Below are 55,812 nucleotides of genomic sequence, written 5' to 3' on the forward strand. Positions count from 1 at the left end.
CATCAGCATGACTCGCACGGCCAGCACCAAATGGGAATCCCAATTCGGACTCGTTTGTCGCGATCAATCCACTAGGAACGGGCTTGAGAAATTTCACCGTCGAAGGGGCAGAACATGACCGTGACACCGGACTGGATCGCCGTGGATTGGGGCACGTCACAGGTCCGTGCCTGGGCCATGCATGGCGACACTCCGCTGGCGGTCGCACGTTCAGACGCGGGCATGGGAACGCTGTCACCGGGCGATTTCGAAGCGGCGCTTTTGACCCTGGTGCAGGACTGGCTGCCGGACAGCCCGATCGCAGTTGTGATCTGCGGCATGGCGGGGGCGCGGCAAGGTTGGCAAGAGGCCCCCTACGCCTCTGTGCCCTGCGCGCCTGACGCAGGCGGATGCGTGCGGCCGCAGGTTCACGACCCCCGGCTTGACGTGCGCATCCTTGCGGGGCTGAAACAGGACCGTCCCGCCGACGTGATGCGGGGCGAGGAAACCCAGATCGCCGGGGTTCTGGCGCAAGACCCGCGCTTTGATGGCGTGCTGTGCCTGCCGGGCACTCATACGAAATGGGTCCAGGTCTCTGCCGGCGAGGTGGTCAGCTTCCGCACGTCCATGACCGGAGAGATTTTTGCCCTGCTGGCAAACCAATCCGTCCTGCGCCACGGGCTGTCCGACGGCTGGGACGATGCCGCCTTTGCCGACGCCGTGGCCGAGGCGATGGCGCGGCCAGAGGCGTTGGCCGTGCGGCTGTTCGGCCTGCGGGCCGAGGGGCTGCTGCACGGCCTGTCCGGTCCAACGGCACGCGCCCGCTTGTCGGGTCTCCTGATCGGGGCCGAACTGGCGGCGCTGCGGCCCTACTGGCTGGGCCAGAGGGTGGCGATCATCGGCGATGCGCCGCTTTGCGATACCTATGCCGCTGCGCTGACCGCACAGGGGCTGGCGCCGCAGATGATCGACGCGTCCAAGGCGACTTTGTCGGGCCTGACCGCCGCCCACGCCAAGACATAAGGCAAAGAAAAACGCCCGGACCGCAGTGCGATCCGGGCGTTCCCGCAGTCGTCAGAAAAGGATCAGTGCACGTCCTTGTAGCTGATCTCTTTCACGTCCTTGCCGGTCTTGCCGCGCCGCACCATCAACCGGTTGAGCGCCGCGATATAGGCCCGGACCGATGCCACAACCGTATCGGTATCCGCCGACTGGCCGGTGGCGATCATGCCGTCCTCTTCCAGCCTGACAGACACGGTGGCCTGCGCGTCGGTGCCTTCGGTTACCGCGTTCACCTGGTAAAGCTGCAGCCGCGCGCTGTTGGGATAGACTTTGCGGACGGCTTTGAACGCTGCGTCGACCGGACCGTCCCCGCGCGATTCTGCCGCCATTTCCTTGCCGTCCACGTCCATCTCGATCTCGGCCGTGGCGGGGCCGCCGGTGCCGCAGGTGACCTTGAGGTTCACCAGTTGCAGATGGTCGCCTCCATCGGCTGTCGCGCTCACCAGGGCGATCACGTCGTCATCGAACACTTCTTTCTTGCGGTCGGCCAGTTCCTTGAACCGCACGAAGATGTCCTTGAGCTGGTTGTCACCCACGTCATAGCCCAGGTCCTTGAGCTTGGCGCGCAGCGCCGCGCGGCCCGAATGCTTGCCCAGCGGCAACGAGGTTCCGGCGATGCCGACGTCCTCGGGGCGCATGATCTCGAACGTTTCCTTGTTCTTCAGCATCCCGTCCTGGTGGATCCCGGATTCATGGGCAAAGGCGTTCTTGCCGACGATGGCCTTATTGAACTGCACCGGGAAGCCCGACACCGTCGAAACACGGCGCGAGATGTGCATGATCTTGGTCGTGTCGATCTCGGTGTAGAACGGCATGATGTCGCCGCGCACCTTCAGCGCCATGACCACTTCTTCCAGCGCGGTGTTGCCGGCGCGCTCGCCCAGACCGTTGATCGTGCATTCGATCTGCCGGGCCCCGCCTTCGACGGCGGCCAGCGCGTTGGCCGTCGCCATGCCCAGGTCGTTGTGGCAATGGGTGGCAAACACCACCTCGTCCGCGCCGGGCACGGTTTCGATCAGGCGCTTGATCAGGTCGGCGCTTTCGCGCGGGGCGGTATAACCGACGGTATCGGGGATGTTGATTGTCGTCGCGCCGGCCTTGATCGCGATTTCAACCACCCGGCACAGATAATCCCATTCCGTCCGGGTCGCATCCATCGGCGACCATTGCACGTTGTCACACAGGTTCCGGGCGTGGGTCACCGTCTGGTGAATCCGGTCGGCCATTTCGTCCATCGACAGGTTCGGGATCGCACGGTGCAGCGGCGAGGTGCCGATAAACGTGTGGATCCGCGGGCTGGCGGCGTGTTTCACCGCCTCCCAGCAGCGGTCGATGTCGGGCAGTTGCGCGCGGGCAAGGCCACAGATGGTCGAGTTCTTCGACCGCTCGGCAATCTCGCTCACGGCGCGGAAATCGCCTTCGGAGGCAATCGGGAAACCGGCCTCGATGATGTCGACCCCCATTTCGTCCAGAAGCTCGGCAATCTCCAGCTTCTCGTCATGGGTCATGGTCGCGCCGGGGGATTGTTCGCCGTCGCGAAGCGTCGTGTCGAAAATGAGCACGCGGTCTTTGGTCGTGTCGGTCATGTCAGGAATTCTCTTTTGCAGGTGTTCTTCTTCCGGGATCACGTCGGCGCGATGCGGGTCTCCTCTGAGCGGACGCGCCGGGACGGCACGCTCAGAGGCGGATTAGAAGAAGAATCAGGCCAAGCGCAACCGCTGCCGAACGGCGAGCAAGGGTCGGGATATGGCCAAAAGTCATCATGGGGGCTGGTATACCCGCTTTCGGACAAAAGAAAACCCCAAGAAAACATGGTTTCCCCGCATAAGTTTGCCTTCCGAACGCGGGATCACGGTCGCAATTGATTTGGGTCAAGTCACGCGGTGCGCGGATATGCGGTAAGATTATGCACTGCTCTGCGCCGGTGGCCCGACGAGAGCGGGGGGTGGGACAAATCGGCCGCAACCCGCAAATGACCGACCGAATGCCCACGCTTGGGACGAAGACGCAACCGTCGAAAGGAGAACGGGCATGGCGCATGTAGTCGTATTGGGGGCCGGTCTGGGGGGAACCATCCAGGCCTATGAACTCAGGGAATCGCTGGGCAAGAACGACGAGATCACGGTGATCTCGGACAAACCCTATTTCCAGTTCACCCCCTCGAACCCCTGGGCCGGTGTCGGCTGGCGCAAGAAGGAAGAGATCACGATCGACCTCGCGCCGGTCATGAAGCGCCGCAAGATCGGGTTCATCTGCGATGCCGCCGTCAAGCTTGACCCGGAAACCAGCACCCTTACCCTGGCCAGCGGCAAAGAGGTTACCTACGACTACCTGGTCATCGCGACCGGCCCGGCGCTGGCCTTTGACGAAATCGAAGGCTTTGGCCCCGACGGCGGGCACACCGCCTCTGTCTGTTCGATCGAACATGCCGAGGTGTCGGGCAAGAACTGGGATGCGTTCTGCGCCGATCCCGGCCCGATTGTTGTCGGTGCCGTCCAGGGCGCGAGCTGTTTCGGCCCGGCCTACGAATACCTGCTGACCATCGACACCGACCTGCGCCGCCGCAAGATCCGCCACAAGGTGCCGATGACCTTCGTCACCTCTGAACCCTATATCGGCCACCTTGGCTTGGGCGGGGTGGGCGATACCAAGGGGATGCTGGAATCCATCCTGCGTGACCGTGACATCAAGTGGGTGACCAACGCCAAGACCAACAAGTTCACCGCCGACGCGGTGCACATCACCGCCCATGACGACGACGGCAATCCCAAGGGTGACCGCGAGATCCCGGCGAAATACAAGATGATGCTGCCGGCGTTCCGGGGCATCCCGCCGCTGATGGGGATCGAGGGGCTTGTCAACCCGCGCGGCTTTGTCATCACCGACGAATACCAGCGCAATCCGAAATACCCCAACATCTTCGGTATCGGCGTCTGTATCGCCATCGCGCCGAAGGACCCGACCCCGGTGCCCACCGGCGTGCCCAAGACCGGCTTCATGATCGAATCCATGGTCACCGCCACCGCGCACAACATCCCGCGCGTCATGGCCGGCAAGGAACCGAACGAGAAACCCACCTGGAACGCGCTGTGCCTGGCCGATTTCGGCGATCGCGGCGCGGCCTTCCTGGCAATGCCGCAGATCCCGCCGCGCAACGTCAACTGGGCCAGCGAAGGGCGGTGGGTCCACTGGGCCAAGCTGGCCTTCGAATGGTATTTCATGCGCAAGGTGAAGAAGGGCGTCAGCGAGCCCGTCTATGAACGCATCATCATGCGGATGATGAAGATCACCAAGCTGGAAGAAAAAGCCTGACCACCGGGTATCCGGTCCGGCGAAGGGCGGCCTTCGGGTCGCCCTTTTCCTTTTCCTGCGCAGGCCTAGGTCCACCCCCGACACAGGAGGACGCATGGAACGGGCATTGATCATCGGCGCATCGGGTGGCATCGGCACGGCGATTGCCGCCGCCCTGACGGCCCGCGGGGTCCAGGTGACGGCCCTGTCGCGGTCACGCGACGGGCTGGACGTGACCGACGACTCCGCGGTCCGCGCCCACTTGGCGGCCCTTGAGGGCTCGTATGATCTGATCCTTGTCGCCACCGGTGCGCTGGAAATCGACGGGGCGGAACCGGAAAAATCCCTCAGGGCGCTGGAGCCAAAGGCGCTGATGGACCAGTTCGCGCTGAATGCGATGGGGCCCGCGCTGGTCCTGAAGCACGCGGCGCACCTGTTGCCCCGCGATCGCCGCGCGGTCTTTGCCGCGCTGTCGGCCCGTGTCGGCAGCATTGGCGACAACCGTCTGGGCGGCTGGTACGGCTATCGCGCCGCCAAGGCCGCGCTGAACCAACTGGTCCGTTGCGCCGCGATCGAACTGGCGCGCACCCATAAACAGCTGTCCGTGGTGGCGCTGCATCCGGGCACGGTGCAGACCGACTTTACCCGCAAGTACCTTGGCCGTCATCCGGCGGTGCCACCGGCCGAAGCGGCGGAAAACCTGCTGCGCGTGATCGACGGGCTGACCCCGGCTGACACCGGCCGTTTCTTTGACTGGGCGGGCAAAGAGGTCGCGTGGTGACCACGCCCCGCCTGATCCTGATCCTTGGCGACCAGTTGACCCAAACCGTCGCCGCGCTGAAAGCCGCCGACAAGGCCCGCGACGTGGTGGTGATGGCCGAGGTCGCGGACGAGGCCAGCTATGTCCAGCACCACCCGAAAAAGATCGCCCTGATCTTCGCCGCGATGCGCAAATTCGCCGCCCGCCTGCGCGAAGCGGGCTGGGATGTGCGCTATACCGAACTGGACGACACCGAAAACTCCGGGTCGATTCCCGGCGAACTGCTGCGCCGGGCGGGCGAAACCGGTGCGCAACGGGTGATCGCGACCGAACCCGGCGAATGGCGCCTGATCGGCCTGCTGAACGACCTGCCGCTGCCGGTGACCCTGCTGGAAGACGACCGGTTCATCGCCAGCCACAAGGAGTTCGACGCTTGGGCCAAGGGCCGCAAGGCGCTGCGGATGGAATATTTCTACCGCGAGATGCGCCGCAAGACCGGCCTGTTGATGGACGGCGACCAACCGACGGGCGGTCAATGGAACTATGACCACGACAACCGCAAACCCGCGCCCGGCGACATCGACGCCGACGGCCCGCCCAGGTTCACCCCCGACCCAGTGACGGAAGAGGTGCTGGACCTTGTCGAGGCCCGCTTCGGCAACAGCTTCGGCACGTTGCGCCCGTTCTGGTTCGGCACCGATGCCGAACAGGCGCAACAGGCGCTGGATGCCTTCGTCACCCACGCCCTGCCCAGGTTCGGCGACTATCAGGATGCGATGCTGGCCGGCCACCGCTTCCTCTATCATTCGGTGATCTCGGTCTATCTGAACATCGGCTTGCTTGACCCGCTGGACATCTGCCGCGCGGTCGAAGACGCCTATCGCCGTGGCCACGCGCCGCTGAATGCTGCCGAAGGCTTCATCCGCCAGATCATCGGCTGGCGCGAATACGTGCGCGGGATCTATTTCCTCGAAGGGCCGGACTATCCCTCCCGCAACGCGCTGGGCCAGTCGCGTGACCTGCCCGCCGCCTACTGGGGCGCCCCCACCGACATGGCCTGCCTGTCCGCCGCCGTCGAACAGACCCGGGACGAAGCCTATGCCCACCACATCCAGCGCCTGATGGTCACCGGCAATTTCGCCCTGCTGGCGGGCGTCGATCCGGGGCAGGTGCATGACTGGTACCTGCGGGTCTATGCCGACGCCTTCGAATGGGTCGAGGCCCCGAATACCGTGGGGATGAGCCAGTTTGCCGATGGCGGGATCATCGCGTCGAAACCCTATGTGTCCTCGGGGGCCTATATCGACCGCATGTCGGACTACTGCAAAACCTGCGCCTACAGCGTGAAGCAGAAGACGGGGCAGGGGGCCTGCCCGTTCAACCTGCTTTACTGGCATTTCCTGGTCCGCCACCGCGACCGGTTCGACGGCAACCCGCGCATGGGCAACATGTACCGGACATGGGAGCGGATGGATGCCGCCCGCCGCGACACCGTGCTGAAGGACGCCGAGGCGTTCCTTGCCAAACTGGACGCCGGACAGCGGGTCTGACAGCCCCCCCCTTTCCCTTCCCGGCGCCAATGCCCTAAACCCTTGTCCATGCGCATCCTGGAAAACATCATCTCTGACCGCGGGTCGAAATACGCGGTTTCCGGCGGCCCCTGCCAGTCCGAGGACGACGCCCGCGTCTTCCTCAAGAACCTTACCCGGATCAAGAAATTCGCCAAGGCGACGCACAACACCTGGGGGCTTATCACAGACGCCGGGCCAATCAAGAACGACGATGGCGAATCCGGCGCGGGCATGGTGATCCTGCGGATGCTGGAACGCGAAGCGCTGCACAATCACATCATTGTCGTGACCCGCTGGTACGGCGGCAAGCACCTTGGCGGCGACCGGTTCCGCCACGTGCAGGAGGCGGTGCGGATCTACCTTGCGGACCTGCAAGGGTAAGCATTCCGGCACCACCGCCCTGCGGCAATGCACAATCACGACGCCGTGAACGGGCAAGACCGGGACAAAATCCGCGCTATCGTTTCGCCAAATCCAACATGGAGGGAGAGACCATGACTGATTCCGTGAAACTGACCCGCCGCGCCGCCCTTGCCGGGGCCGCCGCCATTCCCTTTGCCGCCGCGATGACCGGGCGTGCGCAGGCGATGGCGCCGATGCAGGGCGCGCAGATGACCAAGGTCAACCGCTTCATGCTGGGCGGGTTCGAGGTGTCGACCCTGATGGCCGGCACCCGCACCGTACCTGAACCGCAAAACATCTTCGGCATGAATGTCAGCGCGGATGAATTCGCCGCCGCCTCGGCCGCCGCGCATATCCCGACCGACAAGGCGCAGTTCTTCTTTACGCCGACGCTGATCAACACCGGGGCCGAACTGATCCTGTTCGACACCGGCCTGAACGGCGCAGGCATCGCGGCGGCGGTGACCGCTGCGGGCTATACGCCCGACCAGGTCACCCATGTGGTGCTGACCCACATGCACGGCGACCACATCGGCGGGCTGATGACCGACGGCGCTCCGACCTTCGCCAATGCTGCCTATGTCACAGGCCAGCAGGAATACGATTTCTGGGCCGGTGCCGGCAATGAAGGCTTTGACAAATCCGTCCGCCCGCTGGCCGAAAAGATGAGTTTCCTGGCCGATGGCGGGTCTGTCACCTCGGGCATCATCTCGGTTCTGGCCAACGGTCACACGCCGGGCCACATGGGCTACATGGTGGAAAGCAACGGCCAGCAGCTGATGCTGATCGCCGATCTGGCCAATCATTACGTCTGGTCGCTGGCCTATCCCGATTGGGAAGTGAAGTTCGACGCCGACAAGGCCGCCGCGGCCGCGTCGCGCCGCAAGGTTCTGGGGATGCTGGCCGCCGACAAGGTGCCCTTCATCGGCTATCACATGCCGTTCCCGGCCCTGGGCTATGTCGAAACCCGCGGCGACGGCTTCCAGTATGTCCCGCACAGCTATCAGCTGATGATGAGCTAAGGATTGCGCCGCGCCTGACGCGCGTCGCCCGGGGGCGGGCGCGGCCTGACGGCCGCGCCCGCCCTGCTATCTGACTGTCAGCGAAACGCCGGGCCGTGGGCCCAGATCGTCAGCGAAAACCGTTCGCCTTGCGTCACCGGGCTGACCCGGTGCAGCAGGTAGGCCGGAAACAGCGTGGCGGTGCCCTGCGCCTTGGGCGCGTCGAGCGTCGAACTGCTGGGCATCACCTGCAACACCCCGCCGTCGTAGGTGTCGGGCTCTGACAATTGGACCACCATGGTCAGCTTGCGCTTGCGTGCCAGCGCGCCTTCACCCACGTCCGAATGCCAGGTGAAATGGCCCTCGCGCTCTGCGCCATACCGGGCCACCTGTGCGCTTTCGGCAAATTCGTTCAGGTCAAAGCCGTAGACCGCGCGGTTCGCCTCGCGCACAACGTCGATGATCCGGCCCATCACCCAGTCGGTGCCAGGCACGTCATCCAGCCAGACCAGATCAGCGCGCCGCAGGTTGTGGTCGCGGGTCTGACCGACAAGCCGCGCATCTGCGCTGTCGGCATCGCGCGCGATCTGGATGATGCGGGCGCAATCATCGCGGGAAAAGGCGTCGGGAATGCTGTGAACGGCGATCATCTTGGCACCATCGGTCAAAGGAAGAGGAGCGTTTGGCGCAGTTCTCTCCGCCGATCCCGTCGGAATGCGACAGATGGCCGGAAAGCGACATCAAAAAAGCGGCCCCGCCATTGCGGGACCGCTGTTTCTTACAACCCGGTCGGATCAGGCCGCGGCGGCGGTTTCAGCTTGCTGAGCCAGCTTTGCGGTCACCTGCACCAACCGGCGTGCCTGATGGGCAACGGCGGCGCGGCCCTTGTCGTCAAACACACCGTTGGTTGCGGAAAAGCCGTAGGGATTGCCGCCCGCCTCGGACACGACGGCATCGGTATAGCCCGGCGTGACCACGATCGTGCCCCAGTGCATCAGGCTGGTATAGAACGCCAGAAGCGTGCTTTCCTGCCCTCCATGGGCATTCTGCGCCGACGTGGTTGCGGTTACGGTCTTGTTGGCCAGTTCGCCGGTGAACCACAGCCCGCCCAGCGTGTCGATGAAGGCACGCAACTGGCTGGGCATGCTGCCGAACCGGGTCGGCGCGGCAAAGAAATAGCCATCCGCCCAGGCCATGTCGTCATGGCTGATTTCCGGGATATTTGCGGTTGCGTCCAGGTGGGCCTGCCACGCCTCTTGCCCGGCGACCACGTCCTTTGGCGCGGTTTCGGGCACGCGCCGCAGGCGCACCTCGGCCCCTGCGGCCTCTGCCGCGCGGGCGGCTTCGCTGGCCACGGCATGGTTGGTGCCATAGGTGGAATAATAGATGATTGCGATTTTGGGTTTGGTCATGTCGCGGCTCCTGTCTGCGTTCTGACACTCAAATAGTGTTGCGCGAAAATGTTTGCACCTTTAGATATTGCGCAAGTCATGTGCGAATTCGCAGATCTTTCTAACGCCTCGGCGCAATGCCATATCCACCCAATGACACGTCCCGGCCTCAGCCAGTTTCAGGACATGGCGCAGGATGCGCTGAACACCCTGCCCGCGCCGTTCCGCGACGCCGCTCAAGAGGTGGTGATCCAGATCGTCGACTGGCCGTCCCAGGATATGCTCGATGATCTGGAAATCGCCGATCCGCTGGACCTGACGGGCCTTTACGAAGGGATCCCGTTGACGAAAAAAAGCGTTTGGGATCAGCCTTATGGCCCCGATGTGATCTGGCTGTTCCGGCGGCCGATCCTGGCCGAATGGCACGACCGCGGAAATATCGGCCTGCCCCGGTTGGTCGCCCATGTGCTGGTGCACGAACTGGCGCATCACTTCGGCTGGTCGGATGACGACATTGCGCAAATCGACCGCTGGTGGGAATAGCGCCTATCGTGTCACCAGCAGCACCGCCCCGGCGACAACCATTCCTGCAATCAAAAACTGCCGCAGATGCAGGCGTTCGGTGCGAAAAACCGTGATCCCGAACACCAGCGTCCACAGCGGCGTGGTTGCCACCATTGGCGCAACGATGGTCAATTCGCCCCGCGCGATCCCCGAATTGAGGGCCAGAATCCCCAGCCCGTTGATCGCGCCGCTGGCGATGAACCAACTGTGGCTGCGGTTCAGCCCGCGCACCACCGCCTGTCCGTTCCGCCGCAGCAACAGCGCCAGGACCCCGGATGACACCGTCGCCGCCAGCAACGTGGCAAAGAACGGGCTGTGCACCGACTGCATGCCCAGCTTGGTGAACACCTGCGCGATGCCCCGCACGAAAGACGCCCCCAGCGGGATCGCCAACGCCCACAGTGGAAAACCGCGCGGGATGTTGCGGGTCTTCAGCCCCGCCAGCATCAGCCCAAGCACCATCAGCGCAAAGCCAAGCCCCGATTGCAGGCCCAACACCTCCCCCAGGAAGGCCACCGCGATGACCCCGGAAAACACTGGCGTGAATGCCCCCAGCGCGGCGGTCAGCGCCGGCCCGACGCGCCTGACCCCGGCAATCTGCAACCCCTGTCCAGCGGCCGGAAAGAACAGCCCCGTCGCCGCGAAAATCGCTGCGCCGGCGGTGGCGAACCAGCGCCAGTCGATGACAAAGGGCGCCAGCAGCCAGAACAGTCCCGCCGTGGCTGCCACCGACAGGAACGCGCCGTGCAACCCCGTGGTCGCGGCCAGGCCCCGGCCCTGAATGTAGACGTTGATCCCGAACAGCATTGCCGCCATCAGCCCGAACAGCGGCGGCAACAACTCAGCCGTCATCGCGCCAGCGGTTCACGATGGGATAGCGGCGATCCAGCCAGAACGACCGTTTCGACAGTCGCGCGCCTGGGGCGGACTGGAACCGCTTGTATTCGCTGATGAACAGCAGGTGTTCCACCTTCTTGGCATCGGCGCGGTCAAAGCCCGCGGCAACGCAATCGGCGATCGATCCGTCCAGATCGACCAGGATGTTCAGGATGCCGTCCAGCACCGGGTAATCGGGCAGCGAGTCGCTGTCCTTCTGATCCTCGCGCAGTTCTGCGCTGGGCGGCTTGGTGATGATCCGGTCGGGGATCACTGCCCCCGGATTGCCCTTCATCCAGTCGCGATGGTTGGTGTTGCGCCAGCGGCAGATGTCGAAGACCCGCGTTTTGTACAGGTCCTTGATCGGGTTATAGCCGCCCGCCATGTCGCCATAGATCGTGGCATAGCCCACCGCGACCTCGGACTTGTTGCCGGTGGTCAGCAGCATTTCCCCGAACTTGTTCGACAGCGCCATCAGCAGCAGCCCGCGCAGGCGGGACTGGATGTTTTCCTCGGTCAGGTCGGGCGTGGTGCCGGCAAACAGCGGCGCCAGCGTGTTGGTGATCGCCTGCCGCCCTTCGGTGATCGGGACAAAGTCATAGCGGCACCCAAGGTTGGTCGCGCACGCCTTGGCATCTTCCAGCGACGCCTGAGAGGTATATTCCGACGGCAGCATCACGCAGCGCGCGTTCTCCGGCCCCAGCGCATCGGCGGCGATCGTGGCCACCAGCGCGGAATCGACGCCGCCCGACATGCCCAGCAAAACTTTCTTGAACCCCGACTTGCGCAGGTAGTCGCGCAGCGCCAGCACCATCACATGGTAATCCTGTTCGAACAGGTCGGGGTGATGGCTGACCTCGCCCGGCACGATGCGCCATCCGTCCGGCCCGCGCTCCAGGTCGATATGGCCGATGTGATCTTCGAAGACCGGGAACTGCACCGCCAGTTCGCCATGCGGGTTCAGCGCGAAAGACCCGCCGTCGAACACCTGGTCATCCTGCCCGCCGGTCATGTTCAGGTAGATCAGCGGCAGCCCGGTTTCCACGACCCGCGCGATCATCTTGTTCAGCCGGGTTTCGAACTTGTTGCGGTAATAGGGAGAGCCGTTGGGCACCAGCAGGAATTCCGCCCCGGTTTCGGCCAGTGTCTCGGCCACGTCTTCGTGCCATGCGTCTTCGCAGATCGGCGAGCCGATGCGGGTGTTGCCCACCGAATAGGGCCCGCCAATCGGGCCGCTGTCGAAGATCCGCACCTCGTCGAACACGGTTTCATTCGGCAGGTGATGTTTCAGCACGGTCGCGGTGATGCGCCCGCCGCGGCAGATGAAATAGGCGTTGAACAGCTGCGTGCCTTCGACCCAGGGCCCGCCAATGGCCAGCGCGGGCCCGTCGGCGCAGTCCTTGGCCAGCTGTTCCACCGCGCGGATCGCGTCGGTGTGAAACGCCGGTTTCATCACCAGGTCCTGCGCGTTGTAACCTGCGATGAACATCTCGGGCAGGGCGACCAGGTCGGCCCCTGCCTCTTTTCCGGTTTCCCATGCCATGCGGGCCTGGGCGGCGTTGCCATCCAGGTCGCCCACCGTGGGGTTCAGCTGCGCCAGTGTCACGCGGAAGCGGTCAGTCATCGGACCTGCCCTTTTGCTGCATCTTCTGCCCATGTATCAGATCGACGCGCGGTGAAAAGCCGTGAGCGGCAAAAGAGATTGTCAGCCCCGGTACGGTCGCATAGGTTTTGGCCGGGGTCAGACACAAGAATCCGACGGGGGAGCAGGCCGAATGACGATGCATCCGAACAGGGTATTGGCAGCAACTCTGCTGGCCGGGCTGGTACTGGCAACCGCCGCCAGCGCGCAGGATGGCGACGTTGTCACCAAGCAATATGACGACGGCGGCATCTACGAAGGCACGTTCCAGAACGGGCTGCAGCACGGCACCGGCACCTACCGGCTGCCGAACGGGTATGAATACACCGGCGAATGGGTCGATGGCGAAATTCGCGGCAAGGGCGTCGCGCGCTTCCCCAACGGGTCGGTCTACGAAGGCACCTTTGCCAAGGGCAAGCCCGACGGCGTCGGCAAGATCGTCTTTGCCGATGGCGGCACCTACGAAGGCACATGGCTTGACGGCAAGATCACCGGGCAGGGCGTGATGACCTACGCCAACGGCACCCGCTACGAAGGCAGCTTCCGTAACGCCATGCACCATGGCAAGGGCGTGATGACCGCGCCCGGCGGCTATGTCTATGACGGCGACTGGGTCAACGGTGTGAAGGAAGGCAACGCGACGATCACCTATCCCGATGGCTCGGTCTACCAAGGCCGGGTGTCCAAGGGGCTGCGGTCCGGGCAGGGCAAGTTGTCGATGGCCGATGGCCTGGTCTACGAAGGCATGTGGCGCGACGGCCAGATCGACGGCACCGGCAAGCTGACACAGCCCAACGGCGACGTCTACGAAGGCGAACTTGTCGCCGGGCGCCGCGCCGGCAAGGGCAAGGTCACCTATGCCAACGGCGATGTCTACGAAGGCGATTTCGAAGACGACCAGCGTCAGGGCCAGGGCACGTTCCGCGGCACCGATGGCTATGTCTATTCCGGCATGTGGGTCGCGGGCCAGATCGAAGGGCAGGGGCAGGTCACCTATCCCGATGGCTCGGTCTATGTCGGCCAGTTCCGGGGCGATCTGGCGAATGGCGTGGGCAAGATCACCTATCCCGACGGCGCCACTTATGACGGCGAATGGGTCGAGGGCGTGATCGAGGGCAAGGGCAAGGCCACCTATCCCAACGGTCTGGTCTACGAAGGCCAGTTCAAGAACGCCCGCAACGACGGATATGGCGTTATGACCCATTCCGACGGATACCGCTACGAAGGCGAATGGGTCGACGGCCAGCGCCAGGGGCAGGGCAAGGTCACCTATCCCGATGGCACCGTCTACGAAGGCCAGTTCGCCAATGGCGAACGCGACGGGCAGGGCGAATTGCGCATGCCCGACGGGTTCAAATACACCGGCGAATGGCGGCGCGGAGAAATCAACGGCAAGGGTGTTGCGACCTATGCCAACGGCGATATCTACGAAGGCACCTTCAAGGATGGCAAGCGCCAGGGCCCCGGCACAATGCGTTACGCCACCGGGGAAGAGGCGACCGGCGACTGGATCAACGGCGCCCTGACCGATGATGCGCCGGCGGCCCCCGTCGCCCCCGAAGGTGGTGCCGAAGGCGCCGCGACCGACGGCAACTAGGTCTCAGCGCAGCGGGTCCAGCAGCGCGTTCTTCAGCGTGCAGTCGCGCACCACGTCGCGCCCACAGGGCACAGGGGACAGTTCGCGCGACAGGCAGACCCGCGCCTCCTGGATGCGGCCAGCCTTGCAGGTGATCGTGATCATGTCGGGTTCCAGCCCCGGGTTGGCCTTCAGGAACGCCTCTTCCACCAATTTCGCGGGCAGGGTCACCGGGTCCTTCAGCTTGCGAAACACCGGCGGCCGCTGGACCCTGCCATACGCCTCGCGCGCCAGCGCGTAATAGGCGCTGGGCGACAGCCCGGAACAGACCCCGTGTTTCTTCCACTGGTACCACGCCAGCCCCGATGTCCCCATGATATCGGCCATCGCCTCGGTTTCCCTGCGTGACGGGTTGCGTTCCACCGTGGGGCAATAGGACGGCCAGCCGCGATGGTACTGCGGCCACAGCCCGTGCAGCACCCAGCCGAAATCCTCGGCCGGGTCGCATTGCGGCGAATTCCGTGCATCACCTTCCAGCGCGCACCAGTTGGGCGACCAGCTCAGGCTCAGGACGTAATAGTCAAACACCCCCGTGCGCTCGCCCTCGGCACGGGCCAGCGTGGCAGTCAACAGCAGAACAAGCAGCAGGCGCATTTTCTCTTCCCCTTTTCGACCCGCGCGACTATATACGCCCCAAGTTCCCCGACAACGGTAACCTGTCCCGGATAAAACCGGGACCTCTGGGCCAAAAGCCCGGGGCCGGGGAAGACTTGCACGAAGGAGATGCAACATGATGGGCAAACCGCTGATGGCCAAGGCCACCGCCGTCTGGCTGGTGGACAACACGACCCTGACGTTCAAGCAGATTGCTGACTTTACCGGCATGCACGAACTGGAAATCCAGGGCATCGCCGATGGCGACGTGGCGGTTGGGGTCAAGGGTTTCGACCCGATTGCCAACAATCAGCTGACGCAAGACGAAATCGACAAGGCCGAGAACGACCCGCTGCACATGCTGAAGCTGAAGTTCAACCCGGCCGCCGCCGGCGAAGAAAAGCGTCGCGGTCCGCGGTATACCCCGCTGTCCAAGCGTCAGGACCGCCCGAACGCGATCCTGTGGCTGGTCAAGTTCCACCCGGAACTGTCCGATGGCCAGATTGCCAAGCTGGTCGGCACCACCAAGCCGACGATCCAGTCGATCCGCGAGCGCACCCACTGGAATATCCAGAGCATGCAGCCGATCGACCCGGTCGCGCTGGGCCTGTGCCGTCAGACCGAACTGGACGCCGCCGTCGCCAAGGCCGCGAAGAAGACCGACTCGGTCATGAACGACGACGAGCGCCGCAAGCTGGTGTCGACCGAACAAAGCCTCGACATGCCGTCCGAACCCAAGATCCCGACCGCGATCGAAGGGCTGGAAACCTTCAGCCTGTCCGATCCGCGCGGCGACGATGACGACGAAGAAGACAAGCGCGGCGATGGCGAATTCCTCGACGCCGACAGCTTCTTCAACCTGCCCGACGACGACGACAGCGACGACGATTGATCGCATTGCCTCAGACAGCAGAACGCCCGGTGGTCAGGACCCGCCGGGCGTTTTTCTTTGGTCGTCGCGGCTGGCTCAGAATCGCCAGCCCAGCGACAGCGACATCCGGTCGTTGCCATCGGTGTCCCCGGCGATTTCCGCCCGTCCCTGCATTCGGCCCCGACCAAAACCGACGCCAATCGCGGCCTGCGTGCCCGACAGCACATCCGCGGCGCCGAAACGGGTTGATGCACCCGACGCGGCAAAGGTGATCGCGTCCTGATCGCCGCCAAGCGTGGTCAACGCCAGGTAAGGGCGCAGGCTGGCAGCGCCCGACTGCATCGGCATCCCGAGTTCGATCCGCAGCGCGTGCGACAGCATGCTGCGCCGGTCCACCGTGCCGCCCAAGCCCGACAGCGGGTAATCCTCGGTCTCGTGGGTCACGACATTGGCCTGTACCGCATAGTCAAGCGCCGGCAGCCCGGCACCGCCCTGCGTCAGCATCCCGGTGCCGCGCAGCGCCACACCATATAGCCGCCCGTCGAAATCGCCACTGCCCGACGCCGCCGGGCCGCTCATGACCTTGTTGTGGCTATTGCCCATGTAAACCGCCACGTCATAGTGCAAGCCCCCGGTTTCCCGTGCCAGCGACAGGCCATAGAAATAGGATCGGAACCGGGTTTCATGCAGCCCGTCATCGAATTTCGCCTCGCCCTGGCCAAAGCCCACGAAGGCCGAAACCCCGCTTCGGCCAAATCCAAAGCCCGCGACCAACCCCTTGTCGGTATGATCCGCGCCCTGCGCGCCGCCCGGGTCGCTGCGCCCGGTGTCGCGGAACATTCCGACCCACGGACCACGCTCGGCCCGATGAGCGCGCAACGCCGTGGTGCCGATGCCGAACCCCAGTTCGCGCGACAGCGTGTCGGCGCTGGACAGCGGCGCGTTGTCGATCACATAGGTGCTGCCGCCCAGTGTCGTCGTGATCGTGCCCGCGCTCCCGGCCGGGGCCAACCCGCACGCCAGTAACAGCGCCGCGGCGAAAAATGCATGTGCCCTGGTCAAAACAAGCCCCTCAAAGTGGTTCCGAACGGGCGCCCCGTGCGCCCTGAAAAGCCATGCCGGCTACATCGGCTTGCGCGCTGTCAGCGCGGCGGAAATGGTGCCGTCGTCAAGATAGTCCAGTTCGCCGCCCACCGGCACCCCCTGCGCCAGCGACGTGACCGTGACCCGGCCGTCCAGTTGGTCGGCGATATAATGGGCGGTGGTCATGCCGTCGACCGTGGCGTTCAGCGCAAGGATCACTTCGCTGATCGCCTCGTTGTCGATCCGCGCCAGCAGCTTGGGAATCCGCAACTCGTCCGGCCCGACCGACTCCAACGCCGACAAGGTGCCGCCCAGAACGTGATACCGGCCCTTGAAGATGCCCGACCGCTCCAGCGCCCACAGGTCTGCCACGTCCTCGACCACGCACAACTGGCCATTCGCGCGGGTTTCGCTTTCGCAGATGTCGCAGATGTCCGACGTGCCGACATTGCCGCAGTTCAGGCATTCCCGCGCGGTGGCGGCAACCGTCGCCATCACCTCGGACAGCGGCGCCAGCAACAGCGCCCGCTTGCGGATCATGTGCAACACCGCGCGCCGCGCCGACCGGGGCCCAAGCCCCGGCAGCTTCGCCATCATCTCGATCAGCGCATCGATATCGTTGTTGCTGCTCACGGCCTGCCCCGGCGCAAGGATCAGAACGGCAGCTTCATGTCTGCCGGCAGGCCCAGTTCCTCGGTGATCTTGCCCATCTCTTCGGCCGATCTGGCCTCGGCCTTGGCCTGCGCGTCCTTGATCGCGGCAAGGATCAGGTCCTCGGCCACTTCCTTTTCCGACGGCACGAAGATCGACGGGTCGATGTCCAGCCCCTTCAACTCGCCCTTGGCGGTGCAGGTCGCCTTGACCAGCCCGGCGCCGGATTCACCGGTCACCATCAGGGTTTTCAGGTCCTCCTGAAGCTGCATGACCTTGGCCTGCATCTCTTGCGCCTGTTTCATCATCTTGGCCATGTCGCCCAACTGGCCCAATCCCTTCAGCATATCGTTTCCTCCGAATGCGGGGGCCGCGCACGGCCCAGATCACGTTAAGCAGCGTTATCGCAGCCGCCACGGCAATGGACAAGTAGGGTGGGCCAAGACAGCCCTCGGCGCGGGCGAAACCGGCCATCCCGGTCGGATCGGGCAAGGCGCTGGCCACGGCGACAAAGGTCAGAAAGGCGGCCGCCAATGCCGCCAGCGCAAACAGCCAGCGCCGGTAGAACGTAAACGCCGCCACGGTCAGCAGGATCGCCGCCAGCCCGGGGCCGGTGCCGAACAGGTACAGCGCTTCGGTCACTGCGGTGACCGGGCCGTTCACGGCCGACCAATCTGGCCGCAACTTGTCACATACTTCTGCCACGGCAGCGCCGGGCAGAACCATAAGGATCACTCCTCCTCGAACGGGTCCCATTCGTCCTCGACCTCTGGCAGGGCATCGGCCATTGCCTCTGCCGCGACCTCTTCGGCGCTGCGCACATCGGTGATTTCGGCGTCGGGAAAGGCACTCAGCGCCGCCACCACCAGTGGATGCGCCAGCGCCTGTTCCTTCAGCGCGCGTTTCGCGGCCTCTTGCTGTTCGACAATGGTCGCGGCCTCGCAGCCGTTCACGACGGTCACGGCCCAGCGGTTGCCGGTCCAGCGTTGCAACGCCGCGCCCAGCCGTTGCGACAGGTCCGGCGCGGCATTGGCGGCGGGGGTGAACTCGATCCGGCCGGGCTGATAGGCGGCCAGCCGGACACCGCTTTCGACCTCGACCAGCAGCTTCACATCGCGGTTTGCGCGGATCAGATCCAGCACATGCGCAAATGTCGGAAACCGTGCCAGCGACGGATCCTGCGCAACCGCCAGAACCTGCCCCCCGGCACGCGCCATCGGGCCGGACGGGCCACGATGGGTCGGCGCGGGCAGGGCCTGTGCGTGCACCCCGCCGCCCTGCGGCGCGCCGGCGTATCCGTCGCCGCCGCCCGGTGGGGGTGGGGGCGCGTCCTGCAGACGCCGCACAAGGTCCTCTGGCGTCGGCAGATCGGCAACATGGGTCATGCGGATCACCGCCATTTCGGCGGCCATCATCGCGTTGGGCGCGCCGGCAACCTCGTCCAGCGCCTTCAGCAGCATTTGCCACATCCGCGTCAGCACCCGCATCGGCAGGGTTTCGGCCATCGCCAGTCCGCGCGTCCGTTCATCGGGGCTGATCGTCGGGTCGTCGGCGGCCTCGGGTGTGATCTTCACCACGCTGACCCAATGGGTGATCTCTGCCAGGTCGCGCAGCACCGCCATCGGGTCGACCCCGTCGGCATATTGCGCCCCCAGTTCCGACAGCGCCCCGGCGGCGTCGCCCTTCATCACCAGGTCGAACAGGTCCAGCACCCGTGACCGGTCCGCCAGCCCCAACATCGCCCGCACCTGGTCGGCAGTGGTTTCCCCGGCGCCGTGCGAAATCGCCTGATCCAGCAGACTGGTTGCATCCCGGGCCGAGCCTTCGGCGGCGCGGGTGATCAGTGCCAGCGCGTCATCGGTGATCTCTGCGCCTTCGCCGCTGGCAATCTTGCGCAGCAGGTCGATCATCACCTCGGGTTCGATCCGGCGCAGGTCGAAGCGCTGGCACCGCGACAGCACCGTGACCGGAACCTTGCGGATCTCGGTCGTGGCGAAAATGAACTTCACATGCGCGGGCGGCTCTTCCAGCGTCTTCAGCAGCGCGTTGAACGCGCTGGTCGACAGCATGTGAACTTCGTCGATGATGTAGATCTTGTAGCGCGCCGAAGCGGCGCGATAGTGCACCGAGTCGATGATCTCGCGAATGTCGTTGACCGATGTGTTGGACGCCGCGTCCATCTCCATCACGTCGACATGGCGGCCTTCCATGATCGCCACGCAATGTTCGCACTGCCCGCAGGGGTCGGTTGTCGGTCCCCCGGTGCCATCCGCGCCGATGCAGTTCATCCCCTTGGCGATGATCCGTGCGGTGGTGGTTTTACCGGTTCCCCGAATGCCCGTCATGATAAAGGCCTGCGCGATCCGGTCGGCCTTGAACGCATTGCGCAAGGTGCGCACCATCGCGTCCTGCCCGACAAGATCGGCAAAGGTCTCGGGGCGGTACTTGCGGGCCAGAACCTGGTATTTGGGGGCGTCGGTCATCAATCCTCGGGGGTCGGTGTCACCCCATAGGGTAGGCTTTGGCGCGACCGGCGTCCACAGCCGAAACCGCATCGCGTATGCATGGACTGTGCATTGGATGTGCATGACTTGTGCATCGCCATTTTGCCCGGATCCGGCCCGTTGCAAAACCGTGACAAAGGTCCTAAATAGCGACTCGAGAGGTTGGCGCGGGCAGGCGCCTCGCCAACCCGGTCAGGTCCGGAAGGAAGCAGCCGTAACGAGCCCCGCTTGGGTCGTTGTCCAGCCTCTCACCTGGCTAAAACGCAAACCGGAGATGTTGATGACTGTTGTCTTCCCCCTCCGGGATGTTCAGGGCTAAGGCCCGTCGTCCCGGTCCGCCAAATCGCCAACCCTTTGACGGGATTGGCTGAATTGCTTTTTTCGGGACACGTCCAATGACATCTTTCGACCTTTCCGGCCTTGGCTGGTCGGACCATTTCGCGCGCCAGTTGAATGGCGCATCGCCTGACACGGCCGCCCGCGTTACCACCGTTCACCGCGACCGCCTGTCGGTCCTGTCACCTGCGGGTGCCCTGACGATTCTGCCCGATGGCCCGACCTCCGACTATGCGGTCGGCGACTGGGTTCTGCACGATGGCACGCAGGTGGTCAAACTGCTCGACCGGAAAAGCCTGATCCAACGCCGCGCCGCCGGCGAGGTCGCCCGCAGCCAGCTGGTTGCGGCCAATGTCGACACGCTGGGAATCGTCACCAGTTGTAACGCCGATTTCAACCCGTCGCGGTTGATGCGCTATCTGATCCTGGCCGCGAATGCCGATGCTATCCCTTTGGTTATCCTGACAAAAGCAGACCTTGTGGACGATGATCGCCGCTATCGCCGCGAGGCGGAATCGCTGTCGCCTCTGGTCACCGCGCTGACCCTGAATGCCAAGGATCCGCAGGATGTAGAGCGCCTGACGCCGTGGTGCCGTGGCGGTCAGACGCTGGTTCTGGTGGGGTCGTCCGGGGTGGGAAAAACCACGTTGCAAAACGTCCTGACGGGCCAGATCGAAGCAACTCAGGGCATCCGTGAAGACGATGCCAAGGGCCGCCATACCACCACCGCCCGCCACCTGCGCCCGACGTTGCACGGTGGCTGGCTGATCGACACGCCGGGGATGCGCGAACTGGGGCTGACCGACGTGGCCGATGGCATCGCCGAGGTCTTTGCCGATGTCGAAGCGTTGGCGACCGAATGCAAGTTCCGCGATTGCGCACACGAGGGTGAACCGGGCTGCGCCGTGCAGGCGGCGATTGACCGTGGCGATCTGGACGCAAGCCGCCTTGCGGAGTGGCGCAAGCTGAAACGCGAGGACGAGATCAGCACCCAAAGCGTGGCCGATGCCCGCGCCCGCGACAGGACGCGCCAGAAGATGTACAACGAAGGCAAGAAGCGATCGCGCAACAAGCGCGGAGATTAGACGGGTTTCAGGGGCTTGTCGCGCTTCGGGGCTAGTCGGCGTGGCGCAGGAACACAGCTGCGCCGCGTTCTCCCGACATCGCCCAGGCCATCTGCGCATCGGTTTCCACGGCGCAAGCGCGCACCGACCGCAGCCGGGCCAGGGCGTCGTCCGGGGCCTCTCCGGCTTCGATCATCAGACGCAGGGCGATCATACCCGACCGGCCGCAGCCCCCGCGGCAATGCACCAGAACCCGGCCCCCGCCGAACAGCGCCTTGCGGATGTCGCGGCTGAGGTCGGGCCATTTTTCCTCGAACGCCTGATCCGGTGTGCCGAAATCCTCGATCGGCATATGGCACCAGCGGGTGCCGCGTTCCTGCAGGTCGTTGCCCATCTGGTGGGCTTTGGCCACGAACATTTCCAGGCTGGTGGTCAGCGACACAACCATCGCCGGGGTCCAACTGCGAATGTGTTCCAGATCGCCGGCATAGTCGCCCTCTGCCCCTGGAATCTGCGACAGGGCCAGGATGCCATCCCCAACTGAAAGCGCGTGAATCGTCATCTTCTACAACCTGTCCGTGGAAAACGTGTCGCAGGATGCGAGCTTGCCGGTCTTGTACCCGGTGGCGAACCAGCGTGACCGCTGTTCGCTGGTCCCGTGGGTGAAGGTGTGCGGCTGCGGAACGCGGCCCGCGCGGGCCTGCAAATGATCGTCGCCGATCTTGCGGGCGGCGTTCAGCGCTTCTTCGATATCGCCGGGCTCCAGCAGACCGTCCACCGCGCGGGCCCAGACACCCGAAAGGCAATCCGCCTGCAATTCCAGCCGCACGGTCAAGGCGTTGGCCTGGGTCTGTCCCGCCGCCTGCCGGGCCTGATTGACTTGCCCGAGAATGCCCAGTTCGTTCTGGACGTGATGCGCGACCTCGTGCGCGATGACATAGGCGGCGGCAAAATCGCCCCCGGCCCCCAGTTGGCGCGACAGGGTGGCGAAGAATTCGGTGTCCAGATACGCCTTTTCATCTGCCGGGCAATAGAACGGCCCGGTCGCCCCGCTGGCCCCGCCGCACGGCGATTGTGTGACGCCGGAATACAGCACCAGAACCGGCGGAGTATAGCTGCGGCCCAACTGCTGGTCGAACACCTGCGTCCAGACGGCCTCGGTCGTGACAAGCACGCGGGACGAAAATTCTGCCGCGCGCTCTTCTTCGGGTGACAGGTCGCGCGGGGCAGTCTGTTGCTGTGGCACGTCTTCCAGCAGCGGAGTCACGTCGATGCCCGCGAAATAGCCGATCGCCAACACGATCAGCAGGCCAACGCCGCCGATGCTGGCCTTGCCGCCGCCACCGGTCCGGCGTCGGTCTTCGATATTCCGGCTGCCGCGGACATTGCGCAGGCGCATCAGGCGACCTCCCCCCAGAGAATCGGGTCAAGGATAGCCCGGCGACCGCCGCAATTAAGCGGATTCTGCATGGTCATATGCAGAACCCGCAGGATGTGTGGTTTTCAGACGACCTGCCCGGGGTATGCGCGCGCCCAATCGGTCAGGAATTCGGCAACATCGGCCCGTCCGGCGCATTCGGCGGCGCGGCGGGGCATGGCCGCGCCGTTTTCCAATGCCATGCGCAAACAGGCGATATGGTCGCGCGCGTCGCGATCGGGGCAGTTTTCCGACCCGTGCATGATCGTGCTGAGCAAAGTTCCGCCATAGCCGTTCACATGGCCGAGGTCCGGGCGCAAAGACAGGAAATAACCCATCACCTCCGGCGGCCCTTCCCAGCCCGCCATCTGAACCGGGGTCAGCCCCTGCGCATCGGGGCGGTCGCATTCCAGCCCCAGCGCCACCAGCCGTTTGACCTGTTCGAGCCGTCCGGGCAGGTGCAGGATTTCGTGGATGATGTTGCGATAGGCGTCGGGCAGCCTGTGGGGGTCGATGAATTCACCCGGGCTGTCCTGCCCGTCGGCGGCGCGGGCCATCAGGGTTTCTTCCCGACTTAGCGGTGGTGTCTGGCCGCGGTCCTCCAGCGCCTGCGCAAGGGCGCGGTTGCCAAAGACACGGGCATAGCCATAGACCCCCGCCCCCTGGTAGACCCGCGCCGGATCGGCGCCCGCGTCCAGCAGCATGTCGACCATACGCCGGTCGCTGCCGCGCCGCGCGGCCTGATGCAGGGCGGGCACGACCCACGGCGCTTCGCCGCCGACCGGGCTGCCATCGAATTCGTCGGCCTGTGCCCCGTGATCCAGCAGCATCCGCACCGCTGCGTGATCGTGGAAATCCATCGCCCGAAGCAGCGCGTTGGTGCCCGTCGGGTCCGCGCCGAAATCCAGCAGCATTTTCAGACCTTCGTGATGACCCAGTTCGGTCGCGTGATAGAGCGACTCTCCATCGTTGGGGTTGGCGCCGTGTTCCAGCAGCCAGCGGCCCAGAACCATGTTGTCGGCATGGCCGATGGCGCCGTAAAGCGCGGACAGCGGGTGGTCGTTGTCGGGCGCCGTGGGCATCGTGTCGTTCACGTTGGCACCGTTGGCGACCAGCGCCTCGGCAATGACGATCATGCTGGCGGTCAGGTCGGGGCGGACCTTGTGATAGCGCGAGAACGCCAGGTGCAGCATAGGGCGGCGCGGGCTGAAGTCGCGGGTGGCGCAGGCGGGGTCGTCCGCCAGCCAGCGCAGGACCGTGTCACTGTCATAAAGCGCGCAGGCCAGGCCGAACTGGTCGCTGGCCAGATCGGGCGTTTCGGACAACAGCTGTTCCACCTGCCACATCTGGCCGTGAAACAGCGCAACCTTCAGCCGTTGCTGGCGCGCGGCACGGTCAAGCCCGATGGTTTCCGCCGCCCAGGACAGCTTGGGCCAGCTTTCAAAACCGTTTTCGCGGGCGATGACATGCAGGAAATCGGCGTGTTTCAGGTCGGCCGTTCCGGGGCGCGCAGCATAGCTGGCGACACGCGCGCGGGCATGTGCGTCGCCGGTCTCGAATGCTTTTTTCAGGGACTTGGCGTCGCGACGCAACTGGTCGAGCGACGGCATACGGGGATAGGGCATCGGGTTCCTCCACACTGCGCCCACGGGTCCGCTGTCCGGGCAAAGAGAAAACCGAGAAGGTCTGGTCGGTCTTGTAAGGCAGGTGCGTCACCACGCTTTCCGCGGACCGGGGTGCCCGCTGCGATAGGCAAGGGGACCATAGGCCGGGAGCTGTTGCGCGGCAAGGGGATTAGCCCGCCGGGCGTTCCGCCCAACCGGCGAAGACCTTTTCCAGCGCGACGACGACGTAGTAGAGCACGATCCCCAGGAAGGCCAAGGCGATCAGAACGGCAAACATCAGCGGGTAGTCCGAATTGGTCTTGCCGCTGTCGAACAGCGCCCCAAGACCGCGGCCATGCGGGCTGACGATCTCCATCAGGTTGGTGCCGATGAAGGCCAGTGTCACGGCAACCTTCAGAGCGCCGAAGAATTCCGGCAGGGTCTTGGGCAGCGCGATTTTCCAGAAGATGGTGGATTGCGATGCGCCAAGGCTGCGCAGGATGTCGCGATATTCGGGTTCCAGCGTCGACAGGCCGATGCTGACCGACACGGCGATCGGGAAGAACGAGATCATGAAGGCGATCAGCACGGTGTTGAAATCGTGCCAGCCCACGAACATCAGCGCCACGATGGGCACCACCGTGGCCTTGGGGATGGCGTTGAACCCCACCAGCAGCGGGTAGAGCGCGTCGCGCATGGTGCGCGAAAAGCCCATGATCATGCCGATGGCCGTACCGACGACGATGGCGATCAGCAGCCCGACCACGGTGCGCCACAGCGTCTGCCAGCCCATCACCAGAAACAGGTTCCAGTAGCGGCTGTAGGCCGGGACCAGGTCCGAGGGCGAGGCCATCTTGTAGTTCGGCCAGCCCATCACCCAGACCAGCGCCTCCCACAGGATCAGGAAGATGACGATGGCAAGGGTGGGCACAGCGATCTGACGCAGAGACATGGGGCGACGTCCTGATTTGAGTATTTCTGGAAAGATGAAAGCGGGGTCAGGCGGCGTCTTCGGCGGGGGCGCGGCCCTGGGCGATCTCGATCTGGTGGCGCAGGATGTGCAGCATCTCGGCCGCCTCGGGGGTGTAGAGGTGTTCGATGTCGCGCGGGCCGTCGAACTGCACATCGAGCGTGTATTGCGTTCTGGCCGGGCGGCCCGACAGCACGACCACCTGGTCGGCCAGGAAGATGGATTCGCGCAGGTCGTGGGTGATCAGCACGCCGGTGAAGGGTTCCTTGGCTTTCACCTGGTGCATGATCTGCCACAGATCTTCGCGGGTGAAGGCATCGAGCGCGCCGAAGGGTTCGTCGAGGATCAGCACCTCGGGCTTGTGGACAAGCGCGCGGCAGAGCGAGGCGCGCTGGCGCATCCCGCCCGAAAGTTCGGAGGGGCGTTTGTCTTCGAAGCCCTTGAGGCCGACGAGTTCGAGCAGGTAGCGCGCGCGGTCTTCCTTTTCGGTTCTGGACAGCTTGTTGGGCACGATTTCCAGCGGCAGCATCACGTTCTTCAGGATCGTGCGCCATTCCAGCATGACCGGGTTCTGGAACGCCATGCCGACGGTGGAGCGCGGCGATTTCACCAGTTCGCCGTGCAGCCAGACTTCGCCCTGGTCGGGTTTCAGCAGGCCCGCGACCAGTTTTGTCAGGGTGGACTTGCCGCAGCCCGAGGGGCCGACGACGGCGACGAAGCCACCTTCGGGTACAGAGAGTTCCAGCCCGTCCAGCACCGGCAGCGGGCCGGCCTTGGTCTTGTAGGCGTGGCGCACGCCCTTGATGTCTATGAGATTGGTCATGGCCACTCCGGAAAGGAAACGGGGTGGGCCGCGTGGCCCACCCCTTCTGGCTTATTTCAGCGCGAACCCTTCTTCGGGCAGGTAGGCATCGGTGAAGTAAAGCGATGCGTCGGGCGCGGTCTTGAACTCGTAGGTCATCTTGATCTGTTCGAGCGCATTGGCGAAGCGCGCGTCGTCGATGTCGCCCATGCCGTTGGCCTTGGTCCAGTCGGTCACCACGTTGGCGTCGATGGCCAGCTGCAGGCGGCGTTGTTCCAGCGCGGCGTCGGCGGCGGGGTTGCGTCCGACCATGCTGGCGGTGGCGCCTGCCGGATCGGCAATCGCGTCGGTCCAGCCCTTGGCGACGGCGCCGAGGAAGCCCTTGATGATCTCGGGGTTGGCGGCGGCATAGTCGGTGTTGACGATGATCGCGTTGCCGTAGAGGTCGACCCCGTAATCGGCCATCAGGATGGTCGAGATGTCATCCTCGGGCACGCCGAGGCGCACGAGGTTCAGGTAGGACGAGAACGAGAAGCCGGTGATCGCGGCGACCTTGCCTTCGGCCAGCATCGGTTCGCGGGTCGGGAAACCCACGGGTTCAACGGTGATCGCGGCCATGTCGAGGCTGTTGGTGGCAGCGAAGATCGGGAACTGGGCCCAGGCGCCATCCGGGGGCGGGGCGCCCAGCACCTTGCCTTCCAGGTCTTTCGGTGCCTCGACGCCGAGCGACTTGCGGCCGACGACGGCGAAGGGCGGCTTGTCGTAAATCATCATCACGGCGGTGACGGGCGCGCCGGGGTTCTGGTCAAGGAACTTGATCAGCGAGTTGATGTCGGCAAAGCCCACCGGGAAGGCACCGGTGGCCACCTTCGGAATCGCGTCGAGCGAGCCCTGGCCGGCGGAGATTTCCACCGACAGGCCAGCTTCGGCGAAGTGGCCGTTGTCGATGGCGGCGAAATAGGGGGCCGAGGGACCTTCGAATTTCCAATCGAGGGCGAAGGGTACGGCGGTTTCGGCATGGGCCGCGCCGCACAGGATGACACCTGCGGCAGCGGCGAGAGCGCGGTAATACACTGGAAACTCCTCTGTTGGCAGCAACACGACTGCGGCAGAGTCATCGCTGTTCCGACGACGGTAAGGCCAGCGATATGCCTGAACATTACGCACACGGAAGTTCTCTGCCGCATATTGTGACGCGAATGAATTGATGCGCCTAAGAAATGGGCAATGTGCGATTTGCAGTTGGATCCGAATCGAACCCATCACCGGCGCGCTGGCATGAAAAAACGGGCGGCACAGGGGGCCGCCCGTCGTGATTTTTCAGGTAGTTTGCGGTGTCACAGCTTGATGCGGAACTGGGCAAAGCCTGCGTCGGTGTTACCGGCGTCTTCGATGTCGAGCCCTTTCAGGTCGCTGACGTAATCGCGCGCCTTCGGCCCGGTTTCGAACAGAACGGAGGTGCCGCCCAGCGGGGCAAAGGACCAGTTTTCATCGGCGGACGGGTTGATCGTGCCCTGTTCGACGATGTAGCGGACGATCACGTCGCGGTTGGTGTCGGGCCCTTCAAAGATGATCGTGTCGCCGGTGCCGGGGAAGCTGCCACCACCCGACGCGCGGTAGTTGTTGGTGGCAATGATGAACTCTGCTGCAGGATCAACCGGGGCGCCGTTGAACATCAGGTTCACGATGCGGTTGGCGTCGGGGGCCTCCAGCTCTCCCTTGGGGCCGAATTTCGACGGTTGCGACAGGTCGATCTGATAGGTCACGCCGTCGATCACATCGAAGTTGTAGCTTGGGAAGCTGGGGTTCAGCAGCGGCGCGTCGGTGCTGCCCGGGGCGACCTGGTTGAACATGCCCGCGCTGCGTTCCAGCCAGTCCTTGACCTGCGCGCCGGTGACTTTCACCGCGCGCACGGTGTTGGGATAAAGATACAGGTCAGCCACGTTCTTGATGGCCACATCGCCTGCGGGCACATCGGTGTAATATTCCGGGCCGCCACGGCCACCGGCTTTGAACGGGGCCGCCGCCGACAGGATCGGTAGACCTTCGTATTGGGTGCCCTGCATCATCTGTGCGATGTACCAGGTCTGCGCCTGGCTTACGATCTGGACCGATGGGTCATCCGCCACCAGCGCGAAATAGCTGTAAAGCGGGGCAGAGGTCTTTCCCACTGCGCGGCGGACATAGGCCAATGTCGCGTCGTGGTCGGCGCGGGCGGCGGCAAGAACGGTTTCGTTGTCGCCCACCAGCGCGGTGATCGAACGGTCCTCGTTCCGCTTGGAAATCGGGCGCGACTCGGAGCTGGCGGTGACGACGCGCCAATCGCCGCCATCCTTTTCCAGCATCAGGTCGATGATGCCCAGATGGCTGCCCCAGAAGCCGCCCATTGCGGCGGGCTTGCCGTGGATCAGGCCCTTTTCAGCATCGACGGCGGCATAGTCCTTGTAGGTTGGCGAGGGGAAGACAAGGTGGCTGTGCCCGGTCATGATCGCATCGACGCCGTCAACTGCGGCCAGCGGCACGCTGGCGTTTTCCATCCCGTCCTCGGGGTTGGCGGACCCAATGCCGGAATGCGACAGCGCGATGATGATGTCGGCACCGGCCTCTTTCATCTCTGGGACAAAGGCTTTGGCCGTGGCGACGATGTCGCGCGCCATGACATTGCCTTCAAGGTGCTTGCGGTCCCAGTTCATGACTTGCGGCGGGGTGAAGCCGATGATGCCGACCTTGATCGCGTGTTCGGTCCCCGACCCGTCTTTCACCATCCGGTCCAGGATCACGTAGGGTTTGTAAAGGGTGTCATCCTCGCGGGCAGTGGCGCCCTGCGACTTGGCGATATTGGCCAGTACGATGGGGAAATTCGCCATATCGGTCGATTTTTTCAGGAAATCCAGACCGTAGTTGAATTCATGGTTGCCGATGGTCCCGGCGTCGAAGTTCAGCGTATTCATCGCCGCGATGACCGGGTGCAAGTCGCCTTCCTTCATACCCTTTTCATACGCGATGTAATCGCCCATCGGGTTGCCTTGCAAGAAGTCGCCGTTGTCCACCAGCATGGAGTTGGTGGCCTCTGCCCGGATCTCTTCGATGATCGACGCGGTGCGCGACAGACCCAGCGTATCCACGGGTTTGTCGGCATAGTAATCATACGGGAAGACATGCACATGCAGGTCAGTGGTTTCCATGATCCGCAGGTGCGCCTGGTTGGTGGCTGCGTTGGCCGAATAGGGGTGCAGCGCGATCAGTGCGCTGCCTGCCGCGGCGCCGGCCATGAAGCCGCGCCGGGTGAAACTTGACTTGGTCGACATGCGACTCTCCCTGAGTGTTTTGTTATTTCCTGATGCTGCCACAACATGACGCGGCAATGAAATTTTTTATCTTCTGGTCGAAAATTTGATTGCCATCCCGCCGATGCGGTGGTCGGGACACTGGCCATTGTGCAATGAACATGTAATTCAACACTGCAATCGGGCGGAGGGAGAGCGATGCGGCACGCGGAACAAGTGACTTTCGGCGGCTCAGGCCTTGATCGGGCTGCCGCGCTGCGCGACGACTTGCCGGCGTTGGCTGCGGCGATGCAGGACCCGGACAGCCGGGCGGTGCTGTTCTGGCGTGGCAAATGCCTTGTCTCGAATGGTGAACACGAAGGGCTGACCCGCCTGCCGCTGACCCACCCCGTCTTGGGCGAAGCGGTCTCGGCCCCAATCCTGCTGGGGCGCGACGACGGCACTGCGGTTTTTGCCTATGACATCTCGGGTTGGCAGCCCGAAACCCTGGACGCCGCTGCGCTGGGCCAGTTTATCGACCGTAGCGAACAGGTACATCCCAGCGTGGCCAACGCCCGGTTTGTCGAACTGCGCGGCCACATGACCCGTCTGTCGGCGCACGATGCAGAGCTTGCGGCGACCGGAAAGGGTATCCTTGGCTGGCACGCCAGCCATGGCTTCTGCGCCAAATGCGGCCAGGCGTCGACCATTCACAAGGCAGGGTGGGAACGTATCTGCCCGGCCTGTGGCGCGCATCATTTCCCGCGCACAGACCCGGTGGTCATCATGCTGATCACGCGGGGCAACAAGGTGTTGCTGGGCCGGTCGCACGGCTGGCCCGAAGGGATGTATTCCTGTCTTGCGGGTTTTGTCGAACCTGGCGAGACCATCGAAGCCGCGGTGCGCCGCGAAGTGGCGGAAGAGGCCGGTATCGAGGTTGGCGCGGTGCGCTATCTGGCCAGTCAACCCTGGCCGTTCCCGTCGTCGCTGATGTTCGGCTGCGCCGGAGAAGCGCTGAGCGACGAGATCAATATCGACCCGGTCGAAATCGAAGATGCCCGCTGGGTCAGCCGCGAAGAGGTGGCTGACGCCATGGCCGGTTTGCGCGAAGGATTGTTGCCCGCCCGAAAAGGTGCAATTGCGCATTTCCTGCTCAGGAACTGGCTTGCGGACAGGCTCGATTGACGCGAAACTGCCGATCCGACGGGCAAGACTATACAAGGGGCAGAAGCAGATGCATCTGGCGGCAAAAGAAGACATCGACGCGACAATCGAAAAGGTGTTCGCAGTTGTCAGCGATTTCAACCTGATCGAACAGGTTGCAACCCAACGCGCGATCGAAGTCGAGCGGGTCACAGACAGCACACCGCCCGCCGCGGGGATGGAATGGGAAGCAACCTTTGGGTTTCGGGGCAAACCGCGCAGCATGACGGTGACGCTTGCCGAATTCACCCCGCCCGAGGCGGTGGCCTACAATGCCCATACCGGCGGACTGGACATCGAGATGCGGATCGAACTGGTGGCACTGTCACCGGCAAAGACGCGGCTGCACCTCAAGACCGATCTGAAGCCCGCCAACCTGTCGGCGCGGCTGTTGGTCCAGTCGTTGAAACTGGCCAAGAGCACGATCGAGAAAAAACTGGACAGCCGCGTTGCGGAAATGGGCCGCGGCATCGAAAAACGCATCAAGGCCGCGTGACGGCTGCGCCGCGACACGCACAGCTGGGATTCAAACGCTCCGGAGTCAGACCCGGGGCGTTACGTTTTTAAGGTGTGCAGCTGCGGGCGGTCAGCCGCGCCAGTCGAAAAACCCGGTCCCAGCATGATGCAACAGACGCAGGGCCAGTTCCGCACCCATCGTCGGGCCATCGCTGATCGGGCCGTTGATCGCTTCGGACAGGGCCTCGCTCCCGTCGGGGCGCAAGACTTCGCCGCGCAAGTGCAAACTGCCGCCGTCGAGTTCGGCCAGCCCCGCAATCGGGGTTTCGCAGGACCCGTCCAGCCGTGCCAGGAAGGCCCGTTCAGCGGCCAGCCGTTGCGCGGTTTGCAGATCGTGGATGGCCGCCAACATATCTGCCGCGAGGGCATCGTCGGTGCGCCGTTCGATCCCGATGGCACCTTGCGCCACGGCGGGCAGCATGTCGGCGGTTTCAATCGCGTGCGCCAGGACGTCGGTCATGTTCAGCCGGTTCAGACCGGCCATTGCAAGGAAGGTGCAGCGCGCCACGCCATCGTCCAGCTTTTGCAGCCGGGTTTGCAGGTTGCCGCGAAATTCCACCGGTTTCAGGTCGGGCCGTCGGTTCAGCAACTGCGCGCGGCGGCGCAGTGACGAGGTGCCGACAACCGCGCCTTCGGGCAGGTCGGCGATCGCCTTGAACTCCGGGCTGATGAAGGCGTCACGCACGTCTTCGCGCGGCAGGTAGCAATCGAGGATCAGCCCCTCGGGCTGAACCGTCGGCATGTCTTTCATCGAATGCACGGCAATGTCGATGTCGCCGGCGATCATCGCCTCTTCGATTTCCTTGGTGAACAGCCCCTTGTTGCCAATTTCCTTTAGCGGGCGGTCGGCGTCGATCATGGCACGGTTGTCGCCGGTGGTCTTGATGACCACGATCTCGAACGCGTTCTGCGGCAGATCAAAGGCCGCCGACAGCCGGTCACGGGTTTCATAGGCCTGCGCCAGCGCCAGCGGCGAACCGCGGGTGCCGATGCGCAGCGGTGCTGCGGGGGAAGGAAGCGGACGTGTCATGCGCTAGCCATATGCGGGCAAGGTGACGCGCGCAAGCGGCTGCGTCTTGACATATTGCCGCCAAGCCTTGATCCCCTCTCGCCAAGACTGAGGAAGGAACGACCCATGGCCCCGACGAAAAAGATCCTGCGCGCCCTTGCCGGTGAAACCCTGCCCACCCCGCCGATCTGGATGATGCGGCAGGCGGGCCGGTACCTGCCGGAATACCGGGCGACGCGGGCGCAGGCGGGGGATTTCCTGTCCCTGTGCTACAACAGTGAACTGGCGGCCGAGGTGACGTTGCAGCCGATCCGCCGCTATGGCTTTGATGCCGCGATCCTGTTTGCCGACATCCTGTTGCTGCCGCAGGCGCTGGGCACCGACCTGTGGTTCGTCACCGGAGAAGGGCCGCGCCTGTCCACCATCACCACCGAGGCCGAGTTCGAAAAGCTGGGCCGGGGCGAGATGATCCACGACACGCTGAACCCGGTCTATGAAACCGTGCGCCTCTTGCGGCGCGAACTGCCCGAGGAAACCACGTTGATCGGGTTTGCCGGGGCGCCGTGGACCGTGGCGACCTACATGATCGCCGGGCGCGGCACCAAGGATCAGGGCCCGGCCCATGCGCTGAAGGCCGAAAATCGCGCACTGTTCCAGAAGATCGTCGACCGGCTGACCGAATCCACCATCGACTACCTGTCGGCGCAGATCGACGCCGGGGCCGAGGTGGTCAAGATTTTCGACAGCTGGGCCGGGTCGCTGAAGGGGCAGGATTTCCACGATTTCGCGCTGGAACCCGCGCGCATCATCATTCAGGAACTCAAGGCGCGGCACCCGGGCATCCCGGTCATCGCCTTCCCGCGCGAAGCGGGCGAAGGGTATGTCGGGTTCGCCAAGGCGACCGGCGCGGATTGCGTCGCGGTGGACAATTCGGTGACCCCGGAATGGGCCGCAGCGAAAGTGCAGGTCGATGGCTGCGTGCAGGGCAACCTGGCCTCGTCGCATATGGTGACCGGTGGACAGGCACTTGTTGATGAAACCCGTCACATCGTGCAGGTGTTTTCCAAGGGGCCGCATATCTTCAACCTGGGTCACGGGATCACACCGGATGCCGATCCCGAAAACGTACAATTGATGATCGATACCGTGCGAAACGGCTGATCTGCGCCCGGACGCTGCAATTTTGCACAACAGTCATACGCAACCGGGCAGTTTGAAAACTGAACGGATCGGTTTAGGTGTGTCCCCGAAAGAGGAAACACGAAGGTATGGCCGATGACGGCAATGGTAGAGATTGAAGGCTTGCGCAAAGCCTATCCCGGCGGGTTCGAGGCGCTGAAAGGCGTGACCCTGTCCATTGAAGAAGGGGAAATCCTTGCGCTGTTGGGGCCGAACGGTGCGGGCAAGACGACGCTGATTTCCACGATCTGTGGGATCACCCTGCCCACGTCCGGCACGATCCGCGTGGGCGGGCATGACACGATCACCGATTACCGCGCAGCGCGGGCGCTGATCGGGTTGGTGCCGCAGGAAATTCACCTCGAACCGTTCCAGACCGTGATCAACGCGGTCCGGTTTTCGCGCGGCCTGTTCGGCAAGCCGCGGAACGAGGCCCTGATCGAAGATATCCTGCGCAAGCTTTCGCTGTGGGACAAGCGCGATGCCAAGACAATCGAACTGTCCGGCGGGATGAAGCGCCGGGTGCTGATCGCCAAGGCATTGGCGCATGAACCACGGGTGCTGTTTCTGGATGAACCCACCGCCGGGGTCGACGTGGAATTGCGCAAGGGCATGTGGGACACCGTTGCCGCGCTCAAGTCGCAGGGCGTGACCATCATCCTGACCACGCACTACATCGAAGAAGCCGAGGCGATCGCCGACCGCATCGGGGTCATCAACAAGGGTGATCTGCTGTTGGTCGAGGACAAGGCCACGCTGATGCACAGGATGGGGCAAAAGGAACTGCGGATCGACTTGCAGGAACCGTTGGCATCTGTCCCTGACGGGCTGTCGGACTATGCGCTGCGGCTGGAAGACGGTGGGCGCGCGCTTGTCTATGCCTATGACACGCAGGCCGAACGCACCGGGATCGCCCGGTTGATTGCCCGGTTGTCCGAGCTTGGCGTGGTTCTGCGCGATGTGCACACCCGACAGAATTCGCTTGAAGATATTTTTATCGGGTTGGTACAGGCAGGGGAGGATGCAGCATGAACCTGCACGCGATCTGGGCCATCTATCGTTTCGAAATGACGCGGTTCTTCCGTACCCTGCTGCAAAGCTTCGTGTCGCCGGTGATCTCGACTTCGCTGTACTTCGTTGTCTTCGGGGCGGCGATCGGGTCGCGCATCGACCAGGTTGAAGGCATCAGCTATGGAGCGTTCATCGTGCCCGGGTTGATCATGTTGAGCGTGATGACACAGGCGATTTCAAACGCGTCTTTCGGCATCTACTTCCCCAAGTTCATCGGCACGATCTATGAGTTGTTATCGGCACCGGTGAATTTCCTGGAAATCGTCGTCGGCTATGTCGGCGCGGCGGCGACCAAGGCATTGTTCATCGGGGTGGTAATCCTTGGCACGTCGGCGTTGTTTGTCGATCTGCACATCCAGCACCCGTTTGCGATGGTCATGTTCCTGCTGCTGACGTGTCTCAGCTTCGCGTTGCTGGGGTTCATCATCGGCATCTGGGCGAAGAATTTCGAACAATTGCAACTGGTGCCGTTGCTGGTTGTGACTCCACTGGTTTTCCTTGGCGGGTCCTTCTATTCGATCTCGATGTTGCCGCCTGTGTGGCAGGCGATCACCATGTTCAACCCGGTGGTTTACCTGATCTCCGGTTTCCGTTGGGCGTTCTTTGGGCTGGCGGATGTGTCCATCGGGCTGAGTTTGCTGGCCATCGGTGGCTTTACCGCGCTGTGCCTTGCCGCGATCTGGTGGATTTTCCGGACCGGCTGGCGCATCCGGCAATAACGCAAAAGCCCCGCGCCAGGCGCGGGGCTTTTCGACTTCGGCCTGATCGGGTCAGGCGGGCACGGGCGCGCGCCGACCGCCAAGCATGACATCCATCGACATGCCGCCGATCCACATGCAGAACAGCGCAAGCCACGCGGTGCCGGCAAAGATCGACCCACCGGTCACGCCCGCTCCGATGGCGCAACCGCCGGCCAGCATCCCGCCAAAGCCCATCAAGGCGGCACCGATCATCGCGCGGCGCATCGGGGTCGGGCCTTCAAAGCCTTGGAACTGGAATTCCTTGGCCAGAACCGACGACAGGAACGATCCGATGACAACGCCGGGAACAAGGCCGACGTCGAATTCCAGGATGGCGGAGCGATCCAGGAAGAACATCAGTGTATTGGCAGACGGGCCGGTGAACGTGGCGCTTTCGATCTGGACCGGATCAAAGGCCACCTGCGACAGGGTGTAGGTCAGACCCCACCCAAGCGCGACCGAGAACCCGACACCCGAGGCGAAAATCAGCCGCGACCAGCCGATCTGGTGGCGGCGTGACAGTTCCAGCGCCAAGGCCGCGAAGACAAGGCCGATGACAAGGCCCGACCATTCCGGCAGGTGCAGGGCTGCCAGCAGGTCCATGTTGCGCCCGCCTTCCGTGATCCACAGCGCCGCCAGCCAGTCGCGCAGCGGCGACAGCCAACCGGTGATTGCCATCTGGGCGACCACTGCAAAGATCAGGCCCGACACGATGGACCGCATGTTGCCCGTCGCCGCCATCACCAGCAGGCGGCCGGAACAGCCACGTGCCAGAACCATGCCTGCGCCGAACATCAGCCCGCCGATGATCGCGCCCGACCAGCTGCCCGGAACCGCCATCATCCGCGCCTATGTCGTGTCTATCAGGCCCAGAAGCTGTGCGGCCTGTACCCAGACGACCGCAGTCGAGAAGGTCAGGAACCAGACGGCGACCTTGTCATGCATCATGCCGCGGGCAAATTCGATGGTTGCCGCACGCAGACAGAATTTCGAGCGCTGCGCGGAAACCCCGAAAACCGTGCCGGTAATCAGGCCAAAGAGGGCAGCTGTCGGTGCTTCGCCGATTGATTCGACCAGGTTCACTATGTCCATGTGTTTTCCCCGGATTCTGGACGGGCTGGGCAGGTTGAACCCCAGTCGTCTTGGTGGTTTCGCGCAAAGATATCTCCGGCGGAGGCCTTTTTTGCATTGATCCAGATCAGCCAATGTTCCGAAACGACATTCTGGTCGTTTCCGGGCGCGAGCGAACTGCCCGATTCGCCGCACCGAGGGGCAGTAGAACGGTGCTCTGAACGCAGGAGGCAGGGTCATGAACGAACAGATTATCGAACCGGAAGTTCTTGCCACATTGATGGCAGCATTGCCGGTTGTGGCCAACAGCGATCACGCCCCGCTGGAAGGCGCGGAAGACCCCAGCGTTTTTGGCACGGTGAAGTGGCGCACGCTGTTCTGTTCTGACCGCACGGCCACCTCTGGCATGGTGATGGGCATTGCCGAGTTCGGCCCGGGCGATACACTGCTGCCGCATCGTCACGGCCCGGCCGAGATCTATTTCGGCTTGTCCGGGCAGGGCACTGTCACCATCGACGGCACGCCGCACCTGATGGCGCCGGGTGTCGCGCTGTACATCCCGGCAGAGGCCGAGCATGGCACCGTGGCGGGGCCTGACGGGTTGCGCTTTCTCTACGTGTTCCCGCGCGACAAGTTTTCGGAAGTCGATTACCGGTTCTCGGCGGTCTGAGGGGCTGCACGAAACCCTCGCCAAACCGGATCAATCGGCGTAAAGGCCAGACATGGCCAGACTTATGCACCTTTCCGACGCGCGCGACCTGCCCTTGTGGCGCAGGCCGCGCGCGTTGTTGTTCCTGATGGCAATTGCCATGCCGCTGTCGTTTGCGACGTGGTCGGCTCTGCTGAACAATTTCGTCATCGACGCGGCGAACTTTGACGGTTCCGACATCGGGCTTTTGCATACGGTGCGGGAAATCCCGGGGTTTTTGGCGATCGGGGTCATCGCGATCATCCTGTTCATCCGTGAACAGACGCTGGCCTATGTGGCGCTGACGATGCTGGGCATCGCCACGGCGGTGACCGCGTGGTTCCCCAACATGGGCGGCATCCTGACCATCACCATGCTGAGTTCAATTGGGTTTCACTATTTCGAAACCGTGAACCAGAGCCTGCAACTGCAATGGCTGCCCAAGGACAAGGCGCCCCAGATCATCGGGCTGCTGATGGCGGCCGGATCGGCGGCGACGCTGGTCGCCTACGTGCTGATCGTGATGACGTGGAAGGCATTCGACCTGAGTTATAACTTCGTCTACCTCGTTTCAGGCGGGGCGACGTTGGTGATCGTGGCGTGGTGCGCCTTTGCCTTTCCGCACTTTGAATCGCCTAACCCGCAAGTCAAGAAATTCGTCCTGCGCAAGCGTTACTGGTTGTATTACGCGTTGCAGTTCATGGCCGGTGCCCGGCGTCAGATCTTTGTGGTCTTTGCGGGTTTCATGATGGTCGAACGTTTCGGCTTTGACGTGCACGAGGTGACGGCGCTGTATTTGATCAACCTTGTGGCCAACATGGTGGCCGCGCCGCTTTTGGGAAAGGCGGTTCATATCTGGGGCGAACGCCGGGCGCTGATCTTTGAATACACCGGACTGGCAATCGTCTTTTTGGCCTACGGCGGTCTTTACTGGTTCGGCTGGGGCGTGGTGCTGGCGTCGATCCTGTACGTGATCGACCACTTCTTTTTCGCGCTGGCCCTGGCTCTGAAGACCTATTTCCAGAAGATCGCCGATCCGGGGGATATCGCGCCGACAGCGGCGGTGGCCTTCACCATCAACCATATCGCGGCGGTGTTCCTGCCGGTGCTGCTGGGCCTATTGTGGCTGGTGTCGCCGGGGGCGGTGTTCGGTTTGGCTGCGGGCATGGCGCTGACGTCGCTGGCGCTGGCGCTTTTGATCCCGCGCCACCCCGAACCGGGCAATGAAACCGTGTTCAAGCAGTTCGTCGCGGCGGCCCCCGCGGAATAAGCCGGGCGCCTGTCGCCGCTGGCAAGCGGCGCGGGCTTGGTGTACGAGGCAGGGGCTTTGACAGGAGTCGCCGATGCCCACCACCTATACCGCCTTTACCAAGCTGACCGACAAGACCGCCGCCGAGGCGCTGGGCGAGGCGATGGAAGAGCTGGAACCCGAACCCACCGGTGTTGGTGTGTTCGAGATCGAGGACGGCTCAGGCACCTGGGAAGTCGGCGGTTACTTTGTCGAAGAGCCGAACACGGTGGAACTGGCGCTGCTGGCTGCCGCGTTCGACGCCAAGCCGTTCGTCGTGTCGAAAGTTCCCGATACCGATTGGGTCGACAAGGTGCGCCGTGAACTGACCCCGGTGCCAGCCGGGCGTTTCTTCGTCTATGGCAGCCATGACGCCGACAAGATCCCCGAAGGTGCCGAACCCCTGCTGATTGAGGCGGCGATGGCCTTTGGCACCGGCCACCACGGTACCACGCTGGGGTGTCTGTGTGCCCTGGACCGGCTGGCGACCGAAGGCTTCGTCGGCAAGAGCGTGGTGGATATCGGATGTGGTACCGCGGTTCTGGCGATGGGCGCTGCCCGAATCTGGCCGGGCCCGGTTCTGGCCAGCGATATCGACCCGGTTGCCGTCGAGGTGGCCGAAGCCAACGTGCGTGCCAACAACCTGCAAGGCCGAGTCTCTTGCATCGAGGCCACCGGTTTCGATCACCCGGTACTGACCGAGGCCGCGCCGTTCGATCTGGTTTTTGCGAATATCCTGAAGGCCCCGCTGATCGACCTGTCGCCGACGATGTCGTCGGCGCTGGCACCGGGGGGCTATGCGATCCTGTCAGGCATCCTGAACCGGCAGGCGGATGAGGTGATCGAGGTCTATCGCCAGAACGGAAACAGTCTTGTCCATCGCGATGAGATTGGTGAATGGACCACGCTGACCTTGCAGCGCGACGCCTGAGAATCCACCGAATCGCCTTGTGCGGACGGGCCTTGGCCCAAGATTGGCCATAATTCAAAGCTATCTAAAAACGATCTTGGTGGGGGCCAAGTATCGGAGTTTACCATGGCGGATGCCCTGCGCAATTTCGACAAGCGTGCGCGTGCTGTCGAAACGACCCACAAGAAGCTCGCCCAGGGGTATGTCACCAAGCTGGGCCGTGATGGCGTCATGCGCCACAAGCCAAAGGTTCGCCTGTCCTTCATCAGCCCGCGGGCGATTGTCTATCTTGCGTTGGTGTTCACCGCGTTCAAGGGCTTCCTGCTGAGCAATCTGGGCGAGGCAACGTATACCGCGCACCTGGCGGACCTGGGCCAGGGTGGCTTTGTGGATCGTGCCGGTGGTTTCCTGATGGGGGTTGATCCGGCCACGGCATGGATCGCGAACGCCCTTACCGTGATCCTCTGACCTTTTCGATTTTCGTCGGTCCAAACAAAAAGCCCGCGTCCGGTGACGCGGGCTTTGTCGTTCCGTGCGGATGCGCGGATCAGCGGTAGTTCGAAACCACGTCGATGTCGCCGCGGTTCAGACCGATGTCGTCCAGTTCACGGTCGGTCAGCGAGGACAGCGCCTTGCGGGTCACGCGAGCGTCGTTCCAAGCCGAGAAGCCCGAGAACATCGAGACAAACATTTGGCCGATACGGCCGCCGTGAGTGGTGGTGTGCGATGCGTCGAAAGCAGCCATTTCTTCGTTCCTTGCATTGAAAGGTGTGGAGGGGATCGTTTTCCTTGGCTGGCATCTAGAGTTTTCAAATCGCACAAACAAGCAGCAGGATTGCATAAGACCTATGCGGTTCGTGCATGACGCGTGGCTTAATTAAGGCAAGGAAAACAAGGCGCTTTTCACGGATTTTTGTGTCGCTTTCCGGTGCCGAAATGTCGCCGTCAGGACCCGGGTGTCGTCCAAATCCGCCAAGCGTCGCTTTTTGGCGGCGCGCGGTTCTTGCTTGGCGTTTGTTCGCGTTTCGTGCTACTGCGATGGAAAAGCAACACCGGGCAGGCGGGGCAGGCAAAATGCGGGTACTCGGGATCGATCCAGGGCTCAGAAACCTCGGCTGGGGGGTGATCGAGGCGCAGGGAAACCGACTCAGTCACGTGGCAAACGGCGTTTTGCATTCCAGCGGGCCGAACCTGGCGCAACGGTTGCTGTCGCTTCACCAGCAATTGACCGAGATCCTGCACCGCTACACCCCGGAAGCCGCCGCTGTCGAACAGACCTTCGTGAACAAGGACGCGGTGGCAACGCTGAAGCTGGGTCAGGCGCGGGCGGTGGCCCTGCTGGTTCCGGCTCAGTTCGGGCTTGAGATCGGGGAATACGCCCCCAACGCAGTGAAAAAGACCGTTGTCGGCGTTGGCCACGCGGACAAGAACCAGATTCAGCACATGGTAAAGATGCAACTGCCCGGCGCAGTGATCACCGGGCCGGACGCGGCTGACGCGCTGGCCATTGCCATGTGCCACGCCTGGCATGTGCGGGCACCAGCGCTGAAGGTGCGGGCATGATCGGCAAGATTTCCGGGCGGGTCGACTACAAGAGCGATGACCACGTTCTGATCGACGTGCGTGGTGTCGGCTATATCGTCTATTGCAGCGACCGGACGTTGATGGGACTGCCCGGCGCAGGAGAGGCCGTTGCGCTGTTCACGGATCTTGTCGTGCGCGAAGACCTGTTGCAGCTTTATGGCTTTCCCACGTTGGTGGAGAAGGAATGGCATCGGCTGTTGATGAGCGTTCAGGGGGTCGGCGCCAAGGCATCTCTGGCAATCCTTGGCGCGCTAGGCCCGGATGGTGTCAGCCGGGCCATAGCCCTGGGCGACTGGTCTGCGGTGAAGGCGGCGAAGGGCATCGGCCCCAAGACAGCGCAGCGCGTCGTGAATGAACTGAAAGACAAGGCCGCTGTGATCATGGCAATGACTGGTCACAGTGCGCAGGTGACAGAGGATCCCAGCGCCTTGATCGAACCTGCCCCCGTCCCCAAACCGCGCACAATGCCTGCCCAAAAACCCAACGCCTCGGCTCAGGCAGAGGCACTTTCCGCGCTTGGCAACCTTGGGTATGCCCCATCAGAGGCGGCGGGCGCCGTGGCTCATGCGGCGGCGGATGAGCCCGAGGCCGATACCGCCGCCCTGATCCGCGCCGCACTGCGCCTGTTGGCGCCAAAGGGGTGACGGATGTCGCGTGATGTGAACACAGGCGGGCGCCGATGACCGAACCGGATCCGACACTTCGCCCCGAGCCGTTGCCGGAGGACTTCGATCGTGCCTTGCGACCGCAGAGTCTGGACGAATTCGTCGGCCAGGCAGAGGCGCGGGCGAACCTGCGGGTGTTCGTGCAATCCGCGCGCCAGCGCGGCGAGGCGATGGATCACACGCTGTTCCATGGCCCCCCGGGGCTGGGCAAGACCACGCTGGCCCAGATCATGGCGCGTGAACTGGGTGTAAATTTCCGGATGACATCCGGCCCCGTGCTGGCCAAGGCGGGGGACCTTGCCGCGATCCTGACCAACCTGGAGTCGCGCGACGTACTGTTCATTGACGAAATTCACCGGCTCAATCCCGTCGTTGAAGAGGTCCTCTATCCCGCGATGGAGGATTTCGAGTTGGACCTGGTGATCGGCGAAGGCCCGGCCGCGCGCACTGTGCGGATCGAATTGCAACCCTTCACGCTGGTAGGGGCCACGACACGGTTGGGCCTGCTGACCACCCCCTTGCGCGACCGCTTCGGCATTCCGACGCGGCTGCAGTTCTACACGATCGAGGAATTGAACCTGATTGTCGCCCGCAACGCGCGCAAGCTCGGGGTGGTGGCCGACGAGGACGGCGCTCGGGAAATTGCGCGTCGTGCGCGTGGAACCCCCCGGATCGCCGGACGATTGCTGCGCCGGGTGGTGGATTTCGCCGTGGTTGAAGGCGACGGCCGCATCGATCGTGCGCTGGCCGACAACGCGTTGACGCGGTTGGGTGTGGACGCGATCGGGCTGGACTCGGCGGACCGCCGTTACCTGGGACTGATCGCCGAGAACTACGGCGGTGGGCCGGTTGGGATCGAAACCCTGGCCGCGGCCCTGTCGGAAAGCCGCGACGCGCTGGAAGAGGTGATCGAGCCCTATCTTCTGCAGCAGGGGCTGATCCAGCGCACGCCGCGGGGCCGGATGCTGGCGCAGAAAGGCTGGCGGCACATGGGGCTGGAGGCGCCCAGGCCCCCGGGGCAGGGCACGTTGTTCGACGGGTAGGGGGCGCTGCCCCCTCTTGGCCCCTGGCCAATTCACCCCCGGAGTATTTGCCGGAAAGATGAAACGGAGTGGGTTCGGTCTGGTCATTCGGTGCCGGGGCGCGGTAGACCGGGCGCGCATTCCTGCAAGTCCAGCCTTGGGTGACGACATGACGCCTGACGAGATTGCACAGATCTTTACCCGGTCTGACGGGCACTATCTTTTTGCCCGTTGGGGGCGGCCGATCGCGCCGATCGTATTCGGCGTCAATGATGCCACCCTGTCGGTGGTCAAGGGGGCGTTCGAGGCGGTCTGCGCGCTGGCGCGCCACCAGATGGCGGAAACCGACCCCGAGCTGGGCGCCAATGTGATGGTGTTTTTCTTTCGCGACTGGGCGGAACTGCTGGAGGTGCCGGACCTTGACCGGCTGATCGACGGATTGGAGCCATTGGTCGGGCGGTTGCAGGCGGCGGAGGCCAACCAGTACCGGGTGTTCCGGTTTGATACGCAGGGTGCGATCCGGGCTTGTTTCATTTTCCTGAGGATGGATCGGGACTTGTCGGCGGTTCCGGCAGAAACGTTGGCATTGAACCAGGTGGTGCAGGCGATGCTGTTGTGGTCCGACTTGGCGTTCCGGGACCGGTCGCCGCTGGGCCAGGTCGAGGGCGGCCAGGTGATCCTGCGCCCCGAGATCGGAGAATTGATCCGCGCGGCTTATGATCCGGTGCTTCCGGCGGTGGCGCAAGATGCCAGCCATGCGCTGCGGCTTGCGGCGCGGATGAGCGTGGCGCGGCAATGATCCGGGCTTTTGTCGGTCTGCCCCTGCCCGACGCCTGCGCCGAAGCACTGGGGGTGGTTCAGGACCGTCTGTCGGCGGGGCGGGATGTGCCGCGCGACAACCTGCACCTGACCTTGGCGTTTCTGGGTGCGCAGCCTGAATCGGTGTTGGAGGATTTGCACGGGCTTCTGGAACGGGTCACCGCGCCGCCAATGACCTTGCGGTTTTCCGGCTACGAAATGTTTGGCGGTACCAAGCCGCGGCTGCTGGCGGCGCTGGTCGCGCTGAATCCGGCCCTGCAGGCGTTGCGCGCCAAGGTGCGGCGCGCGGCGTATTCGGTCGGAATCGACCTGCCGCGCGAACGGTTCCGGCCACATGTCACCTTGACCCGCTTTGCCGGTTTGCTGACGTCCGGCGAGGAGCGCCGGGTGCGGAGCGTGATGGAAGGCGCGGTCCTGGTGCCCGACTGGCCGGTTGAGCAGATGGTGTTGTACCGGTCGGTACTGAACCCGTCGGGCGCACGTTATGACGCGCTGGCGGACTATCCGCTTGCCCCAGGCGCACCTGCTTTCTAGGGTCTGCACGCAACCAAAGAAGGACGCGCAAGATGGTGCACAGCTTTCCGATCCGGGTCTATTACGAAGACACCGACATGGCGGGCATCGTCTACTATGCCAATTACCTGCGCTATATCGAGCGGGCGCGCAGTGACTGGGTGCGCAAGCTGGGGGTCGACCAGAACGCCATGCGCGAAGAGGACGGCGTGGTTTTCGTGGTGCGGCGTGTCGAGGCAGACTATCTGGCGTCCGCGAAGTTCGATGACGACCTGGTGATCGAAACGGTGACACGGTCAGTGTCGGGCGTCAGGCTGATCATGTGGCAAGAGGTCAAGCGTGGCGACGAGGTGCTGTTTCAGGCCGAAGTTACCGTGGTTTGCGTGAACGACCATGGTCACGTGACACGCCTGCCGGCGAATATTCGCCAGATGCTGCATTAAAACGCCACTCTGAGGCATAGTATTGGCGTTTCCCCTGCACTTGCGATAGAATCGCTGTCAACCAGAGCCCGGAAAATCGGGCCGACAGAAAAAGAGCAGGCTAATGGACACACAAACCCTCGCCCTGGCGCAGGAGATTGATTTCTCCATGTTGGGCCTTTTTGCGCGCGCCACGCTGACCGTCAAGCTGGTGATGGTGCTGTTGCTTCTGGGCTCTTTCTGGGCCTGGGCGATCATCATTCAGAAGATGATCGCCTATCGTTCCGCCCGGCGCGAAGCCGCCCGGTTCGACCGCGCCTTCTGGTCGGGTGAGCCGCTGGACGAATTGTTTGACCAGATCGGGACTGATCCAAAAGGCCGGTCCGAAAAGGTATTCGCCGCCGGCATGATGGAGTGGCGTCGGTCGCACCGCGACGACGGCGGGCTGATCGCAGGCGCGCAGGCGCGAATCGACCGCAGCATGGACGTCGCGATCGCAAAAGAGGCTGAGGCGTTGCAGTCGGGCCTTCCGGTGCTGGCGACGGTCGGGTCGGTCGCGCCCTTCGTGGGCCTGTTCGGCACGGTCTGGGGCATCATGCATGCCTTCATCGAAATCGCCCAGCAGCAGAACACCTCGCTTGTCGTCGTGGCCCCGGGGATCGCCGAGGCGCTGCTGGCCACGGGCCTGGGCCTGCTGGCCGCGATCCCGGCGGTGGTTTTCTACAACAAGTTGTCGGCGGACAGCGATCGTATCCTTTCCGGATACGAGGCCTTTGCCGACGAATTCGCCACCATCCTGTCGCGCCAGCTGGACGCCTGACCCATGGGCGCAGGCGTGATGAAGAAGGGCGACGGGGCGGGTCGCAGACGGCGGCGCAGGCGGTCGCAACCAATGGCGGAAATCAACGTCACGCCGATGGTGGACGTGATGCTGGTGCTGCTGATCATCTTCATGGTCGCGGCACCCCTGCTGACCGTCGGCGTGCCGGTCGAACTGCCGAAAACCGCCGCCACCGCCTTGCCCTCGGAAACCGAGGAGCCGCTGACCGTGACGATCACCGCCGACGGGGGCGTCATGATCCAGACGACAGAGGTGCCGCGCGAAGACCTGGTGAACCGTCTGCGGGCGATTGCCGCCGAACGGGCGGATGACCGCGTGTTCCTGCGCGCGGATGGCTCGGTGCCCTATGACGCGGTTGCCAAGGTCATGGGGGCGCTGAACACGGGGGGCTTCGGGTCGATCGGGCTGGTCACTGATATCGGTGGTCCGGCGCTGGACGGCTCGGGGAACTAAGGGCGCGGTCGTGCACATCGGGCACTATATCTCTGGTGCGGGGCATCTTGGGCTGATTGGCTGGTTGCTGTTCGGCGGGATGTTCACGTCTTCGCCGCCAGAGATGGAGGTGACCGAGGTCTCTATCATCTCGTCGCAGGAATATGCCGCGCTGGTGCAGGCCGCGCAGCCTCCCGAAAGCACGGTCGAGGTCGCGGCACCGCCCGCGCCGGACCCTACGCCCGAACCGGTACGCCCGACGCCACCGGCGCCCACGCCGCCTGCGCCGGAACCCGATCCGATGCCCGCGCCCGTGCCTGACCCGGACCCTGCCCCTGTGCCGGACCCCGTCCCATTGCCAGAGGTGGTTGAAACCCCGCCTGCGGTGCAGACGCCCGCACCGGCGCCGCAGGTTCTGGCGCCGCAGGCGTCGGTTCGACCAAAACCCCGGCCTGCACCACGCGTGGCGCCGACCCCGGTGGCCGAGCCTGCGCCCGATGCCCGGACCGACACCCGCGATACGACAGCGACCACACCGGATTTCACCGCGGAAGCCGCGCAGCCGGAACAGGAACAGTCCGCCCAGCCCGAAGCCACGACCGAAATCGTAACCGAGGCGGAAGAGCCCGCCAGCGCCGCGCCCACCGCGTCGGTGCGCCCGAAAACACGGCCGTCGCGCCCGACAGCAACCCAGCAGGCGGCCACGGCTGAAACACCCGATACCAGCGCTGCGGTCAACGCTGCGCTGCAAGCGGCCCTTGGCGGCGGCACGACCGATCCCAAACCCGACGTGCCCACGGGCCCGCCGCTGTCGCAAGGCGAACGCGACGCGTTGCGCGTCGCGGTGCAGCAATGCTGGAACGTCAACGTCGGTAGCCCGGCGGCCGATGTGACCGTGGTTCTGGGGATGGCGATGGACCGAAATGGCAAGGTAGAGCCCGGATCTCTGCGTCTGCTCAGCAGCGAAGGCGGGTCAGGGCAGGCTGTTGATATTGCCTTTCAAGCGGCCCGCCGCGCGATCCTTCTGTGTCAGGGGAACGGCTATGAATTGCCGATCGAGAAGTACGACCAGTGGAAGGACATTGAAATGACCTTCAATCCTGAGAAGATGAGGTTGCGATGACACGAATTCTTGCCCTTCTGATTGCAGCGCTGGCGATGCTGGGGGCCGCGTTGCCTGCGCTGGCCCAAAATGGACCGCTTCGGCTGGAAATCACCGAGGGTGTGATCGAACCGATGCCCTATGCGGTGCCGGATTTCGTGCCTGAAAACCCCGCCGCTGCGCAAATGGCGGAGCAACTGGCGCGGGTGGTGGCCGATGATCTGACCGGTACGGGCCTGTTTCGGGAAATTCCGCGACAGGCGCATATCAGCACGATCACCAGCTTCTCCAGCCCGGTTCAGTTCGCCGACTGGAAGACGATCAACGCGCAGGCGCTGATATCCGGAGCGGTCACGGTGAACGGCACACAACTGGTGGTGAAGTTCCGCGTCTACGACGTGTTCGCCGGTACTGAACTTGGCAAGGGGTTGCAGTTTGCCGGCACAACCGAGAGCTGGCGCCGGATGGCCCACAAGGTGGCTGACGCGGTCTATGCCCGGATCACGGGCGAAGGGGGCTATTTCGACAGCCGCGTTGTCTATGTCAGCGAAACCGGCCCCAAAAATGACCGCCGCAAACGGTTGGCGATCATGGATTACGACGGCGCCAACGTGCAGTATCTGACAGACAGCAGCGCCATCGTTTTGGCACCGCGCTTTTCGCCGAACGGCGATCAGGTCCTTTACACCAGCTACGAATCCGGGTTCCCGCGCATCAAGGTTCTGAGCGTCGGGACCGTGGCCAGCCGCGTTCTGCAGGCGCGCGAAGGCACGATGAGCTTTGCGCCGCGCTTTGCCCCCGATGGCCGCACGGTGATCTATTCGCTGACCACCGGGTCGAACACCGACATCTATGCGATGGATCTGAACACCGGTAGCGAACAGCGGCTGACGAATACCCCGGCCATTGAAACCGCGCCCAGTTTTTCGCCGGACGGTCAGCGGATCGTCTTTGAATCCGACCGGTCCGGGACCCAGCAGCTTTACATCATGTCCGCGTCTGGCGGAGAGGCGCAGCGCATCAGCTTTGGCGAGGGGCGCTATGGCACCCCGGTCTGGTCGCCGCGCGGCGACCTGATCGCCTTTACCAAGCAGCACAAGGGCCGGTTCCATATCGGTGTTATGCGGGTGAACGGCAGCGAGGAACGGCTGCTGACCGCGTCCTTCCTGGACGAAGGTCCGACATGGGCGCCGAACGGTCGGGTGATCATGTTTACCCGTGAAACCCAAGGTGCCTCGGGTGAGGCGTCGCTTTATACCGTGGATGTCTCTGGACGGAACCTGAAGCGGGTACGGACCCCAGACGGCGCGTCCGACCCAAGCTGGGGACCGCTGCAATAAGCGTGACACCCGGGATTCCGCGCAGCGCAGTGCTGTGTTACAAGAACAGAAAGAACGAGCAGGACAAAACCATGACACATCTTTCCAAGGCAATTCTGTTGACTGGCGTTCTGGCGCTGTCGGCTTGTGCGAATGCTGATCGGTTCGGGCCGGACACCGGTGCCGGCGGCGCCGGCACCGGCTATGACAGCGGTCTGATGGATGGCCCCGCGCCCGACACGCCGGCCTATTTCCAACAGGCGGTTGGCGACCGGGTGTTCTTTCTTGTCGATCAGTCGGACCTGAGCGCCGAGGCACGGGTGACGCTGGACGGGCAAGCGGCGTGGCTGTTGTCGAACAGCGATTACCTGGCCGTGATCGAAGGCCATGCCGATGAACAGGGCACCCGCGAATACAACCTTGCCCTCGGCGCGCGGCGAGCCAACGCGGTGATGGAATACCTGATCTCCAAGGGGGTCCCGGCCGACCGTTTGAAATTCGTCAGCTACGGCAAGGAACGCCCGATCGAGATCTGTTCCGAAGAATCCTGCTATGCCAAGAACCGCAGGGCCGTGACGATTATCTCGGCCAGCTTGCTGGGCTGAAGCGAAAGGACGACCCCCGATGCTGATGCGCGCTTTGAGTTGCCTGGTCTTTCTCGCCGCTACCCCGCTGGCGGCACAGCAAACCGGTACGCTGGCCGATATCCGTCAGGATCTTGCGGTTCTCTCGGTCGAAGTGCAGCGTCTGAAGACAGAACTGTCGACCACCGGCGGCAGCAGTGTCGGGGTGTCCGGCAGCACGCTTGATCGCCTGACCGCGATTGAAAGCGAACTGCAGCGCTTGACCGGGAAGACCGAAGAGCTGGAGTTCCGCATCAATCGCGTGGTGCAGGACGGCACGACACAGATCGGCAACCTGGAGTTCCGGGTCTGCGAACTGGAGCCGGGCTGCGATATCGGCAATGTCGGCATGCCCGCGCCACTGGGGGGCGGAGAAACGACGGCTGTGAACCCGGCCCCAAAACCGCAGACCGGCCCGCAATTGGCCGTCGGGGAAGAAGCGGATTTTCGGCGAGCGCAGGAGGCGCTCGCCGAAGGTGACTTTCGCAGCGCCGCGGAAAAGTTTGCGGCCTTTCGCCAGACCTACCCGGGCTCTCCGCTAGAACCAGAGGCCCTGCTGGGGCAGGGGAAGGCGCTGGATGGCGAAGGCGACATTCGTGAAGCGGCGCGGAGCTATCTTGCCGCCTATTCCAACTATCCCGATAGCGCTGTCGCACCCGAAGCGTTGATGCGCCTGGGGGCGTCGCTGGGCGATCTGGGCAAAATCCCCGAGGCTTGCGTGACCCTGGCAGAGGTAGAAGGCCGCTACCCGGCCTCGCAAGCGGTGGCAGAGGCGCGCGACGCCATGGCCGCCCTTGGCTGCCAGTGACAGGGCTGGACCTGCAACAACAGTTCAATGACAACATGGGGCAGCTTCTGGGCCCCGATTTCCCGTCCGACATCGCGCTCGCCGTCTCTGGCGGCGGCGACAGCATGGCGATGCTGTACCTCGCCCACAATTGGACGCGTGTTTATGGCGTGCGGCTGTGGGTGGTGACGGTCGATCACGGGTTGCGTGCGCAAAGCGCGGCAGAGGCCGCGATGGTGGCCGAGGAATGCCAGGCGTTGGGCTGGCCCCACGCCACGCTGCGCTGGCACTGGGACGGGCAGGGCAACCTGATGGACGCCGCCCGCCGGGCACGGCTGTCGCTGATTGATCGGTGGCGCGGGCCCATCGCGCATGTGCTGATGGCCCACACTGCCGATGACCTTGCCGAAACGTTCCTGCAACGGCTGAAGCGCGGCTCTGGCGTGGATGGCTTGTCGGCGATGGCCGCGCGCCGGCGCGTCCGGCCGCAGCCCGGTGACCGAACGGTTCTTGCCGACGCGGATATCACAGCAACGCACATGCCGCCGCTGCCTGCGCGTCGGGTCGCAGGAGAGCCCGCCTATTCGCCGGATTTTGAAGTTCTGCGTCCGTGCCTGGACATGCGTCGGGAGCATTTGCGGCACTATCTGAAAACCCTGCGGGGGCGGTGGGTCGATGACCCGAGCAACGATGATCCGGGATTTGACCGGGTGCGGATGCGGCGGTTGTTGGCGGAACTGGAAGGCCACGGGCTGGGTGTCGAAACGCTGGCCCCCACCGCGCGGCGCATGGCGCGGGCGCAGGTCGCCTTGCGGGCCCGTGCGGCGCAGGTCTGGGCCGCAATCGGGCAGGAAGATCGGGATGCGGGACATATCCTGTTCGACCGAACGGGGTTCTCGGAGGTCGAGGAAGATACGCAGCTGCGCCTTTTGGCGGCGGCGCTGCAATATGTCTCAACGGCGGAATACCGCCCGCGGCTGGCCACGCTCGAACACTTGCTGGATCGGCTTCTGTCGGGCGGCGCGGGAACGCTGCACGGCTGCGAAGCGCGCTGCGAACGCCGCGCGATCCGGGTCTACCGTGAATTTTCCCAGGTGGCCGACACCGCGGAACAGATCGGCAGTTCAACCGTCTGGGATAAACGGTGGCGGATTTCAGGCACGGATTTCAACGGCCTGACCGTTCGCGCGTTGGGAGAGGACGGTTGGGCACAAGCTGGCGACAAACCCGAAACCGCGCCGCCTTTTCACGCCGCGCGCAGCCTGCCGTCGGTCTGGAGCGGTGACCGCCTGGTCTGGTGTTGGCCCGTTGGCGTCGGTGACCGGGGCAGGATTCTGCCCGGCGCGTCAAATAACACCGCCTCAGACTTTGGAACCTTTCTTCTTTCGCATTGAACCGGCCCGCTGCATGTCTATGTTATGGGCCAATTGCGCCACCACGGGGTGGGCGCGGAAGATGTCAGGAGACTTTCCTTGGGCAACGCAAGAAACATCGCCTTCTGGGTCGTTCTATTTCTGTTGATTATGGCCCTGTTTCAGGTGTTCAGCGGCAGCGGGAACACGCTTCAGTCCCGCGAAGTGACCTATACAGATTTTGTAGACGCGGTTGATGACAGCAAGGTGTCGTCGGTGACGCTTGATGGCGAAACCATCCGGTATCGCAGCACCGACGGGAACGACTACGTCACCGTCAAACCCGAGGATGCGTCGATCACCGACAAGCTGGTCGAAAAGAACATCCCGATCCGGGCCGAGCGTCAGCAACAGTCGGGTTTCCAGACGTTCCTGATGTCGCTTCTGCCCTTCCTGCTGTTGATCGGTGTCTGGATCTATTTCATGAACCGGATGCAGGGCGGTGGCAAAGGCGGCGCCATGGGCTTTGGCAAGTCCAAGGCCAAGCTTTTGACTGAAAAGCATGGCCGCGTGACTTTTGATGACGTGGCTGGCATCGACGAGGCCAAGGACGAACTGCAAGAGATCGTCGAATTCCTGCGCAACCCGCAGAAATTCAGCCGTCTTGGTGGCAAGATCCCCAAGGGCGCGCTGCTGGTGGGCCCTCCGGGGACCGGTAAGACGCTGCTGGCACGCGCCATCGCGGGCGAGGCGGGCGTGCCGTTCTTCACCATCTCGGGCTCTGACTTCGTGGAAATGTTCGTGGGTGTCGGCGCGTCGCGTGTGCGTGACATGTTCGAACAGGCGAAAAAGAACGCGCCCTGTATCGTCTTCATCGACGAAATCGACGCCGTGGGCCGGAACCGGGGTGCCGGGATCGGGGGCGGCAACGATGAACGCGAACAGACGCTGAACCAGCTGCTGGTGGAAATGGACGGGTTCGAGGCGAACGAGGGCGTGATCATCATCGCGGCCACCAACCGCCGCGACGTTCTGGACCCCGCGCTGCTGCGACCCGGTCGTTTCGACCGCCAGGTCACCGTGCCGAACCCCGATATCAAGGGGCGCGAAAAGATCCTTGGCGTACACGCGCGCAAGACCCCGCTGGGTCCCGATGTCGACCTGCGCATCATTGCGCGCGGCACGCCCGGCTTCTCGGGGGCCGATCTGGCGAACCTCGTGAACGAGGCGGCGCTGATGGCCGCGCGCATCGGTCGTCGCTTTGTCACCATGGAAGATTTCGAGAACGCCAAGGACAAGGTGATGATGGGCGCAGAGCGCCGGTCGATGGTGCTGACGCCCGAGCAGAAGGAAAAGACCGCCTATCACGAGGCAGGGCATGCCGTTGTCGGTCTGACGCTGCCGCAGTGTGATCCGGTCTACAAGGCAACGATCATCCCGCGCGGCGGTGCGCTGGGGATGGTGGTGTCTTTGCCGGAAATCGACCGCCTGAACTGGCACAAGTCCGAGTGCGAAGAAAAGCTGGCGATGACCATGGCGGGCAAGGCTGCCGAGATCATCAAGTACGGTGAGGAAAACGTGTCGAACGGTCCGGCCGGTGACATCCAGCAGGCCAGCGCGCTGGCCCGGGCGATGGTGCTGCGCTGGGGCATGTCCGACAAGGTCGGCAACATCGACTATTCCGAGGCGCACGAAGGATACCAGGGCAACACCGCTGGCCTGTCGGTTTCCGCGCACACCAAGGAGATGATCGAGGAAGAGGTCAAACGCTTCATCCAGGAAGCGTATGACCGTGCGTTCCAGGTTCTGACCGATCACAAGGAAGAATGGGAGCGCCTGGCCAAGGGCCTGCTGGAATACGAAACCCTGACCGGGGAAGAGATCAAGCGCGTGATGAACGGCGAGCCGCCGCACGCGGGCAAGGACGAACCGGACGAGGATGCGGACAAGCCCAGCCTGACCGCCGTGCCCAAGACCAAGCCCAAGGCCAAGCCCGCGGGGGATGGTGATCTGGAGCCCGAACCCTCGGCATGACCGGCGCACCCGGTAGCAAGGACTGGAACCCTGGAACCTATCATCGGTTCCAGGGTTTGCGTTTGCGCCCCGCCATTGATCTGCTGAGGTCGGTTGGCCCGCTGCCCGATGGCAACGTGATCGACGTAGGCTGCGGATCTGGCGCCGCCGGTCCGGCGCTGGCGCAGCTGGGGCGGCATTTGACCGGTGTCGACACCTCGCCCGCGATGCTGGACGAAGCGCGGGCAAATGGGTCCTACGATGCGCTGGAGCACGCCGATGTCGCCGCATGGACACCCGATGCGCCGCCCGCGCTGATTTTTTCCAACGCCGCGTTGCACTGGGTGCCGGACCATGGCGCGCTGATGCCGCGTCTTGCCGGGTTGCTTGCGCGGGGGGGAACACTGGCGGTGCAGATGCCGCATCAAAACAACGCCCCGTCGCACCGGCTCTGGCGGTCCATCTGCGAAGAAATGTTCCCGGGCCGTGTCGATTTCGACAACGGGCCATCGGTCTTGTTGCCCGCGCAATATCACCACATGCTGGCCCCCCTTGGGCAGATGACCCTTTGGGAAATCGAGTATTACCAGGTTCTGCCTGCCAGCAGCGATGGCCATCCTGTCCGGCGGTTCATCGAATCCACCTATGCGCGTCCGATCCTGAACGCGCTGGAAGAACCGGAACAGACCCGCCTGATCCGCGCCTACGAGGACGTCATCGGCAAAGCCTATCCGTCGCTGCCCGACGGCAGCGTCATGTTCCCGTTCCGCCGGATGTTTTTCACCCTGACGGTTTGATCTTTCCGAAAGCGTCGCCATGCCCGCATTGAAACCCACAGATTTCATCGCCCGTATCGTCTGGCTTGGTCTTGTTCCCGCCGATGGCGGCTTGCAGGCCGAGGCGCGGGACAACCTTGTGTTGGGGTTTGACGGTATTCCGGGGGAAAAGCATGGTGGCTTGACGCGGGCATCGTGCAGCCGGGTAATTTCCCAGCATCCGCGCGGGACCGAAATTCGCAATGCCCGGCAAGTGTCCATCGCATCGGCCGAAGACCTGGCCCTGATTGCCGCCGACATGGGGCTGGACGCGATCCGCCCGGAATGGATCGGGGCATCTATGGTGATTGAAGGCATCCCCGATTTCAGCCATGTGCCGCCGTCGTCGCGTCTGCAAGGGCCGGATGGCTGCGCGATCGCCGTGGATATGGAAAACCGCCCTTGCCACCTGCCGGGGCGTGAAATCGACAAGGATGCGCAGGGCTTTGGCGGCAAGTTCAAGCGCGCCGCCCGGTCGCGGCGCGGCATTGTCGGCTGGGTCGAACGGCCCGGCACGCTGCGCATCGGTGACGAACTGCGCCTTCATGTGCCCGATCAGCCGGTCTGGGCACATCTGGACCAGGCCCGGGGCTGACCGGAAACGGGCGCGCAGGTTTCCGATTGGAAGCACCCGTTGCGGCCCGCCGCCGCAACCACCGCCGGAAATGTCGGATTCGCCGCCTACAAGCCTTGTCTACGACGGTATGCATTCGTCACAACGTCGCAGAATACAGGGAGCCGCGACCATGGCCTTCAAGACCGACATCGAAATCGCCCGCGAAGCGAACAAGAAACCGATCCAGGACATCGGTGCCAAGCTGGGCATCAGCAGTGATCACCTACTGCCCTATGGGCATGACAAGGCCAAGGTCAGTCAGGATTTCATCAATTCTGTACAGGACCGGAAGAACGGCAAACTGATCCTTGTCACCGCGATCAACCCGACCCCGGCGGGCGAAGGCAAGACCACGACAACCGTGGGTCTTGGCGACGGGCTGAATGCCATCGGCAAAAATGCCTGTATCTGCATCCGCGAGGCCAGCCTTGGCCCGAACTTCGGGATGAAGGGCGGTGCCGCTGGTGGGGGATATGCGCAGGTTGTGCCGATGGAGGACATGAACCTGCACTTCACCGGCGATTTCCACGCCATCACGAGCGCCCACAACCTTCTGTCGGCGATGATCGACAACCACATTTACTGGGGCAACGAACTGGAAATCGACGAGCGCCGGGTGAGCTGGCGCCGTGTGCTGGACATGAACGACCGCGCGCTGCGTGATACCGTCGTCAGTCTTGGCGGGGTCGCCAACGGCTTTCCGCGGCAGACCGGTTTCGACATCACCGTCGCGTCCGAGGTGATGGCAATCCTGTGCCTTGCGACCGATCTTGAAGACCTGCAACGCCGCTTGGGTGACATGATCGTGGCCTATCGCCGCGACAAGTCCCCGATTTATTGCCGCGATATCAAGGCTGACGGCGCGATGACCGTGCTGCTCAAGGATGCGATGCAGCCGAACCTTGTGCAGACCTTGGAAAACAACCCGGCCTTCGTGCACGGTGGGCCGTTCGCCAATATCGCGCATGGCTGCAATTCCGTCATCGCCACCACCACCGCGCTGAAACTGGCAGACTACGTGGTGACCGAGGCGGGGTTCGGCGCCGATCTGGGCGCTGAGAAGTTCATGAACATCAAATGCCGCAAGGCCGGTCTGGCGCCCGATTGTGTCGTGATCGTTGCTACCGTCCGCGCGATGAAGATGAACGGCGGTGTCGCCAAGGCGGACCTTGGGACCGAAAACGTCGATGCGGTGCGAAAGGGGTGCCCGAACCTTGGCCGTCACATCGCCAACGTCAAAGGGTTTGGCGTGCCTGTGGTTGTGGCCGTGAACCATTTTGTCACCGATACGGATGCCGAAGTCGCTGCGGTCCAGGCCTATGTCAAGGAACAAGGCTCCGAGGCCATTGTCTGCAAGCACTGGGCCGATGGCTCTGCCGGCGTTACGGAACTGGCCACCCGGGTCGCCGAGTTGGCAGATTCCGGTGTGTCGAACTTTGCGCCGCTCTATCCCGACGAAATGCCCTTGCTGCAAAAGATCGAAACCATTGCCAAGCGGATTTACCACGCAGACGAAGTGTTGGCCGACAAGGGCATCCGGGACCAGTTGAAGGCATGGGAAGAGGCGGGCTATGGCAATTTGCCGATCTGCATGGCGAAAACACAGTACAGCTTTTCGACCGATCCGAACCTGCGGGGCGCGCCCACCGGCCATTCTGTCCCGGTCCGAGAGGTTCGCCTGTCTGCGGGTGCCGGGTTCATCGTGGTGATCTGCGGTCAGATCATGACCATGCCGGGCTTGCCCCGCGTTCCAGCGGCAGAGAATATCCGCCTTAGCGCTGACGGCCAGATCGAAGGATTGTTCTGATGAACCGTGCCGGCCTGATTGCCGCGCTTGTCCTGAGTGCCGCCCCGGCGTTTGCCGGCGACTGGTTC

The 55,812-nt window shown here is 63.7% G+C and carries 56 protein-coding genes, 1 other RNA gene and 1 pseudogene (1 of these 58 only partly in view); 38 read left to right on the top strand and 20 right to left on the bottom strand.

The window, feature by feature from the left end; translation table 11 throughout:
• Positions 1-120: 120 nt before the first annotated feature.
• Complete coding sequence (locus VK792_RS00005) at positions 121-1,002, top strand: 2-dehydro-3-deoxygalactonokinase (RefSeq protein ID WP_326295493.1); 882 nt, start codon at positions 121-123, stop codon at positions 1,000-1,002.
• A 62-nt stretch (positions 1,003-1,064) separates the two neighbouring features.
• Here the strand turns inward: VK792_RS00005 and VK792_RS00010 are convergent, their stop codons facing one another.
• Positions 1,065-2,627, bottom strand: a complete 1,563-nt coding sequence (locus VK792_RS00010; RefSeq protein WP_326295068.1) for a 2-isopropylmalate synthase — start codon at positions 2,625-2,627, stop codon at positions 1,065-1,067.
• Between the two features lie 445 nt (positions 2,628-3,072).
• Between VK792_RS00010 and VK792_RS00015 the strand changes: the two genes are divergently transcribed.
• From VK792_RS00015 to VK792_RS00035, 5 genes are all read left to right on the top strand, one after another.
• Positions 3,073-4,353 (top strand): NAD(P)/FAD-dependent oxidoreductase, encoded by a 1,281-nt coding sequence (locus VK792_RS00015; protein ID WP_326295069.1) that lies wholly within the window; start codon positions 3,073-3,075, stop codon positions 4,351-4,353.
• A 94-nt stretch (positions 4,354-4,447) separates the two neighbouring features.
• Positions 4,448-5,113: an SDR family NAD(P)-dependent oxidoreductase gene (locus VK792_RS00020; RefSeq protein WP_326295070.1), complete on the top strand. Its 666-nt coding sequence runs from the start codon at positions 4,448-4,450 to the stop codon at positions 5,111-5,113.
• The gene (locus VK792_RS00025; protein WP_435404813.1) at positions 5,107-6,642 is read left to right on the top strand and encodes a cryptochrome/photolyase family protein; all 1,536 of its coding nucleotides are present in this window, start codon (positions 5,107-5,109) and stop codon (positions 6,640-6,642) included. The genes VK792_RS00020 and VK792_RS00025 overlap by 7 nt, the downstream gene beginning before the upstream one ends.
• 48 nt (positions 6,643-6,690) lie before the next feature.
• Positions 6,691-7,044, top strand: a complete 354-nt coding sequence (locus tag VK792_RS00030) for a YigZ family protein (RefSeq protein WP_326295073.1) — start codon at positions 6,691-6,693, stop codon at positions 7,042-7,044.
• Between the two features lie 113 nt (positions 7,045-7,157).
• Complete coding sequence (locus tag VK792_RS00035; protein WP_326295075.1) at positions 7,158-8,087, top strand: MBL fold metallo-hydrolase; 930 nt, start codon at positions 7,158-7,160, stop codon at positions 8,085-8,087.
• A 77-nt stretch (positions 8,088-8,164) separates the two neighbouring features.
• Here VK792_RS00035 and VK792_RS00040 read toward each other — a convergent pair whose 3' ends face one another.
• Together VK792_RS00040 and wrbA are read right to left on the bottom strand one after the other, a co-directional pair.
• Positions 8,165-8,716: a 2OG-Fe(II) oxygenase gene (locus tag VK792_RS00040; RefSeq protein WP_326295077.1), complete on the bottom strand. Its 552-nt coding sequence runs from the start codon at positions 8,714-8,716 to the stop codon at positions 8,165-8,167.
• Positions 8,717-8,860: 144 nt separating this feature from the next.
• Positions 8,861-9,478, bottom strand: coding sequence for an NAD(P)H:quinone oxidoreductase (wrbA, locus tag VK792_RS00045; RefSeq protein WP_326295079.1), 618 nt, complete (start codon positions 9,476-9,478; stop codon positions 8,861-8,863).
• 132 nt (positions 9,479-9,610) lie between these two features.
• Here wrbA and VK792_RS00050 point away from each other — a divergent pair, with 132 nt between their 5' ends.
• Positions 9,611-10,000 carry a metallopeptidase family protein gene (locus VK792_RS00050; protein ID WP_326295080.1) on the top strand — a complete coding sequence of 130 codons (390 nt, stop codon included), beginning with the start codon at positions 9,611-9,613 and terminating at the stop codon, positions 9,998-10,000.
• A gap of 3 nt (positions 10,001-10,003) precedes the next feature.
• Here VK792_RS00050 and VK792_RS00055 read toward each other — a convergent pair whose 3' ends face one another.
• Entirely contained in the window at positions 10,004-10,873 is an 870-nt protein-coding gene (locus VK792_RS00055) for a DMT family transporter (protein WP_326295082.1), read from the bottom strand.
• The gene (locus VK792_RS00060; RefSeq protein WP_326295083.1) at positions 10,863-12,521 is read right to left on the bottom strand and encodes an NAD+ synthase; all 1,659 of its coding nucleotides are present in this window, start codon (positions 12,519-12,521) and stop codon (positions 10,863-10,865) included. Before VK792_RS00060 ends, VK792_RS00055 begins: the two co-directional genes overlap by 11 nt.
• A gap of 157 nt (positions 12,522-12,678) precedes the next feature.
• Between VK792_RS00060 and VK792_RS00065 the strand changes: the two genes are divergently transcribed.
• Positions 12,679-14,136, top strand: a complete 1,458-nt coding sequence (locus VK792_RS00065) for an MORN repeat-containing protein (protein ID WP_326295494.1) — start codon at positions 12,679-12,681, stop codon at positions 14,134-14,136.
• 3 nt (positions 14,137-14,139) lie between these two features.
• Here VK792_RS00065 and VK792_RS00070 read toward each other — a convergent pair whose 3' ends face one another.
• Entirely contained in the window at positions 14,140-14,769 is a 630-nt protein-coding gene (locus VK792_RS00070) for a ribonuclease T2 family protein (protein WP_326295086.1), read from the bottom strand.
• A gap of 139 nt (positions 14,770-14,908) precedes the next feature.
• Here VK792_RS00070 and VK792_RS00075 point away from each other — a divergent pair, with 139 nt between their 5' ends.
• The gene (locus tag VK792_RS00075; RefSeq protein WP_326295495.1) at positions 14,909-15,661 is read left to right on the top strand and encodes a DUF1013 domain-containing protein; all 753 of its coding nucleotides are present in this window, start codon (positions 14,909-14,911) and stop codon (positions 15,659-15,661) included.
• 75 nt (positions 15,662-15,736) lie between these two features.
• On the opposite strand, the gene VK792_RS00080 is transcribed toward VK792_RS00075, so the two are convergent.
• The 4 genes from VK792_RS00080 to VK792_RS00095 form a co-directional block, all read right to left on the bottom strand.
• Positions 15,737-16,702 carry a hypothetical protein gene (locus VK792_RS00080; protein WP_326295088.1) on the bottom strand — a complete coding sequence of 322 codons (966 nt, stop codon included), beginning with the start codon at positions 16,700-16,702 and terminating at the stop codon, positions 15,737-15,739.
• A gap of 60 nt (positions 16,703-16,762) precedes the next feature.
• Positions 16,763-17,356 carry a recombination mediator RecR gene (gene recR / locus VK792_RS00085; protein ID WP_326295090.1) on the bottom strand — a complete coding sequence of 198 codons (594 nt, stop codon included), beginning with the start codon at positions 17,354-17,356 and terminating at the stop codon, positions 16,763-16,765.
• A gap of 20 nt (positions 17,357-17,376) precedes the next feature.
• Complete coding sequence (locus tag VK792_RS00090; RefSeq protein WP_326295092.1) at positions 17,377-17,721, bottom strand: YbaB/EbfC family nucleoid-associated protein; 345 nt, start codon at positions 17,719-17,721, stop codon at positions 17,377-17,379.
• 384 nt (positions 17,722-18,105) lie between these two features.
• On the bottom strand, positions 18,106-19,857 hold the full coding sequence (locus VK792_RS00095; protein WP_326295094.1) for a DNA polymerase III subunit gamma/tau: 1,752 nt from the start codon (positions 19,855-19,857) through the stop codon (positions 18,106-18,108).
• Between the two features lie 177 nt (positions 19,858-20,034).
• Here VK792_RS00095 and ffs point away from each other — a divergent pair.
• Positions 20,035-20,131: signal recognition particle sRNA small type (gene ffs, locus VK792_RS00100), an RNA gene on the top strand.
• Positions 20,132-20,273: 142 nt separating this feature from the next.
• Positions 20,274-21,299: a ribosome small subunit-dependent GTPase A gene (gene rsgA / locus VK792_RS00105; protein ID WP_326295096.1), complete on the top strand. Its 1,026-nt coding sequence runs from the start codon at positions 20,274-20,276 to the stop codon at positions 21,297-21,299.
• Between the two features lie 31 nt (positions 21,300-21,330).
• On the opposite strand, the gene VK792_RS00110 is transcribed toward rsgA, so the two are convergent.
• The 7 genes from VK792_RS00110 to VK792_RS00140 form a co-directional block, all read right to left on the bottom strand.
• A complete protein-coding gene (locus VK792_RS00110) occupies positions 21,331-21,840 on the bottom strand; it encodes a protein-tyrosine phosphatase family protein (protein WP_326295097.1) in 510 nt (169 codons plus the stop codon).
• A 3-nt stretch (positions 21,841-21,843) separates the two neighbouring features.
• A complete protein-coding gene (gene ypfJ, locus VK792_RS00115) occupies positions 21,844-22,677 on the bottom strand; it encodes a KPN_02809 family neutral zinc metallopeptidase (RefSeq protein WP_326295099.1) in 834 nt (277 codons plus the stop codon).
• 104 nt (positions 22,678-22,781) lie between these two features.
• Positions 22,782-24,320, bottom strand: coding sequence for an ankyrin repeat domain-containing protein (locus tag VK792_RS00120; RefSeq protein ID WP_326295101.1), 1,539 nt, complete (start codon positions 24,318-24,320; stop codon positions 22,782-22,784).
• 169 nt (positions 24,321-24,489) lie between these two features.
• Entirely contained in the window at positions 24,490-25,251 is a 762-nt protein-coding gene (locus tag VK792_RS00125) for an ABC transporter permease (RefSeq protein ID WP_326295102.1), read from the bottom strand.
• Positions 25,252-25,297: 46 nt separating this feature from the next.
• Entirely contained in the window at positions 25,298-26,092 is a 795-nt protein-coding gene (locus VK792_RS00130; RefSeq protein WP_326295103.1) for an ABC transporter ATP-binding protein, read from the bottom strand.
• Between the two features lie 51 nt (positions 26,093-26,143).
• Complete coding sequence (locus VK792_RS00135; protein WP_326295104.1) at positions 26,144-27,145, bottom strand: ABC transporter substrate-binding protein; 1,002 nt, start codon at positions 27,143-27,145, stop codon at positions 26,144-26,146.
• 263 nt (positions 27,146-27,408) lie between these two features.
• Complete coding sequence (locus tag VK792_RS00140; RefSeq protein WP_326295105.1) at positions 27,409-29,379, bottom strand: bifunctional 2',3'-cyclic-nucleotide 2'-phosphodiesterase/3'-nucleotidase; 1,971 nt, start codon at positions 29,377-29,379, stop codon at positions 27,409-27,411.
• Between the two features lie 177 nt (positions 29,380-29,556).
• Between VK792_RS00140 and nudC the strand changes: the two genes are divergently transcribed.
• Both nudC and VK792_RS00150 read left to right on the top strand, forming a co-directional pair.
• On the top strand, positions 29,557-30,522 hold the full coding sequence (gene nudC / locus VK792_RS00145; RefSeq protein ID WP_326295107.1) for an NAD(+) diphosphatase: 966 nt from the start codon (positions 29,557-29,559) through the stop codon (positions 30,520-30,522).
• Positions 30,523-30,571: 49 nt separating this feature from the next.
• The gene (locus VK792_RS00150; RefSeq protein WP_326295108.1) at positions 30,572-31,036 is read left to right on the top strand and encodes an SRPBCC family protein; all 465 of its coding nucleotides are present in this window, start codon (positions 30,572-30,574) and stop codon (positions 31,034-31,036) included.
• 90 nt (positions 31,037-31,126) lie between these two features.
• On the opposite strand, the gene hemC is transcribed toward VK792_RS00150, so the two are convergent.
• The gene (hemC, locus tag VK792_RS00155; protein WP_326295110.1) at positions 31,127-32,086 is read right to left on the bottom strand and encodes a hydroxymethylbilane synthase; all 960 of its coding nucleotides are present in this window, start codon (positions 32,084-32,086) and stop codon (positions 31,127-31,129) included.
• A gap of 105 nt (positions 32,087-32,191) precedes the next feature.
• Here hemC and hemE point away from each other — a divergent pair, with 105 nt between their 5' ends.
• The 3 genes from hemE to VK792_RS00170 all read left to right on the top strand — a co-directional run bounded on the left by hemE (position 32,192) and on the right by VK792_RS00170 (position 35,034).
• Positions 32,192-33,226, top strand: coding sequence for a uroporphyrinogen decarboxylase (hemE, locus tag VK792_RS00160; protein WP_326295112.1), 1,035 nt, complete (start codon positions 32,192-32,194; stop codon positions 33,224-33,226).
• A 114-nt stretch (positions 33,227-33,340) separates the two neighbouring features.
• Positions 33,341-34,276, top strand: coding sequence for an ABC transporter ATP-binding protein (locus VK792_RS00165; protein ID WP_326295114.1), 936 nt, complete (start codon positions 33,341-33,343; stop codon positions 34,274-34,276).
• The gene (locus tag VK792_RS00170) at positions 34,273-35,034 is read left to right on the top strand and encodes an ABC transporter permease (protein WP_326295116.1); all 762 of its coding nucleotides are present in this window, start codon (positions 34,273-34,275) and stop codon (positions 35,032-35,034) included. The genes VK792_RS00165 and VK792_RS00170 overlap by 4 nt, the downstream gene beginning before the upstream one ends.
• Positions 35,035-35,085: 51 nt before the next feature.
• On the opposite strand, the pseudogene VK792_RS00175 reads toward VK792_RS00170, so the two are convergent.
• Positions 35,086-36,147 (bottom strand): annotated as a pseudogene (locus VK792_RS00175) (YeeE/YedE family protein).
• A 217-nt stretch (positions 36,148-36,364) separates the two neighbouring features.
• On the opposite strand from VK792_RS00175, the gene VK792_RS00180 reads away from it, so the two are divergent.
• From VK792_RS00180 to VK792_RS00195, 4 genes are all read left to right on the top strand, one after another.
• Positions 36,365-36,796 (top strand): cupin domain-containing protein, encoded by a 432-nt coding sequence (locus VK792_RS00180; RefSeq protein WP_326295117.1) that lies wholly within the window; start codon positions 36,365-36,367, stop codon positions 36,794-36,796.
• Positions 36,797-36,848: 52 nt separating this feature from the next.
• Positions 36,849-38,084, top strand: a complete 1,236-nt coding sequence (locus VK792_RS00185; RefSeq protein WP_326295118.1) for an MFS transporter — start codon at positions 36,849-36,851, stop codon at positions 38,082-38,084.
• Positions 38,085-38,157: 73 nt separating this feature from the next.
• Positions 38,158-39,033: a 50S ribosomal protein L11 methyltransferase gene (locus VK792_RS00190; RefSeq protein ID WP_326295120.1), complete on the top strand. Its 876-nt coding sequence runs from the start codon at positions 38,158-38,160 to the stop codon at positions 39,031-39,033.
• Positions 39,034-39,138: 105 nt separating this feature from the next.
• On the top strand, positions 39,139-39,480 hold the full coding sequence (locus VK792_RS00195; protein ID WP_326295121.1) for a hypothetical protein: 342 nt from the start codon (positions 39,139-39,141) through the stop codon (positions 39,478-39,480).
• Positions 39,481-39,559: 79 nt separating this feature from the next.
• Here VK792_RS00195 and VK792_RS00200 read toward each other — a convergent pair whose 3' ends face one another.
• Positions 39,560-39,757 (bottom strand): DUF1127 domain-containing protein, encoded by a 198-nt coding sequence (locus VK792_RS00200; RefSeq protein WP_326295123.1) that lies wholly within the window; start codon positions 39,755-39,757, stop codon positions 39,560-39,562.
• Positions 39,758-40,086: 329 nt separating this feature from the next.
• Between VK792_RS00200 and ruvC the strand changes: the two genes are divergently transcribed.
• From ruvC to VK792_RS00290, 18 genes are all read left to right on the top strand, one after another.
• Positions 40,087-40,575: a crossover junction endodeoxyribonuclease RuvC gene (gene ruvC, locus VK792_RS00205; RefSeq protein WP_326295125.1), complete on the top strand. Its 489-nt coding sequence runs from the start codon at positions 40,087-40,089 to the stop codon at positions 40,573-40,575.
• Positions 40,572-41,240 carry a Holliday junction branch migration protein RuvA gene (gene ruvA / locus VK792_RS00210; protein ID WP_326295127.1) on the top strand — a complete coding sequence of 223 codons (669 nt, stop codon included), beginning with the start codon at positions 40,572-40,574 and terminating at the stop codon, positions 41,238-41,240. The genes ruvC and ruvA overlap by 4 nt, the downstream gene beginning before the upstream one ends.
• A 35-nt stretch (positions 41,241-41,275) precedes the next feature.
• Complete coding sequence (gene ruvB / locus VK792_RS00215) at positions 41,276-42,304, top strand: Holliday junction branch migration DNA helicase RuvB (RefSeq protein WP_326295129.1); 1,029 nt, start codon at positions 41,276-41,278, stop codon at positions 42,302-42,304.
• Between the two features lie 148 nt (positions 42,305-42,452).
• Positions 42,453-43,082 carry a hypothetical protein gene (locus VK792_RS00220; RefSeq protein ID WP_326295130.1) on the top strand — a complete coding sequence of 210 codons (630 nt, stop codon included), beginning with the start codon at positions 42,453-42,455 and terminating at the stop codon, positions 43,080-43,082.
• On the top strand, positions 43,079-43,636 hold the full coding sequence (gene thpR / locus VK792_RS00225; protein ID WP_326295132.1) for an RNA 2',3'-cyclic phosphodiesterase: 558 nt from the start codon (positions 43,079-43,081) through the stop codon (positions 43,634-43,636). The genes VK792_RS00220 and thpR overlap by 4 nt, the downstream gene beginning before the upstream one ends.
• Before the next feature lie 32 nt (positions 43,637-43,668).
• Positions 43,669-44,058, top strand: coding sequence for a tol-pal system-associated acyl-CoA thioesterase (gene ybgC / locus VK792_RS00230; RefSeq protein ID WP_326295134.1), 390 nt, complete (start codon positions 43,669-43,671; stop codon positions 44,056-44,058).
• 103 nt (positions 44,059-44,161) lie between these two features.
• A complete protein-coding gene (gene tolQ, locus VK792_RS00235) occupies positions 44,162-44,857 on the top strand; it encodes a protein TolQ (protein ID WP_326295135.1) in 696 nt (231 codons plus the stop codon).
• 3 nt (positions 44,858-44,860) lie between these two features.
• A complete protein-coding gene (tolR, locus tag VK792_RS00240) occupies positions 44,861-45,331 on the top strand; it encodes a protein TolR (RefSeq protein ID WP_326295137.1) in 471 nt (156 codons plus the stop codon).
• 10 nt (positions 45,332-45,341) lie between these two features.
• Positions 45,342-46,433 (top strand): cell envelope biogenesis protein TolA, encoded by a 1,092-nt coding sequence (locus VK792_RS00245; RefSeq protein WP_326295139.1) that lies wholly within the window; start codon positions 45,342-45,344, stop codon positions 46,431-46,433.
• On the top strand, positions 46,430-47,752 hold the full coding sequence (gene tolB / locus VK792_RS00250; protein WP_326295141.1) for a Tol-Pal system beta propeller repeat protein TolB: 1,323 nt from the start codon (positions 46,430-46,432) through the stop codon (positions 47,750-47,752). The genes VK792_RS00245 and tolB overlap by 4 nt, the downstream gene beginning before the upstream one ends.
• Positions 47,753-47,823: 71 nt before the next feature.
• The gene (gene pal / locus VK792_RS00255; protein WP_326295143.1) at positions 47,824-48,336 is read left to right on the top strand and encodes a peptidoglycan-associated lipoprotein Pal; all 513 of its coding nucleotides are present in this window, start codon (positions 47,824-47,826) and stop codon (positions 48,334-48,336) included.
• 19 nt (positions 48,337-48,355) lie between these two features.
• Positions 48,356-49,162 (top strand): tol-pal system protein YbgF, encoded by an 807-nt coding sequence (gene ybgF, locus VK792_RS00260; protein ID WP_326295145.1) that lies wholly within the window; start codon positions 48,356-48,358, stop codon positions 49,160-49,162.
• 11 nt (positions 49,163-49,173) lie between these two features.
• Positions 49,174-50,535, top strand: coding sequence for a tRNA lysidine(34) synthetase TilS (gene tilS, locus VK792_RS00265; protein ID WP_494337869.1), 1,362 nt, complete (start codon positions 49,174-49,176; stop codon positions 50,533-50,535).
• 78 nt (positions 50,536-50,613) lie between these two features.
• Positions 50,614-52,527 (top strand): ATP-dependent zinc metalloprotease FtsH, encoded by a 1,914-nt coding sequence (gene ftsH / locus VK792_RS00270; RefSeq protein ID WP_326295147.1) that lies wholly within the window; start codon positions 50,614-50,616, stop codon positions 52,525-52,527.
• Positions 52,524-53,303, top strand: coding sequence for a methyltransferase domain-containing protein (locus VK792_RS00275; protein ID WP_326295149.1), 780 nt, complete (start codon positions 52,524-52,526; stop codon positions 53,301-53,303). The genes ftsH and VK792_RS00275 overlap by 4 nt, the downstream gene beginning before the upstream one ends.
• Before the next feature lie 19 nt (positions 53,304-53,322).
• Positions 53,323-53,916 carry an MOSC domain-containing protein gene (locus VK792_RS00280; protein WP_326295150.1) on the top strand — a complete coding sequence of 198 codons (594 nt, stop codon included), beginning with the start codon at positions 53,323-53,325 and terminating at the stop codon, positions 53,914-53,916.
• 151 nt (positions 53,917-54,067) lie between these two features.
• Complete coding sequence (locus tag VK792_RS00285; protein WP_326295151.1) at positions 54,068-55,744, top strand: formate--tetrahydrofolate ligase; 1,677 nt, start codon at positions 54,068-54,070, stop codon at positions 55,742-55,744.
• Positions 55,744-55,812 carry the 5' portion of an invasion associated locus B family protein gene (locus tag VK792_RS00290; protein ID WP_326295152.1) on the top strand. Its footprint extends 483 nt past the window's final position, so only the first 69 of its 552 coding nucleotides appear in the window; its start codon is at positions 55,744-55,746; its stop codon lies beyond the right edge, outside the window. Before VK792_RS00285 ends, VK792_RS00290 begins: the two co-directional genes overlap by 1 nt.

This window comes from Mesobacterium hydrothermale (genome assembly GCF_035818635.1).
Lineage (GTDB): Bacteria > Pseudomonadota > Alphaproteobacteria > Rhodobacterales > Rhodobacteraceae > Mesobacterium_A > Mesobacterium_A hydrothermale.

Bases quoted from the DNA above. Each gene is read 5' to 3' on its own strand.
- VK792_RS00010 (WP_326295068.1), bottom strand. From the start codon at position 2,627: ATGACCGACACGACCAAAGACCGCGTGCTCATTTTCGACACGACGCTT.
- VK792_RS00015 (WP_326295069.1), top strand. From the start codon at position 3,073: ATGGCGCATGTAGTCGTATTGGGGGCCGGTCTGGGGGGAACCATCCAG.
- VK792_RS00020 (WP_326295070.1), top strand. From the start codon at position 4,448: ATGGAACGGGCATTGATCATCGGCGCATCGGGTGGCATCGGCACGGCG.
- VK792_RS00030 (WP_326295073.1), top strand. From the start codon at position 6,691: ATGCGCATCCTGGAAAACATCATCTCTGACCGCGGGTCGAAATACGCG.
- VK792_RS00035 (WP_326295075.1), top strand. From the start codon at position 7,158: ATGACTGATTCCGTGAAACTGACCCGCCGCGCCGCCCTTGCCGGGGCC.
- VK792_RS00040 (WP_326295077.1), bottom strand. From the start codon at position 8,716: ATGATCGCCGTTCACAGCATTCCCGACGCCTTTTCCCGCGATGATTGC.
- wrbA (WP_326295079.1), bottom strand. From the start codon at position 9,478: ATGACCAAACCCAAAATCGCAATCATCTATTATTCCACCTATGGCACC.
- VK792_RS00050 (WP_326295080.1), top strand. From the start codon at position 9,611: ATGACACGTCCCGGCCTCAGCCAGTTTCAGGACATGGCGCAGGATGCG.
- VK792_RS00055 (WP_326295082.1), bottom strand. From the start codon at position 10,873: ATGACGGCTGAGTTGTTGCCGCCGCTGTTCGGGCTGATGGCGGCAATG.
- VK792_RS00060 (WP_326295083.1), bottom strand. From the start codon at position 12,521: ATGACTGACCGCTTCCGCGTGACACTGGCGCAGCTGAACCCCACGGTG.
- VK792_RS00065 (WP_326295494.1), top strand. From the start codon at position 12,679: ATGCATCCGAACAGGGTATTGGCAGCAACTCTGCTGGCCGGGCTGGTA.
- VK792_RS00070 (WP_326295086.1), bottom strand. From the start codon at position 14,769: ATGCGCCTGCTGCTTGTTCTGCTGTTGACTGCCACGCTGGCCCGTGCC.
- VK792_RS00075 (WP_326295495.1), top strand. From the start codon at position 14,909: ATGGGCAAACCGCTGATGGCCAAGGCCACCGCCGTCTGGCTGGTGGAC.
- VK792_RS00090 (WP_326295092.1), bottom strand. From the start codon at position 17,721: ATGCTGAAGGGATTGGGCCAGTTGGGCGACATGGCCAAGATGATGAAA.
- VK792_RS00095 (WP_326295094.1), bottom strand. From the start codon at position 19,857: ATGACCGACGCCCCCAAATACCAGGTTCTGGCCCGCAAGTACCGCCCC.
- rsgA (WP_326295096.1), top strand. From the start codon at position 20,274: ATGACATCTTTCGACCTTTCCGGCCTTGGCTGGTCGGACCATTTCGCG.
- VK792_RS00110 (WP_326295097.1), bottom strand. From the start codon at position 21,840: ATGACGATTCACGCGCTTTCAGTTGGGGATGGCATCCTGGCCCTGTCG.
- ypfJ (WP_326295099.1), bottom strand. From the start codon at position 22,677: ATGCGCCTGCGCAATGTCCGCGGCAGCCGGAATATCGAAGACCGACGC.
- VK792_RS00120 (WP_326295101.1), bottom strand. From the start codon at position 24,320: ATGCCCTATCCCCGTATGCCGTCGCTCGACCAGTTGCGTCGCGACGCC.
- VK792_RS00125 (WP_326295102.1), bottom strand. From the start codon at position 25,251: ATGTCTCTGCGTCAGATCGCTGTGCCCACCCTTGCCATCGTCATCTTC.
- VK792_RS00130 (WP_326295103.1), bottom strand. From the start codon at position 26,092: ATGACCAATCTCATAGACATCAAGGGCGTGCGCCACGCCTACAAGACC.
- VK792_RS00140 (WP_326295105.1), bottom strand. From the start codon at position 29,379: ATGTCGACCAAGTCAAGTTTCACCCGGCGCGGCTTCATGGCCGGCGCC.
- nudC (WP_326295107.1), top strand. From the start codon at position 29,557: ATGCGGCACGCGGAACAAGTGACTTTCGGCGGCTCAGGCCTTGATCGG.
- VK792_RS00150 (WP_326295108.1), top strand. From the start codon at position 30,572: ATGCATCTGGCGGCAAAAGAAGACATCGACGCGACAATCGAAAAGGTG.
- hemC (WP_326295110.1), bottom strand. From the start codon at position 32,086: ATGACACGTCCGCTTCCTTCCCCCGCAGCACCGCTGCGCATCGGCACC.
- hemE (WP_326295112.1), top strand. From the start codon at position 32,192: ATGGCCCCGACGAAAAAGATCCTGCGCGCCCTTGCCGGTGAAACCCTG.
- VK792_RS00165 (WP_326295114.1), top strand. From the start codon at position 33,341: ATGACGGCAATGGTAGAGATTGAAGGCTTGCGCAAAGCCTATCCCGGC.
- VK792_RS00170 (WP_326295116.1), top strand. From the start codon at position 34,273: ATGAACCTGCACGCGATCTGGGCCATCTATCGTTTCGAAATGACGCGG.
- VK792_RS00180 (WP_326295117.1), top strand. From the start codon at position 36,365: ATGAACGAACAGATTATCGAACCGGAAGTTCTTGCCACATTGATGGCA.
- VK792_RS00185 (WP_326295118.1), top strand. From the start codon at position 36,849: ATGGCCAGACTTATGCACCTTTCCGACGCGCGCGACCTGCCCTTGTGG.
- VK792_RS00190 (WP_326295120.1), top strand. From the start codon at position 38,158: ATGCCCACCACCTATACCGCCTTTACCAAGCTGACCGACAAGACCGCC.
- VK792_RS00195 (WP_326295121.1), top strand. From the start codon at position 39,139: ATGGCGGATGCCCTGCGCAATTTCGACAAGCGTGCGCGTGCTGTCGAA.
- VK792_RS00200 (WP_326295123.1), bottom strand. From the start codon at position 39,757: ATGGCTGCTTTCGACGCATCGCACACCACCACTCACGGCGGCCGTATC.
- ruvC (WP_326295125.1), top strand. From the start codon at position 40,087: ATGCGGGTACTCGGGATCGATCCAGGGCTCAGAAACCTCGGCTGGGGG.
- ruvA (WP_326295127.1), top strand. From the start codon at position 40,572: ATGATCGGCAAGATTTCCGGGCGGGTCGACTACAAGAGCGATGACCAC.
- ruvB (WP_326295129.1), top strand. From the start codon at position 41,276: ATGACCGAACCGGATCCGACACTTCGCCCCGAGCCGTTGCCGGAGGAC.
- VK792_RS00220 (WP_326295130.1), top strand. From the start codon at position 42,453: ATGACGCCTGACGAGATTGCACAGATCTTTACCCGGTCTGACGGGCAC.
- thpR (WP_326295132.1), top strand. From the start codon at position 43,079: ATGATCCGGGCTTTTGTCGGTCTGCCCCTGCCCGACGCCTGCGCCGAA.
- ybgC (WP_326295134.1), top strand. From the start codon at position 43,669: ATGGTGCACAGCTTTCCGATCCGGGTCTATTACGAAGACACCGACATG.
- tolQ (WP_326295135.1), top strand. From the start codon at position 44,162: ATGGACACACAAACCCTCGCCCTGGCGCAGGAGATTGATTTCTCCATG.
- tolR (WP_326295137.1), top strand. From the start codon at position 44,861: ATGGGCGCAGGCGTGATGAAGAAGGGCGACGGGGCGGGTCGCAGACGG.
- tolB (WP_326295141.1), top strand. From the start codon at position 46,430: ATGACACGAATTCTTGCCCTTCTGATTGCAGCGCTGGCGATGCTGGGG.
- pal (WP_326295143.1), top strand. From the start codon at position 47,824: ATGACACATCTTTCCAAGGCAATTCTGTTGACTGGCGTTCTGGCGCTG.
- ybgF (WP_326295145.1), top strand. From the start codon at position 48,356: ATGCTGATGCGCGCTTTGAGTTGCCTGGTCTTTCTCGCCGCTACCCCG.
- VK792_RS00275 (WP_326295149.1), top strand. From the start codon at position 52,524: ATGACCGGCGCACCCGGTAGCAAGGACTGGAACCCTGGAACCTATCAT.
- VK792_RS00280 (WP_326295150.1), top strand. From the start codon at position 53,323: ATGCCCGCATTGAAACCCACAGATTTCATCGCCCGTATCGTCTGGCTT.
- VK792_RS00285 (WP_326295151.1), top strand. From the start codon at position 54,068: ATGGCCTTCAAGACCGACATCGAAATCGCCCGCGAAGCGAACAAGAAA.